Below are 57,671 nucleotides of genomic sequence, written 5' to 3'. Positions count from 1 at the left end.
CTTGGCCAGCCAGTCGCGAGCCGCTTTGGTGATCTCGATCGAGACGTTGCGATCTTCCAGCTGGACTTCCAGCTGCAGGATAAACTTCTCGACAACGCGGTCGATGATGGCCGGTGTCAGGCCACCAAACGTGATCGTCGCATCAAGACGGTTGCGGAATTCCGGCGTGAACAGGCGCTTGAGCGCCTCTTCCTGCTCATCGTCCTTCTTGCCGCGACCGAAACCGATCGAGTTCTTGGAGGCATCCGAAGCGCCCGCGTTCGTTGTCATGATCAGGATGACATTGCGGAAGTCGACCTTGCGTCCGTTGGCATCCGTCAATGCACCATTGTCCATGACCTGGAGCAGGATGTTGAACAGGTCCGGGTGGGCCTTCTCGATTTCGTCGAGCAGCAGTACGCAGTGCGGATGCTGGTCCACGCCGTCCGTCAGCAGGCCACCTTCATCATAACCGACATAGCCCGGAGGCGCACCGATCAAGCGGGAAACGGTGTGCCGCTCCATATATTCCGACATGTCGAAGCGCAGCATCTCGACACCCATGATGGAGGCGAGCTGTTTGGCCACTTCGGTCTTGCCGACGCCCGTCGGGCCGGTGAACAGGTACGAGCCGATGGGCTTGTTCGGTTCGCGCAGGCCCGCGCGTGCCAGCTTGATCGCAGCAGAGAGCGCCGTAATCGCCGCATCCTGGCCGAACACAACGCGCTGAAGGTCCGTCTCCAAGGATTTCAGCGCGATCATGTCGTCGCTGGACACCTGTTTCGGAGGAATGCGCGCGATCTTGGCGACCACGGCTTCCACGTCCTTGATGCCAACCTGCTTCTTGCGCTTGTTGGCAGGCAGCAGCCATTGCGCAGCACCGGCTTCATCGATCACGTCGATCGCCTTGTCCGGCAGTTTCCGATCCGTGATGTAGCGATCCGACAGCTCCACTGCCGCCTTGATGGCGTCATTGGTGTAGCGCAGGCCGTGGAAGTCCTCGAAGCGGGATTTCAGGCCCGTCAGGATCTTGATGGCATCAGGTACAGTCGGCTCGACCACATCGATCTTGCGGAAGCGGCGGCTAAGCGCGCGGTCCTTTTCGAAGTGTTGCTTGTATTCCTTGAACGTCGTCGAACCCATGCAGCGCAGCCCGCCATTCTGAAGCGCGGGCTTCAGGAGGTTAGAGGCATCCATTGCACCGCCGGAGGTCGCACCAGCTCCGATGATCGTGTGGATCTCGTCGATGAACAGGATGGCTTTTTCCTGCTGCTCGAGTTCCTTCATCACGGACTTGAGGCGCTCCTCGAAGTCACCGCGATAGCGCGTGCCAGCAAGCAATGCGCCCATGTCGAGCGACCAGATGATCGCTTCGTCGAGAATTTCCGGTGCTTCGCCGTCAACGATTTTCTTGGCGAGGCCTTCAGCAATCGCCGTCTTGCCCACGCCCGGATCGCCGACGAGGATCGGGTTGTTCTTGTTGCGGCGACATAGCACTTCGATGCAGCGGTTCACTTCGGCGTCGCGGCCGATCAGTGGATCGATCTTGCCGGCGCGCGCCTTGGCATTGAGGTTGACGCAATAGGCGTCGAGCGCCTCGTGGCCCTGCTTGACGGCTTCTTCTTCGCCGCCTTCCGCGCCGCGCGGGCTGGAGGGGCGGGACATGCCGGGCTGCTTGGCAACGCCATGCGAGATGAAGTTGACGGCGTCATAGCGGGTCATGTCCTGCTCCTGCAGGAAGTAAGCAGCATGGCTTTCGCGCTCGGAGAAGATCGAGACCAGCACGTTCGCGCCTGTCACTTCATCACGGCCGGAGCTTTCGACATGAAGGATGGCACGCTGGACGACGCGCTGGAATGCGGCCGTCGGCTGAACGCGGCCTTCGCTTTCTTCAAGAATGAGGCTGGAAAGCTCTTCATCAATGTAGCGAACAAGGTCACCGGTCAGCGCTTCTATATCTACCTTGCAGGCTCCCATCACTTCGCGGGCATGCTCATCTTCCGTTAAGGCCAGGAGGAGGTGCTCGAGCGTGGCATACTCATGGTCGCGTTCGGACGCGAGGGTGAGCGCCTTTTCGAGAGCGGTTTCGAGAGAGTGGGACAATCGTGGCACGTGTCAGACCTTTCAGGTCGGGGGTGATAAAAACTAGTCTTCTTTCTCCATAACGCATTGGAGAGGGTGTTCATGGCGTTTGGCAAGGTCAAGCACCTGAGCGACTTTTGTTTCAGCCACTTCGTAAGTATAGACCCCACATAGCCCCACGCCCTTCTGGTGGACATGCAGCATGATACGGGTCGCCTGCTCGCGTGAGCGATTGAAATATCGCTCGAGAATGTAGACGACGAATTCCATCGGCGTGTAGTCGTCGTTCAGCAACAGAACCCGGTAAAGCGAAGGCTTTTTCGTTTTGATTCGTGTTTGGGTGACGATATCAACACCGATGCCATCACCACCGCCCGGCGGCGTCCCAGCCGGGGGGCCCGGCAGGTTCGGATCGCTCATCCGGACGTGTTCAGACAATTCGCTCATGGCCATAAGATATACGTTCCTGCGTGAGTTTGAAGGGACGAAGCGAGGCAAAAGCATCTCATGCCTGCTTTTAGGGCATCGCAAGCGCACTGAGCAGTGCGTTCACCCGCTTCCCGTTTGTACCGAGATCCGAATAACCGACCCGCGAACGGGAGTAGACAGCGAGCGTCGATTGCCCGTCATGTGCCTCCACCGGAAGCACCAGGATATCCACATCATCCTTGAACCTGAGGAGTTTTGTCACGGCGATGAAACTGATCCGTCCGGTCGAAGGGTCGGACGCCTTTATCTTCCAGTCGCTTCGCGCGGCGATCATCTCCATGACATCCTTGAACAGGGCGTCAGGCGTGCGGTCATACACAGGCGAGGATTCGTCTGGCGAGGCTGCGTCAATGAAGCCGTCGGGAGCAACGAGCCAGTTATTCGGCTTCGACGGGCGCTTGAATGTCTGGAAATCGATGAAATCGGTCATAAGAAACATGGTAATCTGCTTCAGGGCAGATGCCACACGAAAAACATGGGTCCCACAAACAAAGAACCGGACCAATCAGGTCCGGCTCTTCATTCTACTCACTCTACAGTCAGGCGGCGTGGACTCCGTCTGGATGTCAGGGAGTTATTTCGTAGCCCACACTTTCGTGAAAGGCTTGGCAGCGTCGCGCCATGCGAGCATGCAAAGCTCAGCCTGGGCGCTCATCTCGGATGTGTAAGCAGACATCATGGATTTTGCGAAACCGGTCTGGATTTCGACAACCTGGCGCGGGTCTTTCGCGCTGGTCATGGCCTGAGTTGCTTCCACACCCTGCTCAAGCGTGCGTGTGAAGAAATCCATGTTGCGGCTGCCGATCGTGCGCATCACTTCCGTCGAAGCGGAGGCGTGCTCAGCGATCTTCTTCATGCCATCTTCAGCGTAGGTGCCGAATTTGCTGGCCATATCGGAGACTTTTTCCATGCCGTCATCCAGCATCTTGGTCGCGGCTTCGGTCGCGTGCGCCTCGGCTTTGGCAGCTTTGGGAGCAGTTTTGGACTTTGGAGCTGAATTAGGTGACTTGGCCATGGGGCGAATCCTTTTTCCTCGTGTTCGCCTTATATAGTACATTTTATTCGCTCGCGCAACAAAAATTGTGCACCGCAACATAAGCATTCCTGCACGCTTTTTGCACAGCGACCCGGAGATTGCCGAAATTTGAGTGCTTCGCCTGTGTTAAGGTGTGGTCAACGCATTTTTGGGACTCTATCGTAAACCTTGGGCGGTTCGGGGTTCATACTTTCGCGGAGGTAGACCACAATGAGACAGCATACTTGGGGCTTGGCGATCCGAACGCTTGCCGTGGCGGCAATGCTCGTTGTGACCGGCTTCAGTGCGCCAGCGGCCTTCGCCGAGAAGTACGCCTCCATTGTGATCGACAAGGATACAAACGAAGTTCTCCACGCCCGAAATGCTGATGATCCGCGCTATCCGGCGTCCCTGACCAAGGTCATGACGCTCTACATGCTGTTCGATGCGATCAATGCCGGCGACGTCTCGCTCGACGAAAAACTGACCGTTTCGCGCTTCGCCGCAAGTCAGGCGCCGTCAAATCTCAAGCTCAAGCCCGGCTCGACCATCAGCGTCAGCGACGCCATTGGCGCCCTCGTCACAAAATCCGCCAATGACGTAGCCGTCGTTGTTGCCGAACGTCTCGGCGGCTCTGAAAGCCGCTTTGCCCAGTTGATGACTGTTAAAGCCAAAAGCCTTGGCATGCAGAACACGCGCTTTGTGAACGCATCCGGCCTGCCTGATGACCGCCAGATAACCACCGCCCGCGACTTGGCCATATTGGCTGAGGCCATGATCGACGACCATGGCGAGTCCTATCATCACTTCTCACGCCCTCGCTTCACCTGGGCCGGCAAGACCTATAAGAACCACAATGAACTGCTCGACACTGTCGACGGCGTGGACGGCATCAAGACCGGCTACACCCGCGCTTCGGGCTTCAACCTGATGACATCTGCCAAGCGCGACGGTCACCGTATCGTCGCCATCATGCTGGGGGGCAGCACGTCCAAATCGCGCAACGCCCATGTCGAGGCGCTCGTCGAAGCCGCTTTCAAGAGCTACGAGCTGCCGGCTGATCCAATGGATCCAAGCCGCCGCCTCCAGATCGCCTTCTCCGAATTCAACACGACAACCGTCAATCCGAATGGTGCGGCCGTCCCAATGCTCAACGGCAAGCCGCTTGGCGCTCTCCAGCCCACCACGACGACACTGCGTGGCCTGACGGCCGTGCCGAAAACCCCTGAACCGAAAGTGGAACAGACGGTCGAGGTTGCCGAAGTCGCTATGGAGCCGGATGAAGAAACGGCCGAAGATGCCAGCGAGATTCTGATGGCGGATGCCGGGCAGACGGCTGATGAAACGGTTGAGTTCGAGCAGGGTGATGCAACCCCGACAAGTTTTGTTGGCGCAACGGTTGTCATTCCCGCCGGTCGCCCCGCCTTTACGGTCGGCGAATACGAGGCTCGCCAGTTCGGCAACTAGACTCACACGCAGCCGAACACACGACCAAGGCTTGACGAACCCTCCCAATCGGGCAGACGCCTGTGCGCAAAGCCTCTAGGGAGTCTTCCTTGAAAACCGAGTCAGAAATCGAACTTGCGCGCAATGTTATCCGCATCGAGCGGGACGCTCTGGAAAAGCTTGAGGCCGGCCTCGACGAGACCATCATCCGCGCGGCAGATCTCGTCATGGCAACCGATCGCTATGTGATTGTCGCCGGCGTCGGCAAGTCGGGCCACATTGGCCAGAAGATCGCCGCCAGCCTCGCCTCGACAGGCACGCCCTCCTTCTTCCTCCACCCGACCGAAGCCAGCCACGGCGACCTTGGCATGATCGTGCCGGGCTCTGTCCTGCTGGCCATCTCCTATTCCGGCGAAAGCCGCGAAATGGTCGACCTCCTGCGCTATTGCCGTGGCAATTCCATCCCCGTTATCGGCATGACCCGCGCCCCCGATTCGACCCTTGGTCGCCTGTCGGACGTCGTCCTTCACATGCCAACGGTGGCTGAGGCCTGCCCGAATGGCCTCGCGCCCACCTCATCCACAACCATGGCCCTCGCCCTTGGCGATGCGCTGACCATCCTCCTGATGGACCGACGCGGCTTCAGCCGGGAAGATTTCGGTTCGCGCCACCCGGGCGGCAAGCTTGGGCGCTCCCTGCAAACAGCGGGCGACTATGTTACCGACCGCCCTGATGACATCCCCGTCGTCGCCACGGATGCGAGTGTGCAGGAGGTCATCCTGGCCGTCTCGGAAGGCCGCAAGGGCTGCGTGGCTGTCCTCGGGCCCGATGGACGCATTGTCGGCATGGTCACCGATGGTGACCTTCGTCGCGCCATGCTCGCCGGCAAGCTGGATGGTGACGCAAGGTCCGTGATGACCCCCGATCCGCGCACAATCGCCCCCAAAGAACGCCTCGCAACGGTCATAAAGCGGCTCAGCGACAACCGCATCTCGAACGCCTTTGTCGTCGAAGACGGGCGCCCCATCGGCATCGTGGACATGAAGGACCTGCTGGCGGAAGGTTACGTTTAGACCTCAGGCTGAATCAAAAACGGCGGCTCCTTTAGGAACCGCCGTTGGTTTGAAAAAGCGACTGCTCGCCGCTTATTTCACAAGTTCGAACTGCACATTCACACGCGCCGTGTAGCCGACTTCGCCGCCCGAAATGGGAGTCGAGGCATCCATCGCCATTTCCTTGCCGCGGGCCATCATGGCCATTGGCTGGGGGCTATAGTCGCCACCTTCCGTCATGGTCACGATTCGGCCGACCTTCATGCCAGCTGCGGTCGCGTACAGCTCTGCTTTCGACAGCGCGTTGGTAACGGCCTTGCGGCGCGCTTCGGCGCGCACTTCGTCATCATTGTCGAGGGCAAAGCTGATGCCCGAGAACGTGTTGCCACCGGCCGACACAAGGCTGTCCATCGTGGCGCCCAGATTGTCGAGATCGCGAACCTTCACGGTCAATTGGTTGGACGCTGTATAGCCGTCGAGGCGCTGCTCGCCGCGTGTGCGGCCCTTGCCCTCGTCAACTTCGATATAGGTGTAGCGTGGCTGCAGTGAGAAGTTCGACGTCTGCATGTCCTTTTTCTCAACACCCGCCTTGGCGAGCGCATCGAACACGCCGGTCATCGCATTGGCCTGCTGCTGCATGGCTTCCTGCGCGGTGGCGGCATCGGCCTGAACGCCTGCCGTGATGTAGGCAATGTCGGGGGCGCGCATGACTTCGCCTTCTGCACTGACATCCAGAGTGGTTTCAGGCTGGATCGAATTGTTGTTCATCATTGATGGCCCTGTGCTTGTCAGGGAGGCTCCCTTTGTCGTCGTTGGCATCTGCGCGCAGGCAACTGGCGCAAGCGCCAGTATGCAAACACTCATTGCAGCGATCATTTTGGTCTGTTTCAGCATGTCTGGATTTCCATTCTTGTTGATGGCCCTGTGTCCCAAAGGATTAAGGCCGCAAGACGGCGAAAGTTGCCTCAGACTGGAAAAACGACTGCGATATCAGGCCGTCTCGAAGCCATTGGGATTCTGGCTTTGCCAGGCCCACTGGTCGCGGCACATGTCGCTGATATCGTATTCAGCCTGCCATCCGAGCAGGGATTCCGCCTGACTTGGATCAGCCCAGAAAGCCGCGATGTCACCGCTGCGCCGGGGGGCAAAGTTGACGGGAACGTCCCTTCCGCTCGCCTCTTTGAACGCCTTGACCAGCTCGAGAACCGACGTGCCCTGCCCCGTGCCGAGATTAACTGTGATCGCGCCCGGTTCCCGTTCAAACCGTTGCAGCGCCAGGACATGCGCGCGGGCGAGGTCAACCACATGCAGGTAGTCCCGCACACCCGTCCCGTCGGGCGTATCATAATCATTGCCGAAGACGTTCAGTTCCGTTCGGCGACCGACCGCCACCTGCGCCACATAAGGCATCAGATTGTTCGGTACGCCGTGGGGGTCTTCGCCAATCTGGCCGCTGGCGTGGGCGCCAATCGGGTTGAAATAGCGCAGGATCGCCACATCCGTCATGCTGCCAGACGCCACCAGATCATTCAGCATCTGCTCGACGGCGAGCTTCGTCTGGCCATAGGGGCTCGTCGGGCTGAGCGGGTGGCTTTCGGTATAGGGCAGGAAGACTGGCTCGCCATAGACCGTGGCACTGGAGCTGAACACAAAACGCTTCGTACCGGCTTCCATCATGGCAGTCAGCAGGCTGTGCGAGCCCATCACGTTGGCGCTGTAATATTCCAGTGGTTTGGCGACGGAATCGCCCACCGCCTTCAGGCCGGCAAAATGGATGACCGACTCGCAATCATGCTTTTTCAGAATCTCGATGATCTGCGCCGTGTCACGAATATCGGCTTCATAGGAAGGCAATTCATGGTTTGTCAGGCGCCGCACACGGTCCAGCGATGCCGGGCTGCTATTGCAGAAATTGTCCACGACAACGGGCGAATAGCCCTGGGCCATCAGCTCCACGCACGTATGCGTGCCTATATAGCCCGCGCCGCCTGTCACCAAAACCTGCTTCATAACCACACCCTCGCAGCCGAAATCGGCCAATTCAATACCAATCCGGCACGTAACGCCGTTTCGCTCGACCTATCATGCATCATCAATGCAAATACATGGCCAAAGAGGGTGATTTGCGCCATTGCCACAGGTTATCCGCGCGCTTAAACCGGGGGCTCAGTGGGGCCTGTAGCTCAGTTGGTTAGAGCGGACCGCTCATAACGGTTTGGTCGCAGGTTCGAGTCCTGCCGGGCCCACTGGTCAACTCAGTCAGCTCATCGCCCGAATCTCATTCTCAAAATAGGCAATCGTGGGTTTCAGACCTTCGTCCAGCGACACCGTGGGCGCCCAGCCAAGCTTTTCCTGTGCAAGGGAAATATCTGGCTGGCGCTGCTTGGGGTCATCTTGCGGCAGCGGACGATGCACGAGCTTGGACTTCGCGCCCGTCAGCGCAATCACGCGCTCGGCCAGCTGACGGATGGTGAACTCGCCCGGATTGCCGATATTCACCGGGCCTACGAAATCGGGGCCTGATCCCATCAGCGACACCAGACCGGTCACCAGATCGGACACATAGCAAAAGCTGCGTGTCTGCTCGCCGTCGCCATAAAGCGTGATGTCCTCGCCCTTCAGCGCCTGCACGATAAAGTTGGAAACGACCCTGCCATCATTCGGATGCATGCGTGGACCGTAGGTATTGAAAATGCGGGCGACTTTGATCTCCACCTTGTGCTGGCGGTGATAGTCGAAAAACAGCGTTTCGGCGCAGCGCTTTCCCTCGTCATAGCATGAACGGATCCCGATCGGGTTCACATTGCCCCAATAGTCTTCGGTCTGGGGGTGGATCGCCGGATCTCCATAGACCTCAGATGTCGAGGCCTGAAGGATGCGCGCCCGTGTTCGCTTGGCGAGGCCCAGCATGTTGATGGCGCCGTGCACGCTGGTCTTGGTCGTCTGGACCGGGTCGAACTGGTAGTGGATCGGGCTAGCCGGGCAGGCCAGATTGTAGATCTGGTCGACTTCCACAAAGAGCGGAAACGTCACATCGTGACGCATCACTTCGAACTTCGGATTATCGAGCAGGTGGGCGACATTGGTGCGTCGGCCCGTGAAGAAATTGTCGACGCAGAGGACTTCCGCCCCTGTCTCGAGCAGGCGCTCGCACAGGAAGGAACCGATGAAGCCGGCGCCGCCGGTGACGAGAATGCGGGGAACATAATGCATCATAGCGGGGTGCGGGCTTTTTGCAGAACGGTCAAGAGGGCGTCAGCGCACGGCCTTCCGCTTGTGGAAATAGTCCAGTGTGCCGAGCGTAATTACTTCGTCGCCCGGCTCGATCTCATGGGCTTCAAGATCCGGGTTGCCTTTGACATCGCCGTACACGGTGCCGAAGTCCTTGTAGCAGGCCTCCAGCAGCGCCTCGAAACTGTCGATAACAAAATAGGTCTGCTGAAAATCATCGATGATGTATTTGGTCCGCATGATCCGGGCCAGATCAAAGCCGATCCGGTTCGGGCTGTCGTCTTCCAGCGCGAACACTGTCTCATTCGGGCTGGAAAGGATGCCGGCGCCATAGATGCGCAAGCCACCTGCTTCGCGGATCAGGCCGAATTCCACCGTGTACCAGTAAAGCCGCGCCAGATTGTGCAGCTGGCCAAGTTGCATCGCGCGCTGCCCACCCTTGCCATAGGCTTCCATGAAATCGGCGAACACAGGATTCGCCAGCATCGGCACATGGCCGAATATGTCATGGAAGATATCCGGTTCCTGCAGGTAGTCGAACTCCGCCTCGGGGCGGATGAAGGCGCCTGCGGGGAAGCGGCGATTGGCAAGATGATCGAAGAATATCTCGTCAGGAACAAGTTCAGCCACCGGTACGACGCGCCATCCCGTGATGGCCTCGAGCCTGTCTGACAGCTGCTCCATGTCAGGTATTCCCGATGCCGATAGCTCCAAGGCTGCCATGGCGTCCAGCGCCGTCTTGCTGGCCCGGTTGTATGTCACCTCCTGCTGGCGACGAAACAGTCTGTCCCACCTGTCGTGTTCGGCCGCAGAATAGGAAGCCCAGTCCTGGTCGATCGTGAAATCCGCTGCGCGAGGCGCACCCGCATAGCGGTTCTTGGGGGCATCTTTTGTATCAAGAGGCATTGCGTGCTCCGGTTCAGCTTTGGTGCCGTATCCAAAACACCCTTATGCGCCCAGATCTTGTGCTAATGAAGCACCTGAGGCAAAAAAAGTTACAAATGAAACTTATTTTGCCTGCTGTTTATTCAGCCGTGCGCACGACGCGCCGCTCATCCGGCACGAGCATGGCCGGCTCCAGGTGGCCAGAATCATCCTGGGGCGGCTTCGGATAAAAATAGGCTTCCTTTTGTGCCCTCGACAGGCGGCGATGTTCATTATGGCCCCGATAAGTGCCGAGATATTGCATGAAGCGGAACCCAACGATGTCCGACATGTGCTTGAACAGGGAGCGCTCGCTCCAGGCCGCGCCCAGATCATGCAAGCTGCCAGCAATGAAATAGCGCAACGCATCAAAGGCAGACACATGCACTTCCGGCATGATCGTGCGCAGGGTCAACGCTTCGCGATAATAGCGCTTGCGGGTCTGGCCGAGGGTCTCGTCATGTATGTGCACAACCGGCGCAGACGCGACATATCCGATCTTGCCACCATCCATGACGATCTGGCGTGCCAGAACCATGTCCTCAAGGCCTGTGCATTCTTCGTCAAATCGGTAGCGCGCCCAGACATCTCTCCGGATCGCGGCGTTGGCATTGTTGCAAAAGAAGCCTTCCTGCGGAACGCGGTCGAAAGATGGAAAGTACTTCTCGAACAGGCGCTTCTCGGAAAAGTTGGAGCCCACATCACCAATCTGGCGGCCATAGGTATAATCGGCTTCACCATCGATCAGCGGCTGGAGCAGCGCTTGGAGCCATCCGTCATGCGTCGGGATGCAGTGCGCCGAAATGAAAACAAGGTACTGGCCGCCCGCTGCTTCGCAACCCCAGTTCAATGAGCGCCCGAAGGTGAATTCCGATTTACCAATGTGGCGGATATTGCAGCCCTGACGCTCGGCAATGCCAAGCGTGCCATCGGTCGAGCCACTATCGACCAGTATAATTTCCGACGTTAACGCATCCAGCTTCTGGGACTTGCAAGCCTTGATCGCGTCTTCAAACCAACGCTCCTCATTGAGCGCCCGGAACACTATACTCACGTCAACCATCAGTCGGTCCCTTCAGCCTTTTCTGGCTGTTTTCGGCATTCCAAGCAATTTGCTCACCGAATGCGAAATATTATATTCTTGTCCTTGGGGAAAACTACCGCCCCGGAGAGTCGCCCGTCAAATGAATATGCACCATGTGCGACGGTTTTAAGGCATTGTGCGCACAGATTAAAATACGCGGCCACACACATTCAGGTTCCGCCGCAAAACTAGCAAGCACTGCGGATGCTCCATTCGGCTATCTGGTCTGGTTTTGTGTAGAAAACCAGCCATATGCGTCCGCCAGTCCTTCACGCATGCCAATGTGTGGCGCCCAGCCAAGGTCACGTATCTTGGCCCCGCTCATCAGTTTTCGCGGCGTTCCATCCGGCTTGGTCAGGTCCCGCTCCAGCCCACCTTCGAAACCGACCACATCCATTACGATTTCAGCGAGTTCAGCGATCGTAAGATCCTCGCCCGATCCCACATTGACGTGTTCATTTCCCGAATAGACCTTGAGAAGATGTACGAGGGCGTCGGCACAGTCATCGGCATGTAGAAACTCGCGCCGCGGGGTTCCGGTACCCCAAATCGTCATTGCCGCAGCACCTGCCAACTTGGCTTCATGTGCCTTCCTGATCAGGGCCGGAATGACATGGGAGTTCTGAGGATGGTAGTTATCGCCGGGGCCATAGAGATTGGTCGGCATGGCAGAGATATAGTCCACACCATATTGGCGCCGGTAGGCTTCGCAAAGCTTCAAACCGGCAATCTTGGCGATCGCATACCACTCATTTGTTGGCTCCAGGGGACCGCTCAAAAGCGAATCTTCCATGATCGGCTGGGGCGCAAACTTTGGGTATATGCAGGAGGATCCGAGAAAGAGCAGCTTTCCCACCTCCTCCCGGAATGCCGCCTCTATCACATTGGTTTCGATGACGAGGTTCTCGTAGAGAAAATCTGCCGGATAGGTGTCGTTTGCCACGATCCCGCCGACTTTTGCCGCCGCAAGGATCACGGCGTCCGGCTTCCGGTCTGCCATCCATGCCCGCACACCCGCCTGATCCAGCAGATTCAGTTCATCGCGACCGGCCGTGAGAATTTCGCAATCCTCGCGCTCGAGACGCCGGACCAGGGCACTCCCAACCATCCCGCGATGGCCGGCGACAAATACCCTCTTGTTATTGAGTTGAAACATGATGCGATACGATCCTGCGATTTGAACGATGTGGCTAGTCTGGGTGTATAGGGCGACGCCGTGGAGGTTGCGGCGGCAAGGACGTAATCAGATGGCGCCTTGATAGTTGAACTTGCGCGCAACTGCGGTCCGTTCTTCCTCAGAAAAGAATGTCCTGAAATATTTCAGCGCAAAGCACTTCTCGAGATAGTCTGACCCCATCAGGTCAAGTGACGCCCCTATCTGCCTATAGGCATCCGAATACCATTTTTCATGCGCTTCATTCTGGCGAATGACAGCGACTTCCTTGTTGACGAACTCGCTAACGATCTCGGACTTTCGATTATCAGATGCGTCCATCTTCATAATCAGCACTTCAAAACTATCATTTGAAAACCTGAAATGATCGGCTGCGGGATTCACCGTGGCATTAAACACATCAATGCCTGTCGTCGGAATGAAGTCATTCTCGAACCAGAAGTCTGGAATCGTCGGCTGGTAGCGTTGCAGCCGGGCAACAATTTCGTCGAAGTTATCAGCAAGACGCTCCGGCAGATTCTGGAATACTGCAGAGATATTCCTCATGACCGGTTCCCGGATCAGGCTGATAATCCGGCTTTTTCCATAGCGTGCAAGGTCGTTGTGGACCTTGATAGAATTTATCAGATGGATGGGAATAGTCTGGCGATCGGTGCTGGCAAACTCCTTTTCCAGCCTCACCATGATTCTGCGGGGCGCGAGGGCATGTACGTCATAAATCTGGAAGTCAGCCGCGCGCAGAGACTGGGCCACTGCAGTTGAAGCGACTTTGCCCATCGTGAATACGATAATGTTAGGGTTCAGATCCTTCGCCATCAGGCTATTCGCTCCGTCCGTTATGTGTGCAGTCCCGATCAGGCCGAAAGTGTGTGACCATAAAGCGCCGCCGTCTGGCGCCGCTCTTCAAGCGAGTAGAACTTTTTGAAGTATCGGCAGTTGAGGCACTTCTCAACATATTCCGACCCGATCACGCCCAGATTGGCCATGACCTCGGAATAGGTTTCGCCATACCATTTGTCCGACGAATCGTTTTCACGTGTAATGGAAATCTTCGTCCCCAGAAAATTGCCTATGAGCGCTTCCTTGCGACGGTCTGCTGTCTGCGACTTGACGATCAACAGGTCGATCTTGCCGTTTCGGAAACGGAAGACATCCTTGGTCGGGTCGATATCTGCATTGAAGACGTCAATGCCCATGGACGGAATGAAGTCTGTCTCGAACCACACATCAGGCCAATGCGGGGGGTTGCTGCGCAGTCTCTCAAGGATCGCTTCCTGGTCTCCTGCCAGCCGCTTGGGCAGGTTCTGGAATACCGACGACACATTGCGACTTACAGGCTCGCGAAGAAGAGAGATGACTTTCACTTCTTTGTTCAGCCGCAGCGAATTGTATGCCTGCAGCGACCGGATCATGTGCGGCGGGACAATCGGGAAATCGTCATTCGCAAAGAAAGACTGCAATAGGCTGGTAATTCGATCCTGCGCCAAAAAATGCACGTCGTAGCATCCAATGCCCGCATCAAGAATCGCATTTGAAACCGACGAGGACGCCACCTTGCCCATCGTGTACAAAATCAGCGGCGCAAACGTGGTTTGCATGTAGGTCTTCTTGAGGAAGTCCGGATCATCCATGTTGGCGTTATGTCCTGTTTGCTGCTGCAGCGAGTGGGGTAGCCTTAAGCAGAGCGGTCCTTGCGCCAGGACTCCCGCTCGACAAGGGCGACATCGGCACGAACCATTTCGCTGACGAGATCTGCAAACTTAGTTGTATGCGTCCAGCCGAGCTTCTCCTTTGCCTTGGTCGGGTCGCCGATCAGGAGATCAACTTCCGTTGGGCGGAAATAGCGCGGATCGATCTTGACCAGCACGTCGCCGGTCTTGGCATCGCGGCCGATCTCGTCGACGCCTGTACCCTGCCATTCGATCGTACGACCCAATTCGGCAAAGGCCAGCTCCACAAACTCTCGCACCGGATGCGTTTCGCCGGTCGCCAGCACCCAATCGTCGGCTACATCATGCTGAACGATACGCCACATGCCTTCGACGTAATCGCGGGCGTGGCCCCAGTCGCGCTTGGCGTCCAGGTTGCCCAGGAACAGTGTTTGCTGGAGGCCTTTGTCGATGGCCGCCACGGCACGCGTGATCTTGCGCGTCACGAACGTCTCGCCGCGCGTTGGGCCTTCGTGATTGAACAGGATGCCGTTGGAGGCGTGAATACCGTAGGCTTCGCGGTAATTCACTGTGATCCAATAGGCATAAAGCTTGGCAGCGGCGTAGGGACTGCGGGGGTAAAATGGTGTTGTTTCAGACTGTGGAACTTCCTGCACCTTGCCATACAGTTCCGACGTCGATGCCTGATAGAAGCGCACCGCGTTGTCGAGACCGAGAATGCGGATCGCCTCAAGTAGGCGGAGTGTGCCAAGCGCATCCGCATTGCCCGTATATTCAGGTGTTTCGAAGCTGACCTGCACGTGGCTCTGCGCGGCCAGGTTGTAAATCTCGTCCGGTTTGCTCTCCTGCACCAGACGAATCAGGTTCGTCGAATCAGTCATGTCACCATAGTGAAGGTGGAATCGGGTATCGCGCTCATGCGGGTCGACATAGAGATCGTCGACGCGGGCTGTATTGAACGATGATGACCGTCGCTTTACGCCATGCACAATATAGCCCTTGTCGAGCAGCAGTCTTGCCAGGTACGCACCGTCCTGCCCTGTTATACCTGTAATAAGGGCTGTTTTTGTTGACATGCCAATTCCGTCTCTGCTTTGTCTGAGGGTCGGACGGCTTATGGCCTATAGTGTTTGCATTGCGCAAGTTCAGGTTTGCAGGAATACGATTTAAGGCGTCACAGAACGATTGGCGGTTGGTATGGCGTGCGCTAAAGCCAGAAATTATGCTTTGCCATGGACTCGCCAGAACGTTGATTTGGGTTTCGCAAACGGGGTCGCCCCTGAGTGCGATTGGCAAGGCCCCACTGTAAAGGTTTGTAAATGTTAGATGTTCTGCGAAAGACTGAATATTTTGAGCACCTCACTGAAGGTCACGCCGTCCGCAAGGACCACACGCTTAAAGGAATTCAGGACGGCTGGGTCATGGCCCAACTCGCAGGAACCAAAGGAAAGCGCCTGCTGGAAGTCGGCGGTGGCAATTCACGCGTCCTGCCGAATCTGAAGGACAACAAGCTCTGGAACGCAGAGAAATTCGAAGGCGTGGGCAATGGCCCAACGGCGCCCAAGGAACTGGACGGCGTTACCGTCATCCCGACATTCATGGGAGAGTTCCATCCCGATGTCCCGGAAGTCGATGTCGTCTTCTCGATCTCTGTGGTCGAGCATATTCCGTTCGAAAAATACAAGGATGCGTTCGCCGACATGGCGCGCTGCCTGGCGCCCGGTGGCACGATGTACCATGCTGTGGACTTGCCCCTCGGCGACGAGCCCCTTCCGGTAGCGCAGAAGCGTATTCGTCTCCTGATCTCTGCCATTGAGGACGCAGGCCTGAAATGGCGCGAGCCACCTGCCGTTGAGCCGGATTGTACGTTCAAATGCGACATGGCGAGCAATTCAGACCTGACCATGTGGATGTGGGCCCGCATTTCGGAAGCATCACGCCATGCAAGCCCGATCTACCAGATCGTGACGCTGAAACTGATCGCCGACAAACCGCTCTGAACGCCCCCACACCGCCTGGAGAAACAGTTTTGCGTCCAGGCAATACGTGTCTGCCTTTCATTTGCCCAAAATAGTATCGACTGGATGTAATATTGGAAAAGGCGTTACAGGTATTTTTCGCCGTGCCGGTGCTAATGACAGTAGCTTCACGCGGCCAAAAAGGCTTGAAAGTTCCGGGCGCATGCTCGCCGAGCGCGTCGCTCCGAAATTGGTTGCCACAAGGCCTTAAATCGAACCGGATAAGCTAGAACAGTGTCTCAGAAATTTTCCATCGTCACGCCATCGTATAATCAAGGGCAATTCCTGCCTTTCAATCTCGTTTCGGTTCGGGAGCAGACACATCCGGATATCGAACACATTGTTGTCGATCCAGGCTCAACCGATGGGAGCCGCGAAACAGCCGAAGCTGCCGATGGCATCATCCTGATTGCAGAACCCGACCGCGGCCAGTCTGACGGCATCACCAAAGGCTTCGCCCGAGCCACGGGCGACTATATGACATGGTTGAACTCGGACGATTTCTATCCCGATCCGCAGATTCTCGAGAAAGTTGCTGCCGCCTTCGAACAGAACCCTGATGCTGATATCATCTACGGTAAGGTCGACTTCGTGGATGAAGAAGGCAAGTTCCTTCGGAACGGCTACGTGAATCCCAACCAGGACGCGTTGCTCGACAGCTTTGCCTATCAGGTCGGCATCGTCCAACCTGGTGTATTCATGCGCCGATCCGTATTCGAGAAAATCGGCGGTCCATCCGAGCAGTACGAATACTGCATGGATTACGAATACTGGGTCCGCATGGCCACAAGCGGATTGAAATGGGTCTATCTCGACGAGACACTCGCTCACCATCGCTGGTGGGGCGGCATGAAGACGAGCAAAGGGCGCGATCAAAGCCTCGTCGAGCACATGCGCGTGTGCGCGAACTATTTTGGATACGTACACTGGAAGTGGCTGGACCGTTATGCCGAGTACCTGACGTCCAGTCTCGATGGCGTCGTGAATCACAATTACAAGCCTGACCCGCTCGCGAAATCAGATAACGCGCATCGCACCATCCGGCGCTTCGTCACCCAGGAAATGCTGCGCCTGCTGGAAGCTTCCGACAAACCGGAAGAGCGCGCGACCCTGAACTACGTGCACAAGCACGCACCCGATCTCGTCCGATACGCCTGGAACGCCGACGAGCTCGACGGCTTGGAAACAACCAGTCCCGAGCCCGACGCGCACAAGCGGCCAGCCTGGCACGTAATGGATGCAACAGACTCGAAGGGTTATCCCTACCGGTCCTATAACGTCACTGACAATTTCCACCGCTGCTTCGATGCCAACTGGTACCACGATGCAAAGGAGCGCGGCGTTCGCAAACTGGCCTCATTATCGAAATGGCGCCGCGATGTATGCGTCATCGTCGGAAATGGCCCAAGCCTGAACCAGACGGACCTGTCGCTCCTGAAAGACGCCGATGTCATCATCTCGAATTTCGCGACGCTGAACCCTCAGCTGTTCGAGCTGGCGACGATCCTGACAATCACGAACAACCTTGTCGCCCAGCAAGGCCGTGTCGATTTCAACAATGCACGCAAACCCAAGGTCTTTCCGATCTGGCTCTCGAACGACCTGAACGAAACGGACGAGACCGCATTCGTTGAGGCCGTCGTCCGTCCGATGTTCAATGAATCACTCGACGGCGTGTTCTCCTGGCGCTCGACCGTCAGCTTCTTCAACATGCAGCTCGCTTTCGCGCTCGGGTACAAGAAGGTCCTGCTCGTCGGCTTTGATCACTCGTATGTGCAGCCGCAGAGCGTGAAGGAAGGCGATCTGATCAAGCAGGACGAGGACGACGAGAACCACTTCGACCCCCGCTATTTCAAGGACAAGGTCTGGCAGGCAGCAGATACCGACAACATGGAGGCCATGTACGAGCTGGCACGCAAATCGTTCGACGCCGCTGGCCGCGAGATGGTCAACTGCACGGTCGGCGGACGCCTGGAGGTCTTCCGCCGCGGCGATCTCGCAACGGAAATAGCCGCGATGGCGCAAACGGCTCCTGATACCAAAGCGCTCGACGCAAACGAGATCAAGACGCAGAAGAAACTCGACCGGCTCATAGCCAAACTACCGCAAGACCTCCGTGATCCAATCTTTCTACCAACCGCGCAAATCCCTCCTGCTGCACAGCTTGAAGGCCTCACCAAGGTCAAAGCCCTCTTCAATGGCGAACTCGACAAGATTTACCGGCCACGACTTCAAGCCCTCAAAGCTAAGCGCAAGGCGCGGCGCTGCTTCATCATCGGAAACGGCCCGAGCCTGAAGCATACCGACCTTTCGCTCCTGCGAGACGAGGTGACCTTCGCCATGAACGGCTTCTTCCTGAAGATGCCGGATCTCGACTGGGAGCCAACCTATTATGTGGTTGAAGACCATCTTGTCGCCGAGGACCGCGCCGACGAGATCAATGCCATGCACGGGCCGACAAAACTGTTCCCGGCCCACCTGCGTTATGTCCTCGAACCCGATGACAAGACTGTCTTCTTCGACCACCGCAAACGCGTCAGCTTCCCGCTCGGTTTTGATTTTTCTTTCAAGGCCGACGCGCATACCTACGCGGGCGGTACAGTCACCTTCACTTGCATGCAGTTGGCTGCCTATCTCGGGTTTGACGAGATTTATTTGATTGGCGTGGATGCAAGCTACCACATTCCAAAGGATGCCAAACTCGCAGGCGAAAGCCGGGTGAAGGAATTGGATATGGCGTCCGATGACCCAAACCATTTCCACCCGGATTATTTTGGTAAGGGAAAGCGCTGGCACGAACCGAATGTCGATATCATGCTGGAGGCTTACGAAGAGGCCCGGCAGGCCTGTGATGCGCGTGGTATCAAGATCATCAACGCGACTGTAGGCGGCAAGCTTGAAGTGTTTCCGCGCGCCAACTATGCCGACGTCTTTTCCGATAAGGCCGATCTGCCACGCGTCCTGTTAATCGACATGACACGGATCGCTGATGGTTCGGCGACCGGGGAACTCAAGGCAACACTTTTCGCCGACTGGCCGGCAAACCGGCTGATGCAATTGCATATGAGTGGGGGCACCAGTGTCGGTCTAACTTACAATGGGCGGACGACGGAATTTAGCGATCCGCTACGCTCCGACGGCCGCGCGATCGACGAGGCTGTCGAGGCCTTCGCGCCCGATCTCATCATTTACCGACCAACGCCCCGGACGGATATCCTGCACAAGAAGGCGATGCGCCTGATTGCCAAGTTCGACCTGCCGCTTGTGACGTGGATCATGGACGACTGGCCCGCCGCGCTTGAGCTTGATGACCCCGATGCGTTCAAACAGCTTGATGCCCAATGGCGGAGCCTGCTCGACCTTTCGTCGGTGCGCTTCTCAATCAGCGATGCCATGTCTGAAGCCTTCGCCGAGCGGTACGGATTCCGCTTCATCTCGGTGGCAAATGGTGTCGACGTAAGCGAATGGCCAAAACCTGTAATGCAAAAGTCTGACGTGCCCCTCAGCGTCCGTTATGCAGGCTCCCTCGCGGAAAACATGACATTGTCCTCAGTCCGGCTTGTCGCCGAAGCCGTTGAGCGGCTCGCGCAGGAAGGCATGGACATTACGTTTGAGATCAAGACGCGCGATCTCTGGAAACGAGTTGCGGCGCCGCATTTCAAGGGCCTCAAGCATACCAAATTCATTGTGGCCGACCTGGAATCGAAGGCCTACCGTGCGTGGCTATCGGCCGCTGACATCGTTGTTATTGGATACAATTTCGACACTGAGTCAAAATCCTACATACAGCATTCCGTTGCAAACAAGCTACCCGAGTGCCTCGCCAGCGGCGCTGTGCTGCTCGCCGTGGGGCCAGCGGATGTCGCGACTATATCGATTCTGAACGAACTTGATTGCGGCATCCGAGTCACGAACAACGACGCCGACGCGGTCGTCCGCGCCATCCGCGCGCTTGCTGTCTCCCCCGAAGAACGCTTCCGGCTCGGTACTGAGGCCCAGGAAATTGCCTTTGATAAATTCAACGTCGAGCATCTGCGCGATAAGTTTGAAGGCGCGCTTCGTATGGCTGTCGCACGCGACAGCCGGATGATAGGCAAGCCCCGCAGCGCGAGCGCACATGTCGATGAGACCGCTGTGGTGGCCCATATGTATCGGGATCGAAAGGGACCGACGCATACCATGCTGGACGTCGGCGCCCATGTCGGCACATCGGCTGCCTATTTCCACAAGCTCGGCTGGTCGATCCATTGTTTCGAACCTGACACAAAGAACCGCTCAAAATTGATGGAGCGGTTCGACGGGGTCGACAATGTCACGATTGATAAGCGGGCTGTCAGCAACGAGACAGCCGAAGGAATCAGCTTCTTCAGCTCACCGGAGAGCACCGGCATTTCCGGCCTACTCGCGTTCCGCGACACCCATGCGGAATCTGACCGTGTGGATGTCACCACGCTGACGGAAGTCATCAAATCCCGATCGATTAGCCAGGTCGACTTCCTGAAAATCGACGTCGAAGGTTATGACCTGAACGTCCTCAAAGGGGCGCCATGGGACACGGTATTACCCGATGTCATCGAGTGCGAGTTCGAAGATGCCAAGACCTTAAAGCTTGGTCATACCTGGAGAGACGTGGCTGAATTTCTCCGTGAACGGGGATATGCTGTTTACGTAAGTGAATGGCACCCGATTGTGCGATATGGAATCGGCCACGATTGGCGGCGAGTTGTTCCTTATAATGACCACAGCATGTCACCTAATGCGTGGGGCAATTTTCTGGCCTTCCGCGAAGACCCTGGCTACGAGGCTGTCGCAAACGCCTTTGATGAACTTGTCGCATTTCGGAATCCACCTGCGCCGCATCCAAAAGAAAAATCAGCATCAAGACCCGACAAAAACAAAAAAACGGAAAGTCGCCAACAAATGTTGAAGAAGCCTACTTCAAACACATTGCCGGTTGCGGAGGAAACGACCGCAAAGCCGCTCTGGTATCGCAATTTCGCGCAGCGAATTCATGAGATGTCTCCCCGCCTCTATAGCCTTCTGCGTTTTGCGCGCCGTGCCTCAGCTCATATAGTCTCGCGCCGCGTCCTTATGTTGCCGCTTTTGATTCTGGCGGCATTGTTTGTGACTGCGCTGATCTTGCCGTCACTGTCGGCCTATCGCCCCTGGATCGTAACAGCGACCGCCGGAGGGCTTCTGTCGGTGGTACTGGTTTATGTCGCCTTCCGGTCTCATGCCCATGCCGAATCGCTACATCTGGAAGTCAATGCACTGCGCCGCGAATCGAACCAGCTTCGCGAGCGTCTTTCGACCGCACAAACGCTGATGGCAAAGAGCGCCCTCACCGCCACGCAGGAGTTCGTGGACAGCGCAATGCGTGACACGATCATGCCGCGTATCGAGGCCGTGAGGGCAGCAGGCGTCGCCGAGCGCCGAAGGGTCGATAACCTGAAAAAAGCGGCTGACAGCGCTTCGGCGAAAGTTGATGGTGCGCTCGAAGAAATCGAACGCCTCAATTCCCTGCGCAAGCAGATGAACCAGCTTGTGGCCGCAATCGATGAGCGCGTCACAAATGGCGAGGCGTCAGTCGAGACGCTGACAGCCAATCTCGAGGCGCTCGATAATCGTGCTATCGGTCGCGCTGCGCTTGCCGCCGTTAATGACGCCCTGACCGAAAGGCTGACCACTCGGATAGTCTCGCTTGAGAATAATGTTTCCGAACTTGGAAAGTGGTCGCAATTCAACAACGCCACTTGGTACCAACGCTTCAATCGCCGTCTCTCGGCGGACCATATCAAACTGCTCGAATCAGAGTGGCGCAAGCGCCTGTCCGTGCCGATCAGCAATGCTGTCGTCGGTTACATGGCGAACCGCGCATGCGAGATCGAGCGCCAGCTTGACGGTCGCCTCGCGACGTCGATCGAGGATGTCATCCTGCGCTCCCTTGTGGCCCGTGCCGTCAAGGGCGAGCGTATTGATGTGCTCGAAATCGGGACCTTGTTCGGAACTGGCGCGGCGATCATGTTCGATTCGCTCGCCAATCATTATGAGCAAATCCACTTCACGCTGCTGGATCCTCTCGAAGGCTATTACAATGCCAGCCAGGCCGACATCCTGACAGGCCAGCCGATTGACGAGAACACGCTGCGCCGCAACCTGGCCCGCGTCGGCATGACGGAAGACCAATTCACGCTGGTCAAGCGCCTCAGCACGGAAACCGAAGCCATCCTAGATGCCGGCAAGCGTCAGTATGATGTCCTGGTGATCGACGCCGACCATTCCTATGCAGGGGTCAAGACGGACTTCGAGAATTACGCCCAGTTTGTGAAGCTTGGCGGCTATATCATTTTTGATGATTATGGTTCGCCGGACTGGCCGGATGTGCAGGAATATGTCGATTCAGAGCTGGCTGACGTGGAATACATCACGCGCGTGGGTGCAAGCTGGCGCACGTGCGTGTTCCGGGTTGTGAAGGCAGCGGCTGAAGCGCGCAAACCCGCCGCGACATCCAAGCCGCGCACGCGCAAGCCTGTGACAAAAGTCGAAACCGATCCGACAGCTGCTGACTAGATCCTCAGATCTCGATTGGAGAAACTTTTGTGATCTTCGCCGAGGCAAATGCTGCCTCGGCGATTTCGAGGGGTGATGTATCAAAATCACTCTCGCCGGTGCGTATAAGTTCGGCGAACTGCTGATACAGGCCTGCATACTCTCTGCTTTCAGCGCGCGAGATAGGCCCGTTGTTTATGCAAAGGGCCGCGCCACCTTCGGAGAGGTCCAGGGTTTCTCCGCCCTCCGCCTCAAGGTGAATGGACCAGACCTCTTCCGCTGTCACACGGAAGTCCAACGCTGCCTCCATACGCGCTTCGCCTGCATGAAGCGTAAAGCACGCACTAAGTGGCATCTCGACATTTTCCGGCACGTCGAAATGGGAGCCTGAAACGCTCCATGGTAAAGGATACAGAGCGGTCAAAATCGACAGCGCGTTGATACCAGGGTCAAACACACCAAACCCGCCCTGCCGCCAGAGCCACTCCTGTCCCGGATGCCATTTGCGCGCATCTTCATGCCAATTTATCTGTCCTCGGCGGAGGGAATGTTTCTCGCTCCAAGCCATTGCCTGAGCGATCATCGGCGCAAACCTGGAGTGCCAGCTCGCAAAGATCGGCACACCGGCCTCATCTGCCATCCGTTTTAGTGCCAGGGCATCGCCAGCAGTCACAGCTGGCGGTTTCTCCAGCAGGATCGCGCAACCGTGCTCACTGGCTACGCGGCACTGCGCCAATCGAACGTCGGGCGGCGTACAGATGGCAACCGCGTCCAGATCGAGGCCTGCGGCAAAGGCTTCCTCAAGGCTGGTAAATGCAGGCACGTCGCCGCCAGGGGGGCTCCGGCTGATGAGTGCGGTTAGCTCAAATGACGGATTGTTCCGGATGGCCGAAACATGCTGGTCACGCGCGATCTTTCCAAAGCCGACGATTCCAATCCTGATGGGTCGCTTTATCGTCATGGCTATCCTGATGATCGCAGACTTGCCGCTAGAGTTTCGGCTTTCGTTGCCACATGGCAAGGCCCGGCGTGAACCACGAAACATGCTCGAGATTGATCAGGTTTCCACCATGCTTTTCAAGGATCACGCCCAGGGCGCCGTTGACGCGCTGATCCTCGTGAGGCTCGGCAATCCTGTATGTATTGTCGAAAAGAACAATGGCGTCAGGTGTCAGATATGGCAGCAGGGTTTCAAACTCGAACATCACATCCTTCACGAGGTGTGATGCATCAAGAAAGGCGAATCTGACCTTGCCAAGGTCCTTCAGTGCAGGTCCAAACGTGTCATGCACACTGCCCTGATGCAGCGTGACGCGGTCGGCCACACCACCCAGTTCAAGATTTTGGCGCGCCTTGGCGATATTGGTCTCTTCGAGCTCGAACGTATGGACGTGCCCCTTCACGCCGGCATCCACGAGTGCTTGGGCAAGAATGATCGTCGTACAGCCCTCATTCGTCCCGGTTTCAATCAGGACCTCTTTCCTGTTCCGATCCAGATGTGACAGCAGCAGATGATAGATGAAACCCCACCCGGGATAACCGATGGTCGCGCCAGTGCGCGGCCGCGCATCCTCAATACACGACACGCCGCGCTCAAGACTTGCCAAGTGTGCATTAGGCAAACGTGCAACATCGTAGCCAAACATTCGATGATAGACGGGTGGGTTCATGCGGAAGGTCTCTCGTTAGCTCAGCGAAGGGAAAACGGGCTCTAGGATTGGGGTTTGCGAGCGGCCACAAGCATGGTTGTCATGTGTTTGAGCGACCGGTCCACACCCTCTGGATCGCCCCATACGGTTTTCCTGAAGCCCTTGGTGTAACGCGCGCGAATGGACAAGGGCTCAAGGAACATGGTGTCCTCAGTCGGGTGAGGCAATTGGCCACCGATCCGCTCATCGACACCCGTGGGATCAACTTCGAAACCCGCAGCTTGCAAGGAGCCCAACCACAATTTGCTGATTTTCTCGATGCGCTCAATATTTGTGTCGATTGAATGCACGGCCCAGCCACCAGGCTTGAGGACACGCAGCATGTCTTCACAGACTTTTTTCACATCCGGACCAGGAACATGTTCCAGAACTGAAACCGAGATGCAGGCATCAAAAGCGCCGCTTGGCAGGAGGCCTTCACTCTGGCCCAGAAGTCCATCCACGATTGCTGAAGGGTCTCGGCCTCGGTCTGCCAGCGCCAGAACGTTCGCATTGTAAAAGCCGGCCGTGTCGATCCCTGCATAATCACACCAATCCGGCAGATGGCGCGGAAAGTACAAATTGAATCCCTGACCAACTTCCAAAACCTTCGAGAGCCCCAGATTCCTTATGTAATCGAGCACATAGAGATTGCCCAGCTGCTTGAGACTCCACTCCATGCCCTCTGGCATCGTCTCTCCCGGGTGCATGGCGCCGAGCAGATAAACGTCGTCCCAGGTAAACGCATCGCTGGAATGGATGCTGGCCAGTCTGAGGAAGTCCTTCTCGCGTGCTACGGCAAATCGAGTATCGAACGGAGCACCCGCTGGCGTCCTGCTGTCGGGTTGCAACAGACAGGATATAGGATCCGTCCAAATATTGATCTTTCGTTTCTTCGAGCCTTTGAAAACAATCGTCGAGCCCTTGGTCTTATCTGCCTCCAATGACGAAAAATCCAGGTCGCCCATCTTAGGCGATTTGGTCTGAATTTCTTCGGTTTTCGCATTTCGATCCGACACATCCGACGGGCGGCTGGCGCGCGCAAGGAATGTCATTCGGTCGTAATTGGGTTCCCTGGCAATACGGCCGCCAAGAAGGTGCGTTTCCGAGACAATATCGAAACTGGCAAGTCGAAGCATTCCCCGTACGGCATCAGCCGTCGGAATAAACAGGGTTGGCGCACCATATACCGGTTGTTCCAGTTCCGTATTCAACAGGAGCGACGCCTGCTCCCCTTCCATCACGATGCTCTCGACCAGGAAATACCCGTCACGGCGCAACAGGCGGCGCGCCTCGAGAAACGCATCGAAGGGCGAAGTCAGGTGATGAAGCATCGCGGACATGACCACGATATCGTGGCTAGCAGGTTTGAAAGTCTGCGATATCTTTTTGAGGTCGGTCGCAGGATGGTAAGCGAGGTTTTTATACCCTTGATAAGCTCGCACCTGCCTGAAGCGATCAAGATCGTACTGGCAAGTCGCATCGACACGTGCAGCGCCCTTTGCCGCCATGATGAATGCAATCATTCCGTCGAACGTACCGACATCCAGGCATGTCAGGCCCTCAAGATCGATATGGTTCAGCGCATCAAACAGTGGCCACAAGTGATAGTTGGCGGGGTAGTTGTCTTCGTAAACCCATGATCCCGTGCGAATCCCGTCATCAAGCAACATGTCATGAAAGAAGGATTCCTTCTGCATGAGCTCCGCAAGCTCCGTACGGGACATGTCCGTAAACCGGTCGCGCATTCGGGCATTGATTTTTACTTCATCGCCCATCAGTGATCTGCCCGCTTGGAAAACAGAGAATTCACGGTGCGCTGCAATGGTTTGTTTTTCGCGACGCCGTCAACTGAGTAGCTCCATTTGAAGGGAATTGAGACAACGCCCCAGCTCTTGCGTCCGACATGGCGAACAAGGAAATCGGAAAGTTCAGCCATGAACATGAATTCGGTCCCGTCGGTGATGCCAATCGCCGCGCGGTACTGTCCAGGCACAAGCACGACATCGGACGCCTTCATTTCAAGAACAACGCGCTGGCCCGCTTCAGCCTCCAGCTTCCTGCCGTCGGCGTCTGTCGCCAGGCCCGCCAAAACATTTCCGTCGGCATCGTAGATCGGTACGCCGACGATCAGGTTGCGCGGCGTGTACTTTAGAACGAACGAGACACGCAACCCAAAGGCATCACCCTCCATGAAAGCGGCCGGCTCAGATCCGGCCGCATCAAGCCATTCAAACTCGAAATCCGAGATCATGTCCGGTCGGGAAACCGGCGCAGGAATAAGCGATTTAGACTTTTCAGGGGCGACTGTCGTATTCTGTTCAAGGGTCTGGAAATAAGCGATGGCGGCATCGGGCTCGCCGGAAAAAACGACCTTTCCCTTGTGCATAACCATGACTCTATCACAGAAGCGCCCTACGTCGCCCATGGAGTGCGAAACGAAGACAAATGCGCTCTTGGCGCGCATCTCGCGAACCTTGGCGAGACTCTTCTGTCGGAACCGGAAGTCGCCGACGGCAAGAACCTCGTCAATGATCAAAACTTCCGGCGCCACCATGGCCATGACCGAGAAAGCAAGCCGCATCTTCATCCCGGAAGAATAGCTGGCAAGCGGCGCGTCAATCGCATGTTCGAGTTCGGAAAAATCAATGATTTCCTGGACCCGAGCGGCCGTTTCGGACCGCCGGAAGCCAAGGGCGGCAGCGCGAAGATATATGTTCTCACGACCACTGGCCTTCGGCTGAAATCCGGCTTGCAGATCGATCATGGCGGCTGACGTTCCGCGGATCATGACCTCTCCCTGATCAGGAAGCAGCTGCCCCGCCAGGATACGCAAGAGCGTGGTTTTGCCCGACCCATTGAGCCCGATAATCCCGATTGCTTCGCCGCGCTTCAGATCGAACGAAACATCCTGTACAGCCCAGAATTCACTGCCCGATATCTGGGCTGTGCCAGGCTTCCCAATATTCCAGAAGGCGTTTCGCGCCATCCGGGACATACGTCGCCGGGTATCGCTTGTCTTGCGGGCATAAAGCTTTCCTAGGCTCTTTACCTGCATCAACGGCAGTTCGGAATCGAAGGGTTCTGTCATATTCAATCGATGCCTCTAATGCGGCGCTCCATCACGTAGAAGAAGCGCATCGCAATCATGAATAATATGAATGCAATACCGCCCCATATCAGCAGGACAATCGAATCCGAATGCCTGCCTGTGAACAAGAAGTCTCGCGATGATTTGATGACCGCAGCAAACGGGTTGATCTTTTCAAGAACAACCAGTCCGCCAAGCGACGTTAGCGGAAAGATCACGCCGCTCATGAAGATACCGTACTGCAGCAGGATCGTCACCACACGAGACGTATCCGGAATGATTACATTGAAAACCGCCAGGATGAGTCCAAGCGACAGGGAAAACACCATCCCGACGAGCAAGGCTCCGGCGAAACCGAATATATTGAGGTGCGGCCACTGCGCGAAATAGATCATCATGAGGACCAGCAGGCCGAGCCGAACCAGCGTATCGAAACAGAGCTGTCCGAAGGACGCCGCGATCGACACGGAAATGGGCAGGGAAGTCTTCATCGACTCCTTGTTGCGGCTCTTAAGCACCTGGATCGGGCGAGTAATCATGCCCGTCATCAGGGACCATATCGTAACGTTGAAGCCAATGAAGATGGCCGGTGCCAGCCCGTCATGCCGCGGAAACACGCGTAGGTTGACGAGGAAGATATAGACGGTCAGCGGCACCAGCGGCAGGGCAAAGTTCCAGAAAATGCCAAACATCGTGCCACGATAACTACTGCGGAAATCGCTGCTGAACATGTTTGCGACATGCGAGCGATAGCCCCAAACTTCCTTGAAAAGCGCGCGGATCGCCTCGTATGACGTGGCAGAAAAACGGGCGTCTGGAACATAGGTGCGCACAGCCGAATGACGCTCATCAATCCGCTCTGAACGATCTATTTTCATGTTTTCAGACCGTTCGCTAACGATTCAAGAGGCAGTCAATATCGTACTTCGGACGTGCCCGACCGGGTTGATCGTGTCAACAGATGCCGTCAGCACTCGGCCAGGCATCGCCACCCGCAAACAGCTTGCGCACATTGACGCCACAAGCGTAGCCGCGCAAAAGCAGGGCGACTCCAATTGTCCAAGGCAACCCATGGCTCCCGCATCCGATCGGACTCTTTTGGATATCAAGCCCGCTGGCACGCTTGTCGTTCTGGGAAATGGTCCAAGTCTGCGCGGCTTCGACTTTGAACGCCTGTCAGGTGTGGCTACTCTGGGCATGAACGCGGCGTACAGGCACTGGGATCGCATTGACTGGCGCCCGACCCATTACGCCTGCCTCGACGATGCGCTCATCGAAACGCACAAGAGCGAAATTCTACGCCTGATCGCAGAAGACAAGATAAGCTCATTTTTCCTTTCCGGCCGGATGCTTGAACTTGAGCCCGGGCTCGCAGATCATCCAAAAGTGCGTTTTCTGGATGAATTCGTCCCTCATTGGCTGAAACGACGCGGACAAAATCACGGTCTGACCTTCATCGACAGCGATGCATTCCGGACCGGGCAGGACGCCTTCGTCACCACAGGTGCGTATTCGGTCCGCTACGCCGCCTGGCTCGGCTATGATCAGATCGTTCTTCTGGGTATAGATTTGACCTATCACGGCCTCCCGGAGTCGGAAGCTATTGACGATCTCCGCTTGGTCATGACCGAAACGCCCAAGCACAATCCCAATTATTTTTTCGATGACTACCAGCGCCAGGGGGATGCGTTTCAGGTTCCCAATCCGGAGAGCCATGACCAGGAACTGCATATCGCCGCCTTCGAAGCAGTTCGCGACGATTTCCTGCGCGAGCAGGTACCTGTGTCCCTGATAAACGCGAACCGCTTATCGCGGTTGAATGCTGAAGCGATCCTGCCCTTCGCCGAACTGGGCAGTCTACTCAACGAGGCAAGCCTCGGTGCCATCATCGTCCCTCTCACAGCAGGTGAACAGGACCAGGCCCTCGATAACCTCTGGCTGTGGGCCCAGCCGGCCTTTTCGCCCTTCCTCGGCGCGGCCCCTAAACGCCGGCCGGATCTTGTATTCGTCTGCAACAATGCCGCTGCTGCGGCTTGTGAAAAGAGGGTTCGGGCTTTCCTCACCAATGAGCCAGTCCTGCGCGACTGCTTCGACCAGGTCAGGTTCGTGACGCTCGACCTGAGCGGAGATGCGGACATCTACCGCCGCGAAAATCACGGTCCTCGCACCAACCAGGGCTTTCGTGCCGGACCCAACAACCTCTTCTTCGCGGCCATGGACGCCGTGCGCGGTCACTGGGGCCACGCACTATATATCGAGACCGATTGTGTCCCGATCCGTCCCGACTGGCTGGGACAGATCAACCGCCACCTGCAAGGTGCAGAACCCGCCTGGGTTACCGGCAGCATCTATCGTGGCTCCGACGCCCTCGGTCCGCGCGAGAAGCGCCATATCAATGGCAACGCCATCTACGCGACGAGCGATCCGGCCTTCCAGCAATTCATCGACACGGTCTGGCGGCCCAGATTGGCAGCACTGGTCGTCGAACATCCCGAGATGCCGTTCGACTGCGTAATTGAGGCCCTCTATGAAAAGGCCGACGGTCGCCAAGGTGACGATGATGCCGATTGGCGTCTGATGCGCGCCATCAGCCACAAATTCCGCTATTCGGCCCTCATTCCAAATCTCACCGGCGACACCGCGTCACTACACATGCTGGCTGACCAGCTTCAGGAACTGATCGGCGCTTCACCCGAGTCCTGCATCGTTCATGCACGCCGCCTCGCCGCCCTGATTGCCCCTTTACGCGACAGCGGATCGAAACCCTCAATCATTGAGTTGCTTGCGCTCCTGCGCGAGGCTGCCGACGGCCTGCCGCCGCGGACGCCCGCGTCCCAGCACCGGCGCAGGGGCCAGCATGCCTGGACCGTGGCCCGCGTCCGGCAGGGCCTTGCGCGCCGTCTGCCTCCCCTTCGCCGCTTTATGGATTGAGCCCTGTAACCCCGATTGCAGGGCGCCAACGTATGCCGTATTGGGCGTGGCGCTTCGTGCCCATGCACCCGCCCTGACAGGAATGACCAGATGACCGACAATACCAAGATCACCGCCCTCCTGCCGATGAAGGCTCATAGCGCCCGTGTGAAATCCAAGAATTTCCGACTGATTGCGGGCAAGCCGCTCTTCCAGTGGATACTTGATGCGCTGCTCGCTGTGCCTGCAATCGACAAAGTCGTCATCAATACGGATGCGCGCCAGATCCTCGCCGATGAAGGCCTGATCGAATCAGATCGCGTCATGATTCGTGATCGCAAGCCGGAACTCTGCGGCGACTTCGTATCCATGAATCTTGTCCTTGGCGACGATATCGCCAACGTGCCGTCGGACCATTACCTGATGACCCACACGACCAATCCGCTGCTGCAGCCAGACATGATCGAAGGCCTGATTGGCACCTATCTCGGCGCGCTCAAGGCAGGCAAAGCCGACTCCCTGTTCACGGTCAACGAAATGCACACGCGGTTCTACACCGTCGAGGGCGCCCCCATAAACCACGATCCCGACAACCTGATCCGGACACAGGACCTGCCTGCCTATATGGAGGAGAATTCGGTCTGCTACCTGTTCACGCCTCAGAGCTTCGCGGCCACGAATGCCCGGATCGGCAAAACCCCCCTGCTCTATCCCACGCCCAAGCTTCAATCGGTCGATATCGACGAGATTTCCGACTGGTTCATCGCTGAATCCCTGCTGATGCGCGTCGCTGCGGGCGAAAAACTCCCTGAGGAAGCCTGATGTCCAAGCCCCGTATTCTTGTTACCTGCCCGCCCATGCTCGGCCTGTTCGCCGAGTTTGCAGATGATTTCGCCGCCCATGGCCTGGAAGGCGTGCCCGCGAAGACGTCGCAAGTCCTCAGCGAAGACGAGCTTATTGCCCTGCTGCCCGGTTTCGACGGCTGGATCATCGGAGATGACCCGGCGAGCCGCCGCGTTGTGACATCGGCGAAGGAAGCTGGTCTCAAGGCGGCCGTCAAATGGGGCGTCGGCGTCGACAATGTCGACTTTGCGGCCTTCAAGGATCTCGGGCTGCCAGTCGAAAACACGCCCGGCGTTTTCGGTGGCGAAGTCGCTGATGTCGCCCTCACCTATACACTCGGCCTTGCCCGCGAGACCTATCGCATCGACCGCGAGATCCGTGAGAAGAACGCCTGGCCAAAGCCCAGCGGCATCAGCATGACGGGCCGCACCGTGGCGCTCGTCGGTTTCGGCGACATCGGCCGCCAGACGGCCAAGCGCATCCTGGCCTGCGGCAGCAAAGTCGTCGTCTACGATCCCTTCTTCAAGCCCGCCGAAGGTCTCGACGTGGAAACGGCCCAATGGCCCGACCGCCTTGATGAAGCCGACTTCCTGATATTCACCTGCCCGCTGACGCCTGAGACGCGCGGGATGTTCAATGCAGACCTTCTGGGCAAGCTGCGCCCCGGCGTTCGCGTGGTCAATGTCGCCCGCGGCCCGGTGATCCAGGAGACTGCATTGCTCGAAGGCCTAAAGTCCGGCGTCGTCCACTCGGCCGCGCTCGACGTGTTTGAAGTCGAGCCCCTGCCGGCCGACTCACCCTTCCGGGCCTTCGACCAGTGCATTTTTGGATCGCACAATGGGTCTAATTCGGCGGATGCGGTGCGACGTGTCAGCCGTATTGCCATCGGCAAGATGGCCGGATTCCTCGGTACGGCCTGACATTTCCGGCCAGGAGGCCGCAAACTTGTCCGACCCAATCACGGGCATGGCACACTGCGGGAAACAGTCCCACGGAGTGCCACATGGATTCGACCTCTCGCCTTGCCCTGCCCTATATCCTGCCCAATCAGGCACAGAAACACGTCACCCTGAACGAGTCGCTGCAGGCACTCGATGTCATGACAAGCCTCGCTGTGCTGTCGCGGGTATTGGCTGAACAGCCGGCGAGCCCGGCAGACGGCGATTGCTACATCCTCCCTGCAGAGGCGTCGGGTGTCGCCTGGTCCACCTTCCAGCCAGCCCACGTCGCCGCTTATGTCGATGGCAGCTGGATCACCCTTGCGCCGCCTGAAGGCTGCCGCGCATGGGCAAGGGACGAAGACCGGCTGCTCGTCTATATTGACGATGCATGGACGCCGCTGGTCTTCGACAGTCTCGCGCGCATCGGCATAAATACGGGCCCAGACCTCGCGAACCGTCTGGCCGTGAAATCTGACGCCATCCTTTTCTCGCATGACGATGTGACGCCCGGCAGCGGCGACGTGCGACAGGCCGTCAACCGGGCGGCTTCCGCCGACACTGCATCCATCCTGTTTGAAACCGGCTACGAGTCTGGCGCCGAACTCGGCCTGATCGGCTCGGATGATTTCGAGATTCGGGTCAGCCCTGACGGAGAGACGTTTGCAACCGGCATGCAGGTCTCCGCGGCGGATGGCACCGTCAGCTTTCCTGCGGGCTTCGCCTCACCCGGCACAGTGCTCTCGTCGCTGGAACTGCGCGCTGCCCTCGGCTCGATTGCCGACGACACGGTCGCGACGGTGGACTTCGGAAAGGTTATCAACGGGTCTGTTATCATGGCCGTGCCAAATTCGCTGAGCTCAGCGCCTGTCGCCCTTTTCTTTGCCCGCATGGCGACCAGCCCTATCCTGACGACCCTGTTCTCCGACGGCGCTGCATTCACCACCCAGACAGGCGTCTTGTCCGGCACGACGGGCGAAGACGGCAAGATCAATTTCTCGGCCACCGATGACGGTCGCTTCATTGTCGAAAACCGCCGTGGGATCTCTATCGGCTACACGCTTTATACATTCCTGCGCTGAAGCGTCAGCGCCATGCCGCGCGCAGGAAGCGCACGGTTTGCTCCGGTGATGGCGAGAGGCTCAAAGCCAGCGTTTCGCCTGCCGGAAGTGGCCGGGCCAGCCGAATGTCGATCACGGAACCTCTTTGGCCGACAGCGTCCAGTTTGGCTGATCCCGCCACGCTCAGGCCCGTTGCCTCGCGGTCAAATGTAAGCGTCACGCCTGTCTTTGACTGCGGATCATAATGGGCAAGATGAAGCGTCGCATTCGGCTGGACCAGTCCATCGGCGCGGATGCCAAACACGCTGGGACCGCCGCGTCGCAGCCGCCGCCGCACGCGCTCCCGCAGGCTTGCAGGCCATAGGCGATCGGCGACAGCATGCACGATAAAAGCCCGGAATGTGCCCGAACGCGCGTCTTCCGGGGCATGGCGCTGGATGATGTCCTGCAACTCATCCCGACGACGCTTGTTAAGTGACGCGGTCTTCGTGTCTTCGCCCCAAAGCACCATCGATAGGGCGGCATCAAGGAAATCGAACTTGGCGCCCGCCTCGTACATCCGGATCCAGAGATCCCAGTCCATCGTGTAGTGGAGGTCGACGTTGACTCCGCCCACGCCTTCACACGCAGATCGGCGGAAGAAGCACGAGGGCTGCGAAATGATGCCTGCCTGTAGCAGGCGCGGGCCGGGCGGCTCGACGTTGAAATGATAGCCGGTCATCGCGCCGGTCTCGTCGATGATGCTGCTGTGACCATAGATGACGTCAAGATCGGGAGCTTCGGAAAGCCGCGCACGCACGCGGTCCAGCGCGCCTGGCATGAGAATATCGTCGGCATTCAGCCAGCCGAGCCAGTCACCCGGCACGTTTTTCCAGCCCTCGATAATCGCATCCGATTGGCCTTTATCGGGACCGTGACGCCGATAGGATAGCCAGTCATCATGTGCATCCGCCAGCGCCCGTACACGGGGATCGTCCGAAGCATCCAGCAGCGCCACGTTTACACCGGCGCCCTGCGCCTTCAGGCTGGCAAGGCTGGCCGGCAGAAAAGGGTGCCAGCTACCGATGGGAACACTGAAAGCAAATTCAGCCATGCGCACGATCGCCTGCCGATACCGGCGCATCCGGCGTCACAGCCTTCGGTGCCCGCAGCGGACGAATGACCGGTCGCCTGTCGAAAAGGCGCTTGGGGTTCCATGCCATTGCGTAGCAAAGATCCGCGAGGCCCACCGACCGCTCAGGCGGGCCGTAGCGTTTGTCTTTCTTTAGGGCGCCCAGTCCCGCAAGCCCGGCCTTGATGCCGCGCCATGTTGGGCCTGCCCGCCCTGTCATGAACCCACGCAGAAAGATTGCCAGCGTTAGCGCCACATGGCCCGGCAGCGTCAGCCATAGCAGCAGTCCCGGAGTATTCTTGGCATAGGTCCACATCCGGTTGCGCGTACCGTGGAAGATCGCAAACTCGCTCGCGCGCCCGGAAATGCCACTGCCTGCATGGCGGATAATCGCATCCGGCAGGAAGACGCAGCGCTCTCCCGCCAGCCGCATTCGGTAGCCAAGGTCGACATCCTCGCAATAGCAGAAGAAGCGCTCGTCAAAGCCTCCATGCGCCTCGAAAACGGATCGCTTGAATACAGCCGAAGCCCCGCACGGCGAGAAGCACTCCCCCTCTGTCAGCGGCTCTGCCGGCAAGCCGAAACCACCGCGCCATGGGATGCCGAACCCGAGATAGCAGTCGCCGGCGCCATCCATGATGGACGGGTCCTCCAGCGCATATTGCGCGCAGGCAAACATGGTCGTGTCCGGGTGGCGCTCGGTGGCCGCCATGACGCGCTCCAGCCAATCGGGATTGGCCACTGCGTCGGGATTGAACAGCGCAAGCCAGGTGCCTGTGGCCACTTTGGCAGCCAGATTATTGCCACCAGCGAAGCCGAGATTCTCGGTCTGGGGCAGGAAACGATAGCCCGGCAAGCCCTCGGAATTCAGATTGTCAGCTGAACCATCGGAGGAAGCATTATCCACCAGTAGAACTTCGAAATTGCGGAAGCTCTGCGCGCGCAGCGAATCCAGCGCCTGCTGCAGGAACGCCTCGCCATTATAATTTACAATGATGACAGAGACGGCGACCATGCGAATGTGTTCTGGTTGACGCCACCTTGATTGTCAAACACCCATGGCGCAAGCCCACGTCGGATTGCGTAACGGACTGTGATTTGCCCCATCCGGGACAACGCCCTATCCGCTTGGCGCCAGAGACATGACCCCAGTATTGTGAGGATTTTCCCCAATGAGCCTTCCCTTCATCGACCTTCAGGCACAGCGCAAGCGGATCGAGACCGAGATCAACGCGGCCATCCAGGGTGTTGTTGAAAGCGGCCGCTATGTGCTCGGCCCGGAAGTCACCGAACTGGAAAAACAGCTCGCGGCCTGGTGCGGCGCCAAGCACGCCGTCAGCTGTGCCAATGGGACGGATGCCCTCGCCCTCGCGCTGATGGCGTGGGAGCTGAAGCCCGGCGACGCCGTGTTCTGCCCCAGCTTCACCTTTGTTGCGACGGCGCAGGTCGTTCCCTGGCTCGGCGCTACGCCCGTCTTCGTCGATATCGACGCGGCGAGCTACAACATGGACCCGGCCAGCCTGCGCGCAGAGATCGCTTCCGTCAAAGCAGCCGGCAAACTGAACCCGAAAGTGGTCATCGCGGTCGATCTGTTCGGGCAACCGGCGAACTACCCTGAAATCAAAGCAATTTGTGACGAGTTCGGCCTGAAGCTCATTGCCGATACGGCGCAGGGCTATGGCTGCACGCTGAACGGCAAGCACCCGTCTGACTGGGCCGATATAGCCACGACCAGCTTCTTTCCGGCCAAGCCGCTCGGCTGTTATGGCGATGGCGGCGCGATTGTCACGAACGACGGCGCGCTGGCCGAACGCATTGAATCCCTTCGGGTTTATGGAAAGGTGACGCCGACTGACGCGGCCACGCGCAACTTCCATCACGACCCGAAATATCTGAGCCTCCGGGTTGGCATGAACTCACGCCTCGACACCATCCAGGCGGCCATTCTGCTCGAAAAACTGAAGATCTTCGCGGACGAGATCGAGCGGCGCCAAGAGGTCGCCGACAGGTATTCCAAGGCCCTTCGTGGGGCCATCAGGACCGTTCCCGGGGTCATCGAGGGGGGCCGCTCGGTCTGGGCCCAGTATGTCATCGAGCATGACCAGCGCGACGGCCTGCAGGCCCACCTGACGGCGCAGGGCATCCCGAGCATGGTCTACTATCCGGTGCCGATCCACCAACAGGACTTCGCGCTCCGCTTTGCGCCAGCAGAAGGCCACCTCAAAGTGACGGAAACAGCCAGCCAGCACGTTCTGGCCCTGCCGATGCATCCGTATCTTGAGCCATCCGACCAGGACCGCGTGATCGACGCCGTGGTGGGATTCAACGGCTAGGCCAGTATCGCGATAATCATGTCACGCGGTTTTTTTTGATGCTTTCCAAAGCAACAACCTGGAGCCTTGGCGCCAGCCTGTTAGACGCCAGTAGAGTCCCAGCAATCTCACCACACGACGAAAATCCCTTTCGACGAGCTTGTTTCGGATAAGATATGGCAACGGGTCAGCGATACAGGCTATGGCCGCGCGCCGCGCATCCAGTCCCTCCAAAGCCGAGCTTAGCTCATCCAGTATTTCAGGCGCAGCAATTAATTCATCAAGTCCGTAGCGGCAGCCCAGCATGCGGCTGAGAATGATCCGATCCATCGCACCGAGCGGGGCACCGGGAGCCTCGCGCGCGCCATACCGCACCGCACTGAGCGCCTCCGGCCAGAGCTTCTTGCGCGCAGCGACCGTTGCTTTCTGAAAATATGCTTGCCGCCGTTCCACAGCATCCTCCGGCTCCGAGGATGCCGATCTGCTAACAAGCTCGCCAAGCGTGACATCAGGCAGAAGCTCGCGGAGCAGTTCGGTGTCAGCGACGCTCCAACGCGCATTGCGAGTATCGGCCGCATAACGGATATCGGCGGGTCCGCGCGGCCCATCATGTTGGCGTTGAAAGAGCGTAACGCCTTCGACTCGGGCCGCATTCCACCGACGGGACAGAAGAAGCAACACAGCATAGTCTTCGGAAATGACTTTATCTTCCGGCAGAGGAAAGATGGCCTCATAGCACGAGCGGCGTACCAACATGCAAGGTTGGCCCGTGATGAAACAATCTTCCATGACGTGAATGAAAAAGGACCTTTCATCCTCGGGAGGATAGGGATGCGTATGCTCAAAACGCATCGCGCCAGTCTCCGGATCTTCCCGGAACTTCTGCAGCGCCCCATAGCTAATTGCCGTTGATGGCTCCGTAATGAACGGAGACACGAGCCTTTCAAGCGCATCTACCGGGGCAAGATCATCATCATCCATGATCCAGACAAGATCACCTCTCACCTGACGAAGACCTGTATTTATCGCGGCGTTCTTGCCGCCATTTTCCCGACGAATATAGCGGACACTGGTGCCGAATTTGGCGACGACTTCTGCAGTATTGTCGCTGGATCCGTCATCGACCACGACAATTTCCGCAATCGGATAAGACTGATTCAGTAATGTTTCAATACTGGCTGTAATCAGGCCGGACCGATTGTATGTCGGCAAGATCACCGAGACGCTTGGTGAGCTTTTGCTTGCAGAATTGGTCAACGGTTAGTCTTTCCTGTGCACTTTCTATCGTCTCTCCAAGCAAGAACAATGCCGAGTGAGCAAATATTGACAGGCATAAAACTTGCGAGGCAAACCAGAAAGCCGTTCAGTTTCTGGAGGACGCAAGTAGAATGACCCACGAATCCTTTGATCGTCAACCAACCGATGTCACCATCATCGTGGCGCCGCGCGAGCGGTTCGAGCAAGCCACGATGTCGCTGCAAGCCTGCTTTGACACCGCTGACCTGCCTTTCCGCATGATCTATGTCGATGGAGGCTCACCAAAAGCGATAGCTGACGAACTGAAGGATGAAGTTGAGAAGCGTAACCACATCTATATCCGCCGTCCGGGTTACATCACTCCGAACGATGCCCGCAACACCGCCCTTCCCCTGGTGGATACCAAGCATGTTGTCTTCATCGACAACGACGTCAGCTTCGCACCGGGGTGGTTGTCCGCCCTGGTAAAATGCGCCGAGGAAACCGGTGCCGGCTTGGTCACTCCAACAATTCTTGTCGGACCGGGGTCTCGTATGCCCGATCTGAAGGTTCATCATGCAGGCGGCATTCTTCAGCTGACTGACACAGGTCATGGTCGAAAAATGTACCGTCGCCACGGCTTTGAGCATGAGCGGTATCTGGAATGCAAAAGCGAGCTAGTCCGAAAGGAAACAGATTCTACAGAATTTCATGTCGTGCTCGCCCGGACCGAAATGCTGAAGCAGATTGGTCCGCTCGATCCCAAATTGGTAGGATTTACTGATGAGATCGACGTGGCCTTCAACGCCCATGAGCACGGATGGTCAATATGGTATGAGCCAACCTCCGTCATTGTCTATGACGTTGCCAAGAAATTCACCTGGCGGGAAATTCCCTATTTTTGCCTGCGCTGGAACACTGCACGCTGCATGAAAGCGGAGCGATACTTCTACAAGAAATGGAACCTTGTGCCAGAATTCCAGCGTCAAAGGAATTTTCTGCGCGACCATCGTCGTGACGTTTTCCCCTTCAAGAAAATGCAGTCGATAATAGGCTGGCGAGCCACTGTCACATTCACGAATTTAATGTGTGAAACGATCGCTCTTGCGACTTCAATCCGTTTCCTCAAGCCCGACCATTCGCCGCTTCCCATATCCTCCGCCGTCGCAAAGCGCGTATAGGAGCATTGCAGGATATCCGAGCTTGAGACGGCCATTTCTCCCAGGGAAGCCTCAAAAAGGGCTGGGCGGGATCAGCGGGACCGACGATAATCCGACGCTGCGAATGTAGGAACGTCTGCAAACCCACCGTTTGCCAGTTCGGCTTCGACCAGCGGCCAAGGCCCAAACCACACGCTATCCTCCATCGAAGACGATCTGTCAGGGGCACGCCTTGGCACACCGTCCCATTTATACAGTCCTTATGTGCTGTTTATGCGGCGCTCCATGTCATATTTTTCCCGTTTTCCCATACCTCGTGCAGGCATGCGCGTTGCCTTCGGCTGCGCGTCATGCTAGCTCACGCATAAACATATAAAGGAACATTGATATGGCCAACGACTATCATGTCGCCGACATCAAACTGGCTGAATATGGCAACAAGGAAATCGCGATTGCCGAAACGGAAATGCCGGGGCTGATGGCCGCGCGCGAAGAGTTCGGCCCGACGCAGCCACTTAAAGGCGCGCGTATCTGTGGTTCGCTCCACATGACAATCCAGACCGCCGTTCTGATCCAGACCCTCGAAGCCCTTGGCGCCCAGGTGCGCTGGGTTTCGTGCAACATCTATTCGACGCAGGACCACGCTGCGGCCGCGATCGCTGCCAATGGTACGCCGGTCTTCGCCTACAAGGGCGAAACGCTGGAAGAATACTGGGACTACACAGACCGCATGTTCCAGTGGCCAAACGGCGAAGGCCCGAACCTGATCCTCGATGATGGCGGCGACGCCACGATGTACCTTATCCTCGGTGAACGCGCCGAAAACGATCCGGCCTTCCTCGAGAAGCCAGGCTCGGAAGAAGAGAAATTCCTCTTCGCCCAGATCAAGAAGCGTATGAAAGCCTCGCCAGGCTGGTTCGCAAAAACCAAGGCCGGCATCCGTGGCGTCTCCGAAGAAACGACGACTGGCGTGAACCGTCTCTACCAACTCGAGAAGAAGGGCGAACTGCCTTTCCCTGCCATCAACGTCAACGACTCGGTCACCAAGTCCAAGTTCGACAACAAGTATGGCTGCAAGGAATCGCTCGTCGACGCGATCCGCCGCGGCACAGACGTGATGATGGCTGGCAAGAAAGCCTTCGTCGCCGGCTATGGCGATGTCGGCAAAGGCTCGGCTGCCTCGCTCTCCGGTTCTGGCGCGCGCGTGTCCGTCTCCGAAGTCGACCCGATCTGCGCCCTGCAAGCCGCCATGGACGGCTATGACGTCCTCACGATGGAAGAAGCTGCCTCGAAATTCGACATCTTCGTCACCGCGACCGGCAACAAGGACATCCTCACCGTCGACCACATGCGCGCGATGAAGGACATGGCCATCGTCTGCAACATTGGCCACTTCGACAACGAGATCCAGGTCGAAGGCCTGCGCAATTTCGAATGGACGAACATCAAGCCGCAAGTCGACATGATCACGTTCCCTGATGGCAAGCGCATCCTGCTGCTTTCCGAAGGCCGCCTCGTGAACCTTGGTAACGCCACGGGTCACCCCAGCTTCGTGATGTCCGCCTCGTTCACCAACCAGACGCTGGCCCAGATCGAACTTCACCTGCGCGCCGACGAATACGAGAACAAGGTCTACACGCTGCCCAAGCACCTCGACGAGAAAGTGGCCATGCTGCACCTCGACAAGCTCGGTGCACAGCTGACCAAGCTCTCGGAAGGTCAGGCCGACTATATCGGCGTGACGACCGAAGGCCCGTTCAAGCCAGAACACTACCGCTACTAGGCCGGAGCGGCGCAAGGCATTGAGCCAGGAGCATATCCTCACGCTTTCCTGCCCTGACAGGGTGGGTCTGGTCGCCACACTCGCGCGGCTGATGGAACGGCATGGCTGTTTCATCGCCTCGTCACGCACGTTTGGTGATCCCGATACTGGCCGATTCTTTGCCCGCCTCGTCTTCCAGTCGGAAGGCGGGGATGACGTGCCCACTGGCCTGAAGGCCGACCTTGAGAATGCCGCCGGGGAGCTTTCCGCCACCTGGGGCATCCACACGGTCGGCCAGCCGGTCAAGACGCTGCTGCTGGTCTCCAAATCCGACCATTGCGCCAACACACTGCTCTACGGCGCCCGGCGCGGCGAGCTGCCAATCGAACCGGTTGGCATCCTGTCGAACCATCGCACGCTGGAAGAGGGTTTCTCGCACTGGGGCCTGCCTTTCTTCCACGTGCCCGTCATGGCGGAAACCAAGGCCGATGCCGAGGCCCGCATGTTCGAGCTGATCGAAGAGACGGGCGCCGAACTCATCGTGCTCGCGCGCTACATGCAGGTGCTCAGCAATGAGGCCTGCACCCGGCTTGCCGGACGGTGCATCAATATCCACCACTCCTTCCTGCCGAGCTTCAAGGGCGCGAAGCCTTATCATCAGGCCCATGCACGCGGCGTGAAGGTGATTGGCGCCTCGGCCCATTATGTGACGCCTGATCTCGACGAGGGCCCGATCATCACTCAGGCCACAGAGGGCATAGATCACACATATAGCCCGGCCGACATGATAGAGCTTGGCCGCCACCTTGAAGGCACGGCCCTGCTTCGCGCCGTCAAGGCCCATGCCGAACACAGAATATTCATCAACGCTGGCAAGACGGTTGTCTTTGCCCGATAGTCTCAAACGCGACGCTTGCGAGGAAACAGAAAATGAAAATGAACGACTTTGAATTCACCAGCGAAAGCGTTGCCGAAGGCCACCCGGACAAGGTTGCCGACCAGATCTCCGACGCCATAGTCGATCTGTTCCTGACCAAGGACCCGTCCTCGAAAGTTGCCGTCGAAACCCTGACGACAACCAACCGTGTCGTCCTCGCCGGCGAAGTGCGCACCAATAATGGCGCGGTCGTCACCCATGACGAGATGATCCAGGCCGCGCGTGATGTCGTGAAAAAGATCGGCTACGAACAGGACGGCTTCCATTGGGAAAAGATGGATGTCAGCTGCTACGTCCACGGACAATCTGCCGAGATCGCGCAAGGTGTTGAAGAGGGCCAGGGCCTCTACGCCGAAGAAGGCGCCGGCGACCAAGGCATCATGTTCGGCTATGCCGCAGACGAGACGCCCGAGCTGATGCCTGCCACGCTCGTCTACTCCCACCAGATCCTGCAGAAGATGGCCGCCCTGCGCCATTCCGGCGAACGCCCGGAATTCGAGCCCGACGCCAAGAGCCAGGTGACGCTGCGCTATGTTGACGAAAAGCCTGTCGGCGTGAACGCCATCGTCGTCTCGACCCAGCACAAGGAGAGCGCGACGCTCGAAGAGCTGCGCGAACTCGTCCGCCCGATCGTGCAGGACGTGCTCCCCGAGGGCTGGTTCCCGCCGGAAGACAAGTTCTACGTCAACCCGACCGGCAAGTTCGTCATCGGCGGCCCTGACGGCGATGCCGGCCTTACCGGCCGCAAGATCATCGTGGACACCTATGGCGGCGCAGCGCCCCATGGCGGCGGCGCCTTCTCCGGCAAGGACCCGTCCAAGGTGGACCGCTCAGCCGCTTATGCCACGCGCTACCTCGCCAAGAACGTCGTTGCCTCGGGCCTCGCCAAGCGCTGCACGATCCAGGTCTCCTACGCCATCGGCGTGTCGCAGCCTCTGTCCGTCTATGTCGACACGCACGGCACGGGCCTCGCCGACGAAGCCCGCATCGCCAAGACGCTGCGCGAACTGTTTGACCTGTCGCCAAAAGGCATCCGCACCCACCTGAAGCTGAACAACCCGATCTATGCCGGCACGGCCGCTTACGGCCATTTCGGCCGCACACCCGGCGCCGATGGCACGTTCACATGGGAAAAGACGGACCTGATCGACGAGCTGAAGCGCCTGATCAACTAGGCCGCAGGGTGAGAGCCCTCCACACCCGATCCGAGCAAGGCCTGCGCCGTCACCCGTGACTTGGCAGGCCTTGTCTCCGCTCGCAGATAGAGTGTCTTTGACCAGACTGAATTATGCTATGAACCGGCTCTGAGGCGGCCCGCATTGTCTCGCGATCTCGGCGCAGGAAAGGCTCCGGGCTGCGCCCGTAATGCCTCGGACACGCGCACGACTTCGCCAATCGCCGCCATGTAATGATAGAATGTACTCGCCTGCGCGGGCGCCGGCGTCGCGGCGCCATCAGCATCATAGGCATCGCGCCATATGCCGGGGACGGGCGTATTGAGATACGTATCCAGCAGGGCGTTTATGATGAAGGCCGCCTGGCCCAGCGCGGTCTCATGCCCCTCTTCCGCGAGCACGAGGGCGGCCTTGAGGTATTCCGTCTGCGGCCAGGACCGGCGCGCGCCACACCCGAACGTGCCGTCCGAGCGCACTTCGTCGATCAACAGACCGCTCGCCGCATCCGTGCCGATCTCGCGCGCCTTGTCATAGAGACCGCGGACATAGGCGCCATAGTCACGCCCGCACCGCTTTCCGAAATTGTGGATGAGCCAGGCCCACTCCATCATGTGCCCCGGTTCGATCAGCTCTTTCAATTGAGGATCGGGTCGCCAGTCCTGCGTGAAATATTCGGTGACGCAGAATGTCCTGGCGTCGAAGAAATGCGCTTCGAACAGATCGAACATGCGCTGGGCAAGGTTCAGGTATTTGGTCTGGCCCGAGATCTGATGCAGCGCCAGAAAGGCCTCGAACAGATGCATATGCGGGTTCTGGCGACGCGGCAGATGCGCCGAAAGAGATTCGATATATCCACCATGGGGCGAAGCCATCTCACGCTCGAGAAAGCCAATGTGGCGGTCAGCAGCTTCAAGCCAGGCCGCATCGCCGGTCACTCGGTAGCGCCAGGCGAGAGCCAGCAGGTAGAAGGACTGGGTGTAGAGGTCGCGCGTCTCGTCCGCGACCGTGCCATCCGGCTCCAGCAATAGCGCACAGCCATGCTCCCGGCTGGTATCGTCCTGGAAAAAACTGTCGGCGAGGGCGCGCTGCATGCCCCTGTCCGCCACTTTCTTCAGACCGCTCCCGAGACCCAGGACATGGGCATGATCAAATGCGTAGACCTGACGGAATTGCACCCGAACGCGGCGCCTGACATCAATTTCGGCAAGGCCTTGTGCCGAAGCGCACTCGATGAAGCGTCCCTTTGCATCGACGCCCTTGCTTGCCCAGAAAGGCAGTGCGGCATCGCGGCACCAGGCCAGCAACCGATCAGATGCATCAAGAAACTCTACTTGCATTTCCGGTTCCGACTTCAGGATCACGTTCCCGACATCAACCGGGGTCCCATATGCGGCTCGCAAGGTCAACCAACAGTTTACCGAAGCGGTTAACCAACGCAGCGGGGTCATCAGACAGCCCTATGCCGGCTAGAATAGCGCTTTCAAAAGGCCGAACAGGCTACAGCTCCGCGACCTTTGCTACGCCTCACATGACGACCTGTATCCTGTCGATTCGGGCGACCTCCCTGCCGCCGCAGGTCAGACTTATGGCCGTCGGCATGTCATCGCTGACAGGTTCACGATAACCTGCATTTCCGACCACCGCAGGGCCTCCGGGTGACAGCGCCAGTGAACGCACAGCCGGATCAGCCGAGGGCTCCGGTGTCAGCTGCCAGGACCGCTCGTCGTCGAGCTTAACCGCCACAATCATCTTGTGCGGGCCGGTGCCGACCTTTGGCATATGGTCAACCCAGGCCGAGGCGCGAAGGATGACAGGACAATCGGCGACGGCTGTATCGGGCGTCATCATGCCTTGCCACGCCGCGCATGCGCCTAGCGGCGCAAGCAGCAACGCGCCAAGGCCCGCGCGCCTTACCACTTTGTCCCGAGCGCCAGCCACACGACGTTTTCCGCCTCCGCACCGCTGATATGGTTGGGTGAGGTCGAAAGCGCCGCTGATACGTCACCCGTCCAATTGTCGGACAGGCGGAACCGGTAGCGGGTTTCATAGTCAATCTCCCGCCCGCTAGGCGTCAGGCCTGCCTCGATTTCATTGCGCAGCAGCACGCCGCGGTCATCAATGGCGGTCGGCGCAAGGAAGCGGATCGTTCCAGTCTCGGCGCGGCGCGGCTGGGCCACCACCAAACTGAACTGCCCCGGCCCGGCCGGATGGCTCGCCCCAACAGACCAGCGACTGGTCCAGATACCCTGCGCGTCAACGCCGGGAAGATCGACACTGGCCATTTCGAATCCGGATGACAGCGTGAGCCGACCGAATGGGCTCCATTCACCTTCAAGCGAATAGGCCGTCATGCTCGCCTGATCCGTTTCACCGAAACGGTCCTGAAGGCTGCCGCCCAAGGCCGTCCGGTCATCCGAGGCAGACGATAGTCCCGCCCGGAACGACCAGTAGCGCGCATCGCGGCCAACACTGACGCCGCTCAGTGAGCGCGCGTCATCAGTGGCGGTGAAAAGGTCCATGGTGAAACCCATGCCCATATCGCGGCTGAGCTGGGCCCAGTTGCCGCCCGTCGCATACGCATTGCCAACGCCTGGCTCATTGAACAGGGTCACTTCAGGTGCAAGGCGTTGCAACCCGCCGCCCTGCCCGAATTCGACCTCGCCCCCCTGGAAGCGATAGGACGCCTGATAATTGGTGACCGGCTCTTCCTGGTAAGGTGCCAGACGGTCTTCCTGCACGCGCGGTGTGGACCATGCAAAGGAGAGATCGCCCACAGCAACAGCCCGCGAGTCGCTCGCGGCCCAGTCTGCCCGTGTGTTCATGTTTACGACGCGCGAAGTCGGCTGCAATTGTGTCGGCAAGGACTTGCCCGCCTTGTCGGCATCAAGCCGGAAACCGCGTCCATAGTTATCCGTAAAGACAATGCCGTTGAAAGCGCCGGACGCTGTCGCCCAGTCGCCGAACGCACCGCCTGAAGGCGCCAGCGTCTGCGCCACGCTCATCTCCTGCCCGGAAATCGACAGGCTTTGCTGGCCCTGTGGCCGGAACGCTTCCACCAGGTTGATAATGCCGACACCCGACACCGAATCCGTGCCGACACCGGCTATCTCGCCCGTTATGGCATCTGGCGTGTTGTCGACATAATCATCTGCCGTATCGAGCAGGATCTGAAGCGCCAGCTCGGGATTGTCCTGCAGGTTCGGGAACGCATCCAGCAGCAGCGCCAGAGCGCCGGCGACGTATGGCGCCGAAAAAGAGGTGCCGCTGACACGATAATAATCACCGATGGAGTCCGCATCATTACAGGATGCTGTCTGCACGCCGACGCAAGTTACGCCGTCCGGATTCCCGACATCGTCATCAAGCCCCGTCGTTACAATGTCTTCACCGGGAGCGAGGAGATAATAGTCCTGCGTGGCCGTTCCAGCCCGGTTCGAGAAATCAGACATCACACGGTCAAGCGTGATTGAACCCACCGCGACGACCCGGCCGCGCGAAGCGGCCTCACCCGCAATATAGGCTGGCTCAGACGGGATCTGCCCCATCGCCTCCACGGGATTTCCCATGTCGTCAGTGCCTGCCGGTTCGGCTTCATTGCCCGCCGATATGACGACAAGGACGCCCGCAGCTGCTGCGCGGCGCACGGCATTCTCAAGCGACTGGTCGGCATCAATGTCGCCACCCAGCGACATGTTTATCACGTTGGCCCCTTGGGCCACGGCGTAGTCGATGGCCTGAACCAAAGTATTGTCGGAAAATGTACAGCCTTCGTCCTCGCCCGTCCGGGCGCAGCTTCCAGGCGAATCCGCCCTGATGTCGATCACCGACGCTTCATAGGCAATGCCCTGTATATTGACGCCGTTGTTTCCTTCATCAACTGGCGTCGCATAATTGTCCTGCCGGACGGCAGCCACCACGCCTGTCACCAGCGTTCCGTGGCCATCGGTGTCGATGTCACCCGGCTGACGCACCTGAACGACGCTATCGCCATTCGAATCGTATCCCGAGCAGGCATTGGCCGCACAAACATCATAAGTGCGGATATCCGCCGCTGCGAGGTCCGGATGGTCCCTCAGGACACCCGTGTCGATGATGGCAACGGTGATGCCATCGCCTGTCGCGCCTAACGCATAGGCCGAGGAGGCCCCGATAACCGGCAGGCCGCCCGTGCGATTATACTCGTAAGTCTCGAACGCGCTCGCCGGAGCTATCGTCGATGGAAAGGGCGCCGGTGGCGGCGGGGGTGGTGGCGCAGGAGGCGGCGGAGGTGGAGGGGGCGGCGGAGGCAAAGGCGTAACGGCCGACCCACCGCCACCGCCGCCACCAGCACATGCGCCGAGCACAAGGGATGACGGCACAAGCAGCGCAGCCGTAATGACAAACGGGATCGAGGCCTGGCGGCCCTTGCTGTTTCGGGACAATGGATACTCCTGACTTTGAGATCTCCTACGGGCACGCGTCTGCATTGGATGTCCCGAAAGCGCTTTAATAGCAGCGTGGCGCCTTGCCCACTCCCCTGTCAAGCGAGCGCCGCAGGGGCCCCATGCGCGGCTGAAGGCTAGCCTTGCAGCCTCGCGTCTGAAATAAGCATCGACTGCGCGAGTCAGGCTCGCAGGCACACCAATAATACCCAAAGGAGCAGCACAGCGCATGACCATATACCCCGTCATCATGTGCGGCGGATCGGGAACCCGCCTCTGGCCGGTATCCACATCGCGCACCCCAAAACAGTTTGTTAACCTGGTTTCCGGGGAATCCCTGTTCCGGCAAACCGCGCGACGCGTGGCACAGGCCGATGACGGCCTCAGCCTCGCTGACCCGGTCATCATCAGCAATGCGCGCTATCTTGATCTCGTCGAGCGCCAGCTTGCCGATGCAGGCATTACGCCGCTCGCCATCCTGCTGGAGCCTTGCGCCCGCAACACGGCTGCTGTGGCCGCCATCGCCGCCGAATATATCAGCCGGATTGATCCTGACGGCCTGGTCCTGCTGCTGCCAGCCGACCACTTCATCGGAATGCCCGCCGCGTTTCGAAAGGCTGTCGCGGATGCTGCCGGGATTGCCAAAGACCGCCGTATCGTCACTTTCGGCATTTCTCCGAACAGCCCTGAAACCGGCTTCGGCTACATCAAGGCCGGTGAACCCATCGGCGCGTCAGGCTTCACCGTCGCCGCCTTCCGCGAAAAGCCGGACATGGAGACGGCCGTGACCTATCTCGCTGACGACACATATTCGTGGAATGCGGGCATCTTCCTCTTCCCCGCCAGCCTGATGAAGGCCGAACTCGGCGCTCATGCAGCGGATGTGCTGGAAGGCGCTGCGGCGGCGCTTGATGCCACGGATACGACGACCACAATCATGCGGCTGGATGAGACCCTGTTCTCGAAAATCCGCTCCATCTCGATTGACTATGCCGTCATGGAGCACACGCAGAAGGCGGCTGTCGTCGGGCCCGTCTCCTGCGCCTGGAGTGATGTCGGCACATGGCCTGCCTGGGGCGACTTGCAGGAAACCACGCCTGACTCAGGCCCTGTCATGATCGACAGCAAGAACTGCACAATTCATGCGGACCCAGGCACGCTCGTCGCGGCGCTTGGAATCGAGGACATGGTGATCGCCGTACAGGATGGCGCCGTGCTCGTGATGCCGAAATCGCGATCGCAGGATGTCAGCCTTGTCATCGCGGCGCTGAAGGCGCGCGGGCGTACAGACCTGGTCTGAGACGCTTCAGGTAAATTCGACCCGCTCTTGCGAAAAGTAGAATAGCGACCGCGTCTCGTCGTCGATATCATCGCTCGATGCCTGAAGCAGTGTCTGCATCGCGTGCTTGCGGTCCTTGAGCGCATGGTCGAAATCCGCTTCGATCAGGCGGTCAACGCCAGTCGATGTCATCGCGTCGCGCACTTCCATGTAAAGCGTCAGCGAGCCACCGAGAAACATGGATTCATAGGCAATCTTGCTCGCGATCTTGTCGTGAATGTCCGTGTAATGAAACTGTTGCAGCATCGTCGACTTGCGCTTGGCGATGAAGTCGATCTCGTGCCGGTATTGCGGGTGGCGCAGGTAATAATTCTTCAGCGCAATCATGTCCGCATCGATCTTACGCTGGATCGTATCAGGCAAGTCTTCATTCAGTATGATGACGATATCGATATCGGACCCCTTGACCATCTCGCCTGACACAAGATGCTCGCGCGGTTCATTGTGGGCGAGGAAATAGGCAAGGTCGCCGGCAATGAAGGCGCACATGGACGAGCGAATTTCCCGCGGCAGATCGAGGAAAAGCGACTTCATCACCTGCTGTGCCAGCGCGATCTTCTCCCGGCTGATCTCGCGGTGCATGTTGGACAACGTGCCCTGCCGCTCGATCATCTGGTCGCGCTGGCCCGGCAGGCCGAACAGCGAGAAGGACAGGAAGTCCCGCAAGATGGAGGGGCTCAGTCGCACCTGGTCTTCACGGGTAATGTCAAACCGCAGGTAATAGCTGGCAAAGTGCGAAACCTGCAGCGCCCGGCTCTGGTAGCAGGCCTGCCACAGGGCGAGCTTCGGAATGTCCGGCAGCTTCTCGGACAATTGCTTGCCGATCAGCGGGCCGTGCATGTTCAGCAGCGCGATGACATGGGATTCGACTTCGGCGATATTGGGAACGGGCATGGCGGGCCTTCCGGAAATTACCGTTCCTTATTGGGCGGATTTGTCCAGCAAGGCCAGTAGGTAGGCCTTGTAATCATTATTGTACGCCATCGCCAGCGCTTCGAGCGTGGCCGCATTGATGAAGCCCTTGCGCCAGGCGATTTCCTCAAGGCACGCGATCTTCAGGCCTTGGCGCTTCTCGAGCGCCTGCACGAAATGCGAGGCCTCCAGCAGACTGTCGAACGTGCCGGCATCCAGCCAGGTCGATCCGCGCGGCAGCTTGGTCACGGCGAGATCGCCCCGCTCGAGGTAAGCCCGGTTCACGCACGTGATCTCGACCTCGCCCCGGCTCGACGGCTTGACCGCCTTGGCAATCTCCACGACGTCGGCATCATAGAAGTAAAGCCCCGTGATCGCCTGATTGCTGCGTGGCTCGGCCGGCTTTTCCTCGATCGAGATCGGCTTGCCTTCCGGTGACAGCTCGACAATCCCGAACCGGTGCGGGTCCTGAACCTGGTGCGCGAAAACGCGCGCGCCCTTCTGCAAGGCGGCTGCCTCCAGCAATTGCCCCGAGAGCCCGGCGCCATAGAAAATATTATCGCCCAGCGCCAGTGCCGACCTGCCGCCATTGATGAAGCGCTCGCCCAATATGAACGCCTCGGCCAGCCCGCGTGGCTCGTCCTGAACCGCATACTCGAACGCGACGCCCCATTGAGACCCGTTGCCGAGAAGCGCCTTGTAGGCATCGGCATGTTCACTCGTAGTGATGATGAGCATCTCGCGGATGCCAGCCAGCATCAGTGTGGAAATCGGATAATAGATCAGCGGCTTGTCATACACCGGAAGCAGGTGTTTCGACACGCCACGGGTGACGGGATAAAGCCGCGAGCCGAGGCCGCCTGCCAGCACGATACCTTTCATGATGTCGCCATCTCCTGGATCAGTGCCGGGACCGTCGCGGCAAGGCCGTCCTGCCAGTCTGGCAGCTGGACGCCGAATACATCGCGCGTGCGTGTCATGTCGAGCCGCGCATTCAGCGGACGGGTCGCAGGCGTCGGATAGGCTGATGTCAGGACATCATCGACTTCGGCGACCGGGCCGTCATGCCGCGCGCTTTCGGCGAAGATGCTGCGCGCAAGGCTTGCCCGGTCCGTCTCGCCTGCCCCGGCCAGATGATATGTGCCCCAGCTTGCAAAGCCAGGCTGGGCAGCCTGACGGCTCATCTCCAGCAGACCGGCCGCCAATGCAGGCGCATAGGTCGGGCAGCCAACCTGATCCGACACGACCGACACACGCTCCCGCGTCTGTGCGAGCTTCAGCATCGTCCGCACGAAATTGTGCCCGAAGGGCGAGAATATCCATGAGACCCGTACAACCAGATGCTTCTGGTAGGCGTCGGCCACAGCCAGTTCGCCATCCAGCTTGGTCTGGCCATAGGTGCAGATCGGCGCCGGATCATCGTCCGGCCGGTAGGCGCGCGGCATCGCGCCATCGAACACACAGTCGGTTGAAAGATGGATCAGCGGAACACCACCGGCCTTGCATGCCAAGGCCAGCGCAGCCGGTCCATCCACGTTCAGTATCCGCGCTTCGTCCGGTTCGGCCTCAGCCTGATCGACCAGCGTGAAGCCACCGGCGTTGATGACGGCGACTGGCTTGTGCTGGTCGATTGCGCGCGCCAGTGTTTCGGGCCGCTTCAGATCTGCATCAGGTCGGCCGAGGCATATCACGGACGCGCCGCCAACATGCGCCAGTGCCTGCGCGACCTGGCCCGTCCGGCCAATCACAAGGATCTTGCCGTCCGCCATGTCTCAGGCTCCGACCTTGCCGAGCCGCTCGCCGGCATAAACCGTCTCACGCAAAGGGCCCCACCACGCTTCATTGGCAATGTACCAGTCGACCGTATCGGCAAGCCCCTGCACGAAATCGCGCGACGGCGCCCAGCCCAACTCACGATCTATCTTGCTCGCATCAATGGCGTAGCGGAGGTCATGCCCGGGCCGGTCAGCCACAAATGTCATCAGGTCGCCATGGGGTGCGCGCTCCGGGCGCCGCTCGTCCAGCAACTGGCAAACAAGCCTGACAATCTCGAGATTGGTCTTTTCGCTATTGCCGCCCACCGTGTAGCTCTCGCCCGGCACACCCGCCTCGGCGATGCGGACCAGTGCGTCGGCATGGTCTTCAACATGCAGCCAGTCGCGCACATTCGATCCGTCGCCATAGATCGGCAGCTTGAGCCCCTCCAGCGCATTGAGCACCATCAAGGGGATCAGCTTTTCCGGAAACTGGCGAGGCCCGTAATTGTTCGAGCAATTGGAAACCATCACCGGCAACCCATAAGTGCGGTGCCATGCCCGCGCGAGATGGTCTGCGCCTGCCTTGGTCGCCGAATAGGGAGAAGACGGGTCATAGGCCGTCGTCTCTTCGAAACGCCCTTCCGGCCCCAACGAGCCGAACACTTCATCGGTCGACACATGCACAAAGCGAACGCCCGCCCCACCCTTGCGCTCATGCAGGGCCCGCGCAACCTGAAGCATCGCGAACGTCCCGATCAGGTTCGTCTGCACGAACGCATCCGCCCCATCAATCGAGCGGTCAACATGCGTCTCGGCGGCAAGGTGGAAAACCACGTCCGGCGCATCCGCCAGCATCAGGTCCATCATTCGGGCCTGATCACAGATATCGGCCTTCACGAGGCGAAACCGGTCCTCTTCTTCGAATGGCGCCAGCGAGGCCGGGTTGGCCGCATAGGTCATCTTGTCGACAACCGTGACCTGCGCGTCCGGCGACGCCATCAGCCGATGGCAGAGCGCCGAGCCTATGAAGCCGGCCCCGCCTGTCACCAGATACTTCATCGGGCGGCTCCCGCCGTCTCGGCCGGGAACACGTCGCCAAGATCTGACAACCGCGGATGCCCCCGGTCACGGTCCGACAAGACCAGCGACTGGTCCGGGAATGGCCATTGAATACCCAGGGAAGGGTCATCAAAGGCCAGCCCGCGGTCAGCCTTTGGGGCGTAATAGGCTGTCACCTTGTAGGCAATCTCACAATCGGGCTCCAGCGTGCAGAACCCGTGCGCAAAGCCCACCGGCACGTAAACCTGCTCGCCTTTCTCAGCTGAAAGCTCCACGCGGGTGTGGTGGCCGAACGTCGGCGAGCCCTGCCGTATGTCCACGATCACATCGAGAATCCGCCCCCGCGTACAGCGAACCAGCTTGGCCTGCGCATGCGGCGGCAACTGGAAATGCAGCCCGCGCAATGTGCCCATGGCTTCAGAGCGGGATTCATTATCTTGGACGAAATCATCCGGAATCCCCGCCTCGGCATAGTGCCGCGCATTGAAGGTTTCCGAGAACCAGCCCCGCGCATCCCCGATACGGGCAGGCTTGATCAGGATCACATCCTTCAGGACAGGATCAGGTCTGAACTCAGGCTTCATAAGCGCGCTCTTCAGCAATTGCAGCAGGCGTATGCCTTCGGGCGAGCGCTATACCATGAACCGTAGCACCCGCAACGCGCGAACCTCACTCAACCGTAACGGACTTGGCGAGGTTGCGCGGCTGATCCACATCCGTGCCCTTCGCCACAGCGACGAAATAAGCCAGCAATTGCAGGGGTATGGCTGTGAGAATCGGCATGGCGATCTCGTCGGCATCCGGCAGGCGGATGACGTGATCGGCCCGGTTTCCTGCCAGCTTGATGCCCTTGTCATCGGAGATCAGGATGATCCGGCCGCCCCGCGCCCTGACTTCCTCGACGTTCGACAGCGTCTTCTCGAACAGGTCGTCATAGGGCGCAACCACAACGATCGGCAGGTCCTGCTCAATCAGCGCAATCGGTCCGTGCTTCAGCTCGCCGGCCGCATAGCCCTCGGCGTGGATATAGGAGACCTCCTTCAGCTTCAGCGCGCCTTCCAGCGCCAGCGGGAAATAGCGTCCCCGGCCGAGGAACAGCACATCCTTCGCCTTGGTCAGCGTCTGCGCAATCGCCTTGATCTCGGGCTGCACTTCCAGCGCTTCGGACACTTTGCGCGGCAGCGACAGCAGGCTCTTCACATATTTGGCCTCGTCACCGGCCTTGAGATGTCCGCGCGCCTTGGCCGCTGACAGAGCCAGCACTGCCAGCACGGCGAGCTGAGCCGTAAAGGCCTTGGTCGAGGCCACGCCAATCTCCGGCCCGGCATGCGTCGGCACAATCGCCTTGGCCTCCCGCGCAATCGAGCTTTCCGGTACGTTTACAACCGCAATCGCAGGCGACTTGTTTTCGCGGCAGTATCGCAGCGCGGCCAGCGTATCGGCCGTCTCGCCCGACTGGCTGACGAACAGGGCCGGTCCGGTCACCGGCAGGACAGGCTTGCGATAACGGAATTCCGACGCGATGTCAGTTTCCACCGCCAGCTTTGCGATCTGCTCGAACCAGTATTTCGCCGTATGGGCGGCATAATAGGCCGTGCCGCATGCGATCGCGACCGCGCGGTCGGCACCGGCGAAGATATCGCTCGCCGTGTCACCCGCCTGAATCGTCTGGGTCGCCTGATCGATATAAGGCAGGATCGAGCGCGCCAGCGATTCCGGCTGCTCGTGGATTTCCTTCAGCATGAAGTGGTCATATTCGCCGCGCTCGATCAGCGCGTCATTGACCGCAGAGGTCACACGCGGACGGTTCACCCGGTCGCCGCGCGCATTGCGAATGTCGGCGCCATCGGGCCGCAGCACGGCCCAGTCGCCTTCTTCCAGATAAGTCACGTCACGCGTCAGCGGCGCCAGCGCGATGGCATCGGAACCGAGGAACATTTCGCCTTCGCCATAGCCAAGCACAAGCGGGCTGCCCCGGCGGGCACCCATCAGGACGCTCTCCTCTCCAGCAAAGATCACCGCCAGCGCAAAGGCGCCCGTCAGCTGGCCAAGCGTTGCCTCGAACGCGTCCACGGCGCTCAGCCCCTCGTCCATCTTCTGGGCGATCAGCTGGGCGATGACTTCGCTGTCAGTCTCGGACTCGAAAACGCGGCCAGCCTCTTCCAGCTCGCTACGCAGGTCACGGAAATTCTCGATGATGCCATTATGCACGATAGCCACATTGCCCGACATGTGGGGGTGGGCATTCGTTTCATTGGGCTTGCCGTGGGTCGCCCAGCGCGTGTGGGCAATGCCGGTCAGGCCGTCCATCGGCTCTTCTTCAAGGCGGGCCTGCAGGTTGACGATCTTGCCCTTGGCGCGGCGTCGCTCGACCTTGCCGCGCGATGAGATGGCAATGCCTGCACTGTCATAGCCACGGTATTCCAGCCGCTTCAGCCCGTCGATCAGACGGTTCGCAACAGGTTCAGAGCCCGTAATCGCTACAATGCCACACATAATCTACCTCCAGGGAATCAGAGAGCGTAGATAGACCCGACCATTCAGTCTGAATAATGACAGATTGTTGGAAATTGCGACAATCTAGGGGTATTCCCAGCGTTAACGGGCGATCCTGCCGGTCAGCCTGACTGTATAGAACTGCTTACAAGTGCGTTTCCTGTAAATGGCGCCCTTCCCTACCCATTATAAGGCGACTAGGACGACACAAAACAGACTGAAGGATGTTACGAACCTTGGCCAAGATGACCCATCTCGACCGGCTTGAAGCTGAGAGCCTGCATATCATGCGGGAAGTGGCTTCGGAGTGCGAAAACCCTGTCATGCTCTATTCGGTGGGCAAGGATTCCGCCGTGATGCTCCACCTGGCGATGAAGGCTTTCTATCCATCGCGCCCGCCTTTCCCCCTGATGCATGTCGATACGACCTGGAAGTTCAAGGAGATGATCGCCTTCCGCGACCGCAAGGCCGCCGAAATGGGCATGGACCTGCTCGTACACATCAATGAAGACGGCGTGCGCGATGGCGTCGGCCCGTTCACGCATGGCTCGGCCATGCATACCGACATCATGAAGACGGCGGCCCTGAAACAGGCGCTCGACAAGTACAAGTTCGATGCAGCCTTTGGCGGCGCACGGCGCGACGAAGAGAAATCCCGCGCCAAGGAACGCGTCTTTTCGTTCCGCTCGGCCGAGCATCGCTGGGATCCCAAGAAACAGCGGCCCGAGCCCTGGAACCTCTACAATACCCGCATTCATCCGGGCGAAAGTATCCGCGTCTTCCCGCTCTCCAACTGGACCGAGCTGGATATCTGGCAATATATCCGCCGCGAGCAGATCGAGATCGTGCCGCTCTATTTTGCTGCTGAACGCCCGGTCGTCACATGGAACGGCGTCGATATCATGGTCGATGACGACCGGATGCCGGAAGAACTCGCCAAGACCGCCGTGATGAAGTCCGTCCGCTTCCGCACGCTCGGCTGCTACCCGCTGACCGGCGCTGTCGAAAGCACCGCGTCCACGCTTGAAGATATCATCCAGGAAATGCTGCTGACCACGACGTCAGAGCGCCAGGGCCGCGTCATCGACGCCGACCAGGCCGCGTCCATGGAGAAGAAGAAACAGGAAGGCTATTTCTGATGCGCCTCACCGACGACCTAATCGCCTCAGACATCGGCGCCTACCTGCAAAAGCACGAGCATAAGTCTCTCTTGCGCTTCATCACATGCGGCAGCGTGGATGATGGCAAGTCGACCCTCATCGGCCGCCTGCTCTATGATTCCAAGATGATCTTCGAGGACCAACTGGCGTCGCTGGAGGCAGACTCCAAACGCGTTGGTACGCAGGGCGAGAATATCGACTTCGCGCTGCTCGTCGACGGCCTCGCCGCCGAGCGCGAACAAGGCATCACGATCGATGTCGCCTATCGCTTCTTTGCGACTGACAAGCGCAAGTTCATCGTCGCCGACACGCCCGGCCACGAACAATATACCCGCAACATGGCAACCGGCGCCTCCACCGCCGATGTCGCCATCCTGATGATCGACGCGCGCAAGGGCATCCTGACCCAGACCCGCCGCCACAGCTTCATCACAACGTTGCTCGGCATCCGTCGCCTCGTGCTCGCCGTGAACAAGATGGACCTCGTCGATTACAGCGAGCAGGTCTTCAACGACATTGTCGAAGACTTCTATGATTTTGCAGACGAGCTGGCGACCGACCTCGAAATCCAGCCCATCCCGATGTCAGCCCTCGCCGGGATCAACATTACCGAGAATTCGCGCGAAACGGACTGGTATGACGGCCCGAGCCTCATGGACTATCTGGAAACCGTGCCGATCGGCGACAAGCGCCTCAATGCCCCGTTCCGCATGCCGGTGCAGTGGGTCAACCGTCCGAACCTCGACTTTCGCGGCTTCTCAGGCCAGATCGCGGCCGGAACCGTCAAGCCTGGCGACCGGATCAAGACGCTGCCTTCGGGGCGCCAGTCCACCATCACCCGCATCGTCACCGCCACGGGCGATCTGGACGAGGCCGTCGCTGGCCAGTCGATAACGCTGACGCTCGCCGATGAAGTCGACAGCTCGCGCGGCGACGTTATCGTTTCAGCCGACAGCCCGGCTGAAGTGTCCGACCAGTTCCAGGTTCGCGTTCTCTGGATGAGCGATACGCCCCTCCTGCCCGGCCGGCGCTACCTCTTGAAGATCGGCGCCAAGACCGTGACGGCCACGATCAATGCACCGAAATACGGCATCGACATCAACACGCTGAACGACATGCCGGCCAAGACGCTGGAACTGAACCAGATCGGCGTCACCACCCTGTCGCTCGACCAGGCCATCGCGTTCGACCCCTATGACGAAAATCGCGAAATGGGTGGCTTCATCCTGATTGACCGCCAGACCAATGACACGGTCGGTCTCGGCATGATCGACTTTGCCCTGCGCCGCGCCTCCAATATCCACTGGCAGGCCATCGATATCGACCGCGCCACGCTGGCCGAGCAGAAAGGCCAGAAACCGGCCGTGCTCTGGTTCACGGGCCTCTCGGGTTCGGGCAAGTCGACCATCGCCAACGCCCTGCAGAAGCGCCTGTTCGCGCTCGGCAAGCACACGTTCATCCTTGATGGTGACAATGTCCGCCACGGCCTCAACCGTGACCTCGGCTTCACCGATGTCGACCGCGTCGAGAACGTGCGCCGCGTCTCGAACGTTGCACGCCTTATGAGTGATGCCGGCCTGATCACGCTCG

46 protein-coding genes and 1 tRNA gene (2 of these 47 running past the window's edge) are annotated in these 57,671 nt (G+C 58.7%); 17 read left to right on the top strand and 30 right to left on the bottom strand.

Annotated elements, in window-relative coordinates:
* The 4 genes from clpA to HY30_RS07835 form a co-directional block, all read right to left on the bottom strand.
* Positions 1-2,091: the 5' portion of an ATP-dependent Clp protease ATP-binding subunit ClpA gene (clpA, locus tag HY30_RS07850; protein ID WP_034738767.1), read on the bottom strand. The gene continues 225 nt to the left of window position 1, outside the view; only the first 2,091 of its 2,316 coding nucleotides appear in the window; the start codon lies at positions 2,089-2,091; the stop codon falls past the left edge of the window.
* A gap of 33 nt (positions 2,092-2,124) precedes the next feature.
* Positions 2,125-2,481: an ATP-dependent Clp protease adapter ClpS gene (clpS, locus tag HY30_RS07845; RefSeq protein WP_051615154.1), complete on the bottom strand. Its 357-nt coding sequence runs from the start codon at positions 2,479-2,481 to the stop codon at positions 2,125-2,127.
* 97 nt (positions 2,482-2,578) lie between these two features.
* Complete coding sequence (locus HY30_RS19190; protein ID WP_051615097.1) at positions 2,579-2,989, bottom strand: DUF1499 domain-containing protein; 411 nt, start codon at positions 2,987-2,989, stop codon at positions 2,579-2,581.
* Between the two features lie 135 nt (positions 2,990-3,124).
* Complete coding sequence (locus HY30_RS07835) at positions 3,125-3,565, bottom strand: phasin family protein (protein WP_034738763.1); 441 nt, start codon at positions 3,563-3,565, stop codon at positions 3,125-3,127.
* Positions 3,566-3,796: 231 nt separating this feature from the next.
* Between HY30_RS07835 and HY30_RS07830 the strand changes: the two genes are divergently transcribed.
* Positions 3,797-5,032, top strand: a complete 1,236-nt coding sequence (locus tag HY30_RS07830) for a D-alanyl-D-alanine carboxypeptidase family protein (RefSeq protein ID WP_081812118.1) — start codon at positions 3,797-3,799, stop codon at positions 5,030-5,032.
* Positions 5,033-5,121: 89 nt separating this feature from the next.
* Positions 5,122-6,084 carry a KpsF/GutQ family sugar-phosphate isomerase gene (locus HY30_RS07825; protein ID WP_241765674.1) on the top strand — a complete coding sequence of 321 codons (963 nt, stop codon included), beginning with the start codon at positions 5,122-5,124 and terminating at the stop codon, positions 6,082-6,084.
* A 72-nt stretch (positions 6,085-6,156) separates the two neighbouring features.
* On the opposite strand, the gene HY30_RS07820 is transcribed toward HY30_RS07825, so the two are convergent.
* Together HY30_RS07820 and galE are read right to left on the bottom strand one after the other, a co-directional pair.
* Positions 6,157-6,834 (bottom strand): SIMPL domain-containing protein, encoded by a 678-nt coding sequence (locus tag HY30_RS07820; RefSeq protein WP_162176911.1) that lies wholly within the window; start codon positions 6,832-6,834, stop codon positions 6,157-6,159.
* A gap of 219 nt (positions 6,835-7,053) precedes the next feature.
* Positions 7,054-8,073, bottom strand: coding sequence for a UDP-glucose 4-epimerase GalE (gene galE, locus HY30_RS07815; RefSeq protein WP_034738755.1), 1,020 nt, complete (start codon positions 8,071-8,073; stop codon positions 7,054-7,056).
* Positions 8,074-8,235: 162 nt separating this feature from the next.
* Between galE and HY30_RS07810 the strand changes: the two genes are divergently transcribed.
* Positions 8,236-8,309, top strand: a tRNA-Ile gene (locus HY30_RS07810).
* Positions 8,310-8,322: 13 nt separating this feature from the next.
* Here the strand turns inward: HY30_RS07810 and HY30_RS07805 are convergent.
* The 7 genes from HY30_RS07805 to gmd form a co-directional block, all read right to left on the bottom strand.
* Complete coding sequence (locus HY30_RS07805; RefSeq protein WP_034739119.1) at positions 8,323-9,276, bottom strand: UDP-glucuronic acid decarboxylase family protein; 954 nt, start codon at positions 9,274-9,276, stop codon at positions 8,323-8,325.
* 42 nt (positions 9,277-9,318) lie between these two features.
* On the bottom strand, positions 9,319-10,200 hold the full coding sequence (gene phhA / locus HY30_RS07800; RefSeq protein ID WP_034738753.1) for a phenylalanine 4-monooxygenase: 882 nt from the start codon (positions 10,198-10,200) through the stop codon (positions 9,319-9,321).
* A gap of 118 nt (positions 10,201-10,318) precedes the next feature.
* Positions 10,319-11,281 carry a glycosyltransferase family 2 protein gene (locus HY30_RS07795; protein WP_034738752.1) on the bottom strand — a complete coding sequence of 321 codons (963 nt, stop codon included), beginning with the start codon at positions 11,279-11,281 and terminating at the stop codon, positions 10,319-10,321.
* Positions 11,282-11,519: 238 nt separating this feature from the next.
* On the bottom strand, positions 11,520-12,458 hold the full coding sequence (fcl, locus tag HY30_RS07790) for a GDP-L-fucose synthase (RefSeq protein WP_034738750.1): 939 nt from the start codon (positions 12,456-12,458) through the stop codon (positions 11,520-11,522).
* An 87-nt stretch (positions 12,459-12,545) separates the two neighbouring features.
* Positions 12,546-13,292 carry a putative capsular polysaccharide synthesis family protein gene (locus HY30_RS07785; RefSeq protein ID WP_034738748.1) on the bottom strand — a complete coding sequence of 249 codons (747 nt, stop codon included), beginning with the start codon at positions 13,290-13,292 and terminating at the stop codon, positions 12,546-12,548.
* 38 nt (positions 13,293-13,330) lie between these two features.
* Complete coding sequence (locus HY30_RS07780) at positions 13,331-14,107, bottom strand: putative capsular polysaccharide synthesis family protein (protein WP_034738746.1); 777 nt, start codon at positions 14,105-14,107, stop codon at positions 13,331-13,333.
* A 44-nt stretch (positions 14,108-14,151) separates the two neighbouring features.
* Positions 14,152-15,222 (bottom strand): GDP-mannose 4,6-dehydratase, encoded by a 1,071-nt coding sequence (gene gmd, locus HY30_RS07775; protein ID WP_034738745.1) that lies wholly within the window; start codon positions 15,220-15,222, stop codon positions 14,152-14,154.
* A gap of 345 nt (positions 15,223-15,567) precedes the next feature.
* Between gmd and HY30_RS07770 the strand changes: the two genes are divergently transcribed.
* A complete protein-coding gene (locus tag HY30_RS07770) occupies positions 15,568-16,146 on the top strand; it encodes a class I SAM-dependent methyltransferase (protein WP_162176910.1) in 579 nt (192 codons plus the stop codon).
* Positions 16,147-16,398: 252 nt separating this feature from the next.
* Positions 16,399-22,734, top strand: a complete 6,336-nt coding sequence (locus tag HY30_RS19185) for an FkbM family methyltransferase (protein WP_051615096.1) — start codon at positions 16,399-16,401, stop codon at positions 22,732-22,734.
* A gap of 4 nt (positions 22,735-22,738) precedes the next feature.
* Here the strand turns inward: HY30_RS19185 and HY30_RS07755 are convergent, their stop codons facing one another.
* The 5 genes from HY30_RS07755 to HY30_RS07735 are packed head-to-tail and all read right to left on the bottom strand — an operon-like array spanning position 22,739 to position 28,370.
* Positions 22,739-23,674 carry a Gfo/Idh/MocA family protein gene (locus HY30_RS07755; RefSeq protein WP_051615094.1) on the bottom strand — a complete coding sequence of 312 codons (936 nt, stop codon included), beginning with the start codon at positions 23,672-23,674 and terminating at the stop codon, positions 22,739-22,741.
* Positions 23,675-23,702: 28 nt separating this feature from the next.
* Complete coding sequence (locus HY30_RS19180) at positions 23,703-24,383, bottom strand: O-methyltransferase (protein WP_081812116.1); 681 nt, start codon at positions 24,381-24,383, stop codon at positions 23,703-23,705.
* A gap of 41 nt (positions 24,384-24,424) precedes the next feature.
* Positions 24,425-26,179, bottom strand: a complete 1,755-nt coding sequence (locus HY30_RS07745) for a methyltransferase domain-containing protein (protein ID WP_034738741.1) — start codon at positions 26,177-26,179, stop codon at positions 24,425-24,427.
* The gene (locus tag HY30_RS19175; RefSeq protein WP_051615090.1) at positions 26,179-27,492 is read right to left on the bottom strand and encodes an ABC transporter ATP-binding protein; all 1,314 of its coding nucleotides are present in this window, start codon (positions 27,490-27,492) and stop codon (positions 26,179-26,181) included. Before HY30_RS19175 ends, HY30_RS07745 begins: the two co-directional genes overlap by 1 nt.
* 2 nt (positions 27,493-27,494) lie before the next feature.
* Positions 27,495-28,370, bottom strand: a complete 876-nt coding sequence (locus HY30_RS07735) for an ABC transporter permease (protein WP_034738738.1) — start codon at positions 28,368-28,370, stop codon at positions 27,495-27,497.
* A 220-nt stretch (positions 28,371-28,590) separates the two neighbouring features.
* Between HY30_RS07735 and HY30_RS07730 the strand changes: the two genes are divergently transcribed.
* The 4 genes from HY30_RS07730 (at position 28,591) to HY30_RS07715 (ending at position 33,265) form a co-directional block, all read left to right on the top strand.
* The gene (locus HY30_RS07730) at positions 28,591-30,423 is read left to right on the top strand and encodes a hypothetical protein (protein ID WP_034738736.1); all 1,833 of its coding nucleotides are present in this window, start codon (positions 28,591-28,593) and stop codon (positions 30,421-30,423) included.
* 90 nt (positions 30,424-30,513) lie between these two features.
* The gene (locus HY30_RS07725; protein ID WP_206741435.1) at positions 30,514-31,224 is read left to right on the top strand and encodes an acylneuraminate cytidylyltransferase family protein; all 711 of its coding nucleotides are present in this window, start codon (positions 30,514-30,516) and stop codon (positions 31,222-31,224) included.
* On the top strand, positions 31,224-32,165 hold the full coding sequence (locus HY30_RS07720; protein ID WP_034738734.1) for a phosphoglycerate dehydrogenase: 942 nt from the start codon (positions 31,224-31,226) through the stop codon (positions 32,163-32,165). The genes HY30_RS07725 and HY30_RS07720 overlap by 1 nt, the downstream gene beginning before the upstream one ends.
* A gap of 83 nt (positions 32,166-32,248) precedes the next feature.
* The gene (locus tag HY30_RS07715; protein ID WP_051615086.1) at positions 32,249-33,265 is read left to right on the top strand and encodes a DUF2793 domain-containing protein; all 1,017 of its coding nucleotides are present in this window, start codon (positions 32,249-32,251) and stop codon (positions 33,263-33,265) included.
* A 4-nt stretch (positions 33,266-33,269) separates the two neighbouring features.
* On the opposite strand, the gene HY30_RS19170 is transcribed toward HY30_RS07715, so the two are convergent.
* Both HY30_RS19170 and HY30_RS07705 read right to left on the bottom strand, forming a co-directional pair.
* Positions 33,270-34,337, bottom strand: a complete 1,068-nt coding sequence (locus tag HY30_RS19170; protein ID WP_051615084.1) for a glycosyltransferase — start codon at positions 34,335-34,337, stop codon at positions 33,270-33,272.
* Positions 34,330-35,370: a glycosyltransferase family 2 protein gene (locus HY30_RS07705; RefSeq protein ID WP_051615082.1), complete on the bottom strand. Its 1,041-nt coding sequence runs from the start codon at positions 35,368-35,370 to the stop codon at positions 34,330-34,332. Before HY30_RS07705 ends, HY30_RS19170 begins: the two co-directional genes overlap by 8 nt.
* A 157-nt stretch (positions 35,371-35,527) precedes the next feature.
* On the opposite strand from HY30_RS07705, the gene HY30_RS07700 reads away from it, so the two are divergent.
* Positions 35,528-36,688, top strand: a complete 1,161-nt coding sequence (locus HY30_RS07700; RefSeq protein ID WP_034738732.1) for a DegT/DnrJ/EryC1/StrS family aminotransferase — start codon at positions 35,528-35,530, stop codon at positions 36,686-36,688.
* A gap of 21 nt (positions 36,689-36,709) precedes the next feature.
* Here HY30_RS07700 and HY30_RS19165 read toward each other — a convergent pair whose 3' ends face one another.
* Positions 36,710-37,924, bottom strand: coding sequence for a glycosyltransferase family 2 protein (locus tag HY30_RS19165; RefSeq protein WP_051615080.1), 1,215 nt, complete (start codon positions 37,922-37,924; stop codon positions 36,710-36,712).
* Positions 37,925-38,055: 131 nt separating this feature from the next.
* Here HY30_RS19165 and HY30_RS07690 point away from each other — a divergent pair, with 131 nt between their 5' ends.
* The 4 genes from HY30_RS07690 to metK all read left to right on the top strand — a co-directional run bounded on the left by HY30_RS07690 (position 38,056) and on the right by metK (position 42,937).
* On the top strand, positions 38,056-39,084 hold the full coding sequence (locus HY30_RS07690; protein WP_034738728.1) for a glycosyltransferase family 2 protein: 1,029 nt from the start codon (positions 38,056-38,058) through the stop codon (positions 39,082-39,084).
* Between the two features lie 367 nt (positions 39,085-39,451).
* Positions 39,452-40,846 (top strand): adenosylhomocysteinase, encoded by a 1,395-nt coding sequence (gene ahcY / locus HY30_RS07685; protein ID WP_034738727.1) that lies wholly within the window; start codon positions 39,452-39,454, stop codon positions 40,844-40,846.
* A gap of 19 nt (positions 40,847-40,865) precedes the next feature.
* A complete protein-coding gene (locus tag HY30_RS07680) occupies positions 40,866-41,723 on the top strand; it encodes a formyltetrahydrofolate deformylase (protein WP_034738724.1) in 858 nt (285 codons plus the stop codon).
* A 32-nt stretch (positions 41,724-41,755) separates the two neighbouring features.
* Positions 41,756-42,937, top strand: a complete 1,182-nt coding sequence (metK, locus tag HY30_RS07675; RefSeq protein ID WP_034738722.1) for a methionine adenosyltransferase — start codon at positions 41,756-41,758, stop codon at positions 42,935-42,937.
* A 116-nt stretch (positions 42,938-43,053) separates the two neighbouring features.
* On the opposite strand, the gene HY30_RS07670 is transcribed toward metK, so the two are convergent.
* The 3 genes from HY30_RS07670 to HY30_RS20295 all read right to left on the bottom strand — a co-directional run bounded on the left by HY30_RS07670 (position 43,054) and on the right by HY30_RS20295 (position 47,358).
* Positions 43,054-44,274 (bottom strand): AGE family epimerase/isomerase, encoded by a 1,221-nt coding sequence (locus tag HY30_RS07670; RefSeq protein WP_162176909.1) that lies wholly within the window; start codon positions 44,272-44,274, stop codon positions 43,054-43,056.
* A 187-nt stretch (positions 44,275-44,461) separates the two neighbouring features.
* The gene (locus HY30_RS07665; RefSeq protein WP_034738720.1) at positions 44,462-44,785 is read right to left on the bottom strand and encodes a hypothetical protein; all 324 of its coding nucleotides are present in this window, start codon (positions 44,783-44,785) and stop codon (positions 44,462-44,464) included.
* Between the two features lie 62 nt (positions 44,786-44,847).
* Positions 44,848-47,358 carry a S8 family peptidase gene (locus HY30_RS20295; protein WP_034738718.1) on the bottom strand — a complete coding sequence of 837 codons (2,511 nt, stop codon included), beginning with the start codon at positions 47,356-47,358 and terminating at the stop codon, positions 44,848-44,850.
* A 229-nt stretch (positions 47,359-47,587) separates the two neighbouring features.
* On the opposite strand from HY30_RS20295, the gene HY30_RS07655 reads away from it, so the two are divergent.
* Entirely contained in the window at positions 47,588-48,658 is a 1,071-nt protein-coding gene (locus HY30_RS07655; RefSeq protein WP_051615074.1) for a mannose-1-phosphate guanylyltransferase, read from the top strand.
* 6 nt (positions 48,659-48,664) lie between these two features.
* On the opposite strand, the gene HY30_RS07650 is transcribed toward HY30_RS07655, so the two are convergent.
* The 6 genes from HY30_RS07650 to glmS all read right to left on the bottom strand — a co-directional run bounded on the left by HY30_RS07650 (position 48,665) and on the right by glmS (position 54,921).
* Entirely contained in the window at positions 48,665-49,591 is a 927-nt protein-coding gene (locus HY30_RS07650) for a hypothetical protein (RefSeq protein ID WP_034738716.1), read from the bottom strand.
* Between the two features lie 27 nt (positions 49,592-49,618).
* Positions 49,619-50,491 (bottom strand): glucose-1-phosphate thymidylyltransferase RfbA, encoded by an 873-nt coding sequence (gene rfbA / locus HY30_RS07645; RefSeq protein ID WP_034738714.1) that lies wholly within the window; start codon positions 50,489-50,491, stop codon positions 49,619-49,621.
* Positions 50,488-51,378, bottom strand: coding sequence for a dTDP-4-dehydrorhamnose reductase (gene rfbD, locus HY30_RS07640; protein ID WP_034738711.1), 891 nt, complete (start codon positions 51,376-51,378; stop codon positions 50,488-50,490). The genes rfbA and rfbD overlap by 4 nt, the downstream gene beginning before the upstream one ends.
* 3 nt (positions 51,379-51,381) lie before the next feature.
* Entirely contained in the window at positions 51,382-52,425 is a 1,044-nt protein-coding gene (gene rfbB / locus HY30_RS07635; RefSeq protein ID WP_034738710.1) for a dTDP-glucose 4,6-dehydratase, read from the bottom strand.
* Positions 52,422-53,009, bottom strand: coding sequence for a dTDP-4-dehydrorhamnose 3,5-epimerase (gene rfbC / locus HY30_RS07630; protein ID WP_034738708.1), 588 nt, complete (start codon positions 53,007-53,009; stop codon positions 52,422-52,424). The genes rfbB and rfbC overlap by 4 nt, the downstream gene beginning before the upstream one ends.
* Positions 53,010-53,094: 85 nt before the next feature.
* Positions 53,095-54,921, bottom strand: coding sequence for a glutamine--fructose-6-phosphate transaminase (isomerizing) (gene glmS / locus HY30_RS07625; protein ID WP_034738706.1), 1,827 nt, complete (start codon positions 54,919-54,921; stop codon positions 53,095-53,097).
* A gap of 245 nt (positions 54,922-55,166) precedes the next feature.
* On the opposite strand from glmS, the gene cysD reads away from it, so the two are divergent.
* Together cysD and cysN are read left to right on the top strand one after the other, a co-directional pair.
* A complete protein-coding gene (cysD, locus tag HY30_RS07620) occupies positions 55,167-56,060 on the top strand; it encodes a sulfate adenylyltransferase subunit CysD (protein ID WP_034739090.1) in 894 nt (297 codons plus the stop codon).
* Positions 56,060-57,671, top strand: partial view of a sulfate adenylyltransferase subunit CysN gene (cysN, locus tag HY30_RS07615; protein ID WP_034738704.1) — the 5' portion only. The gene runs 296 nt beyond the window's last position; 1,612 of the gene's 1,908 nt are visible here — the first part of the coding sequence; it begins with the start codon at positions 56,060-56,062; the stop codon falls past the right edge of the window. Before cysD ends, cysN begins: the two co-directional genes overlap by 1 nt.

The sequence above is a fragment of the Hyphomonas chukchiensis genome, assembly GCF_000682695.1.
Lineage (GTDB): Bacteria > Pseudomonadota > Alphaproteobacteria > Caulobacterales > Hyphomonadaceae > Hyphomonas > Hyphomonas chukchiensis.
This window is presented reverse-complemented; position numbering and strand designations above follow the sequence as displayed.

Excerpts from the sequence above, each read along its gene's own strand:
- clpS (WP_051615154.1), bottom strand. The coding sequence starts at position 2,481 with ATGAGCGATCCGAACCTGCCGGGCCCCCCGGCTGGGACGCCGCCGGGC.
- HY30_RS19190 (WP_051615097.1), bottom strand. The coding sequence starts at position 2,989 with ATGTTTCTTATGACCGATTTCATCGATTTCCAGACATTCAAGCGCCCG.
- HY30_RS07835 (WP_034738763.1), bottom strand. The coding sequence starts at position 3,565 with ATGGCCAAGTCACCTAATTCAGCTCCAAAGTCCAAAACTGCTCCCAAA.
- HY30_RS07830 (WP_081812118.1), top strand. The coding sequence starts at position 3,797 with ATGAGACAGCATACTTGGGGCTTGGCGATCCGAACGCTTGCCGTGGCG.
- HY30_RS07820 (WP_162176911.1), bottom strand. The coding sequence starts at position 6,834 with ATGATGAACAACAATTCGATCCAGCCTGAAACCACTCTGGATGTCAGT.
- galE (WP_034738755.1), bottom strand. The coding sequence starts at position 8,073 with ATGAAGCAGGTTTTGGTGACAGGCGGCGCGGGCTATATAGGCACGCAT.
- HY30_RS07805 (WP_034739119.1), bottom strand. The coding sequence starts at position 9,276 with ATGCATTATGTTCCCCGCATTCTCGTCACCGGCGGCGCCGGCTTCATC.
- phhA (WP_034738753.1), bottom strand. The coding sequence starts at position 10,200 with ATGCCTCTTGATACAAAAGATGCCCCCAAGAACCGCTATGCGGGTGCG.
- HY30_RS07795 (WP_034738752.1), bottom strand. The coding sequence starts at position 11,281 with ATGGTTGACGTGAGTATAGTGTTCCGGGCGCTCAATGAGGAGCGTTGG.
- fcl (WP_034738750.1), bottom strand. The coding sequence starts at position 12,458 with ATGTTTCAACTCAATAACAAGAGGGTATTTGTCGCCGGCCATCGCGGG.
- HY30_RS07785 (WP_034738748.1), bottom strand. The coding sequence starts at position 13,292 with ATGGCGAAGGATCTGAACCCTAACATTATCGTATTCACGATGGGCAAA.
- HY30_RS07780 (WP_034738746.1), bottom strand. The coding sequence starts at position 14,107 with ATGGATGATCCGGACTTCCTCAAGAAGACCTACATGCAAACCACGTTT.
- gmd (WP_034738745.1), bottom strand. The coding sequence starts at position 15,222 with ATGTCAACAAAAACAGCCCTTATTACAGGTATAACAGGGCAGGACGGT.
- HY30_RS07770 (WP_162176910.1), top strand. The coding sequence starts at position 15,568 with ATGGCCCAACTCGCAGGAACCAAAGGAAAGCGCCTGCTGGAAGTCGGC.
- HY30_RS07755 (WP_051615094.1), bottom strand. The coding sequence starts at position 23,674 with ATGACGATAAAGCGACCCATCAGGATTGGAATCGTCGGCTTTGGAAAG.
- HY30_RS19180 (WP_081812116.1), bottom strand. The coding sequence starts at position 24,383 with ATGAACCCACCCGTCTATCATCGAATGTTTGGCTACGATGTTGCACGT.
- HY30_RS07745 (WP_034738741.1), bottom strand. The coding sequence starts at position 26,179 with ATGGGCGATGAAGTAAAAATCAATGCCCGAATGCGCGACCGGTTTACG.
- HY30_RS19175 (WP_051615090.1), bottom strand. The coding sequence starts at position 27,492 with ATGACAGAACCCTTCGATTCCGAACTGCCGTTGATGCAGGTAAAGAGC.
- HY30_RS07735 (WP_034738738.1), bottom strand. The coding sequence starts at position 28,370 with ATGAAAATAGATCGTTCAGAGCGGATTGATGAGCGTCATTCGGCTGTG.
- HY30_RS07725 (WP_206741435.1), top strand. The coding sequence starts at position 30,514 with ATGACCGACAATACCAAGATCACCGCCCTCCTGCCGATGAAGGCTCAT.
- HY30_RS07720 (WP_034738734.1), top strand. The coding sequence starts at position 31,224 with ATGTCCAAGCCCCGTATTCTTGTTACCTGCCCGCCCATGCTCGGCCTG.
- HY30_RS07715 (WP_051615086.1), top strand. The coding sequence starts at position 32,249 with ATGGATTCGACCTCTCGCCTTGCCCTGCCCTATATCCTGCCCAATCAG.
- HY30_RS19170 (WP_051615084.1), bottom strand. The coding sequence starts at position 34,337 with ATGGCTGAATTTGCTTTCAGTGTTCCCATCGGTAGCTGGCACCCTTTT.
- HY30_RS07705 (WP_051615082.1), bottom strand. The coding sequence starts at position 35,370 with ATGGTCGCCGTCTCTGTCATCATTGTAAATTATAATGGCGAGGCGTTC.
- HY30_RS07700 (WP_034738732.1), top strand. The coding sequence starts at position 35,528 with ATGAGCCTTCCCTTCATCGACCTTCAGGCACAGCGCAAGCGGATCGAG.
- HY30_RS07690 (WP_034738728.1), top strand. The coding sequence starts at position 38,056 with ATGACCCACGAATCCTTTGATCGTCAACCAACCGATGTCACCATCATC.
- ahcY (WP_034738727.1), top strand. The coding sequence starts at position 39,452 with ATGGCCAACGACTATCATGTCGCCGACATCAAACTGGCTGAATATGGC.
- metK (WP_034738722.1), top strand. The coding sequence starts at position 41,756 with ATGAAAATGAACGACTTTGAATTCACCAGCGAAAGCGTTGCCGAAGGC.
- HY30_RS07670 (WP_162176909.1), bottom strand. The coding sequence starts at position 44,274 with ATGCAAGTAGAGTTTCTTGATGCATCTGATCGGTTGCTGGCCTGGTGC.
- HY30_RS07665 (WP_034738720.1), bottom strand. The coding sequence starts at position 44,785 with ATGATGACGCCCGATACAGCCGTCGCCGATTGTCCTGTCATCCTTCGC.
- HY30_RS07655 (WP_051615074.1), top strand. The coding sequence starts at position 47,588 with ATGACCATATACCCCGTCATCATGTGCGGCGGATCGGGAACCCGCCTC.
- HY30_RS07650 (WP_034738716.1), bottom strand. The coding sequence starts at position 49,591 with ATGCCCGTTCCCAATATCGCCGAAGTCGAATCCCATGTCATCGCGCTG.
- rfbA (WP_034738714.1), bottom strand. The coding sequence starts at position 50,491 with ATGAAAGGTATCGTGCTGGCAGGCGGCCTCGGCTCGCGGCTTTATCCC.
- rfbD (WP_034738711.1), bottom strand. The coding sequence starts at position 51,378 with ATGGCGGACGGCAAGATCCTTGTGATTGGCCGGACGGGCCAGGTCGCG.
- rfbB (WP_034738710.1), bottom strand. The coding sequence starts at position 52,425 with ATGAAGTATCTGGTGACAGGCGGGGCCGGCTTCATAGGCTCGGCGCTC.
- rfbC (WP_034738708.1), bottom strand. The coding sequence starts at position 53,009 with ATGAAGCCTGAGTTCAGACCTGATCCTGTCCTGAAGGATGTGATCCTG.
- glmS (WP_034738706.1), bottom strand. The coding sequence starts at position 54,921 with ATGTGTGGCATTGTAGCGATTACGGGCTCTGAACCTGTTGCGAACCGT.
- cysD (WP_034739090.1), top strand. The coding sequence starts at position 55,167 with ATGACCCATCTCGACCGGCTTGAAGCTGAGAGCCTGCATATCATGCGG.